Annotated in this window: 55 protein-coding genes and 1 tRNA gene (1 of these 56 running past the window's edge); 31 read left to right on the top strand and 25 right to left on the bottom strand. The window is 62.4% G+C overall.

Going from position 1 to position 56,566, the window contains the following annotated elements:
* Positions 1–36: 36 nt before the first annotated feature.
* The gene (locus OE747_RS03665; protein ID WP_263827249.1) at positions 37–1,209 is read right to left on the bottom strand and encodes an MFS transporter; all 1,173 of its coding nucleotides are present in this window, start codon (positions 1,207–1,209) and stop codon (positions 37–39) included.
* A 136-nt stretch (positions 1,210–1,345) separates the two neighbouring features.
* Between OE747_RS03665 and OE747_RS03660 the strand changes: the two genes are divergently transcribed.
* Positions 1,346–2,491 carry a DUF3095 domain-containing protein gene (locus tag OE747_RS03660; protein WP_263827248.1) on the top strand — a complete coding sequence of 382 codons (1,146 nt, stop codon included), beginning with the start codon at positions 1,346–1,348 and terminating at the stop codon, positions 2,489–2,491.
* On the opposite strand, the gene OE747_RS03655 is transcribed toward OE747_RS03660, so the two are convergent.
* The 8 genes from OE747_RS03655 to hpaD all read right to left on the bottom strand — a co-directional run bounded on the left by OE747_RS03655 (position 2,488) and on the right by hpaD (position 10,750).
* Entirely contained in the window at positions 2,488–3,540 is a 1,053-nt protein-coding gene (locus OE747_RS03655) for a branched-chain amino acid ABC transporter permease (protein WP_263827247.1), read from the bottom strand. The two genes, OE747_RS03660 and OE747_RS03655, sit on opposite strands and share 4 nt — an antisense overlap.
* On the bottom strand, positions 3,537–4,568 hold the full coding sequence (locus OE747_RS03650) for a branched-chain amino acid ABC transporter permease (RefSeq protein WP_263827246.1): 1,032 nt from the start codon (positions 4,566–4,568) through the stop codon (positions 3,537–3,539). The genes OE747_RS03655 and OE747_RS03650 overlap by 4 nt, the downstream gene beginning before the upstream one ends.
* Before the next feature lie 60 nt (positions 4,569–4,628).
* On the bottom strand, positions 4,629–5,351 hold the full coding sequence (locus OE747_RS03645; protein WP_263827245.1) for an ABC transporter ATP-binding protein: 723 nt from the start codon (positions 5,349–5,351) through the stop codon (positions 4,629–4,631).
* Positions 5,344–6,108 carry an ABC transporter ATP-binding protein gene (locus tag OE747_RS03640; RefSeq protein ID WP_263827244.1) on the bottom strand — a complete coding sequence of 255 codons (765 nt, stop codon included), beginning with the start codon at positions 6,106–6,108 and terminating at the stop codon, positions 5,344–5,346. The genes OE747_RS03645 and OE747_RS03640 overlap by 8 nt, the downstream gene beginning before the upstream one ends.
* Positions 6,109–6,180: 72 nt before the next feature.
* The gene (locus tag OE747_RS03635) at positions 6,181–7,356 is read right to left on the bottom strand and encodes a substrate-binding domain-containing protein (protein ID WP_263827243.1); all 1,176 of its coding nucleotides are present in this window, start codon (positions 7,354–7,356) and stop codon (positions 6,181–6,183) included.
* Between the two features lie 148 nt (positions 7,357–7,504).
* A complete protein-coding gene (locus OE747_RS03630) occupies positions 7,505–8,275 on the bottom strand; it encodes an HpcH/HpaI aldolase/citrate lyase family protein (protein ID WP_263827242.1) in 771 nt (256 codons plus the stop codon).
* A 63-nt stretch (positions 8,276–8,338) separates the two neighbouring features.
* Positions 8,339–9,748 carry a pyridoxal phosphate-dependent decarboxylase family protein gene (locus OE747_RS03625; protein WP_263827241.1) on the bottom strand — a complete coding sequence of 470 codons (1,410 nt, stop codon included), beginning with the start codon at positions 9,746–9,748 and terminating at the stop codon, positions 8,339–8,341.
* A 21-nt stretch (positions 9,749–9,769) separates the two neighbouring features.
* On the bottom strand, positions 9,770–10,750 hold the full coding sequence (gene hpaD, locus OE747_RS03620) for a 3,4-dihydroxyphenylacetate 2,3-dioxygenase (RefSeq protein ID WP_263827240.1): 981 nt from the start codon (positions 10,748–10,750) through the stop codon (positions 9,770–9,772).
* 134 nt (positions 10,751–10,884) lie between these two features.
* Between hpaD and hpaR the strand changes: the two genes are divergently transcribed.
* The 14 genes from hpaR (at position 10,885) to OE747_RS03550 (ending at position 27,564) form a co-directional block, all read left to right on the top strand.
* A complete protein-coding gene (gene hpaR / locus OE747_RS03615) occupies positions 10,885–11,322 on the top strand; it encodes a homoprotocatechuate degradation operon regulator HpaR (RefSeq protein WP_263827536.1) in 438 nt (145 codons plus the stop codon).
* Between the two features lie 453 nt (positions 11,323–11,775).
* Complete coding sequence (locus OE747_RS03610; RefSeq protein WP_263827239.1) at positions 11,776–12,810, top strand: cupin domain-containing protein; 1,035 nt, start codon at positions 11,776–11,778, stop codon at positions 12,808–12,810.
* Positions 12,807–13,505 carry a fumarylacetoacetate hydrolase family protein gene (locus tag OE747_RS03605; protein ID WP_263827238.1) on the top strand — a complete coding sequence of 233 codons (699 nt, stop codon included), beginning with the start codon at positions 12,807–12,809 and terminating at the stop codon, positions 13,503–13,505. The genes OE747_RS03610 and OE747_RS03605 overlap by 4 nt, the downstream gene beginning before the upstream one ends.
* A 221-nt stretch (positions 13,506–13,726) precedes the next feature.
* Entirely contained in the window at positions 13,727–14,785 is a 1,059-nt protein-coding gene (locus tag OE747_RS03600; RefSeq protein WP_263827237.1) for a TRAP transporter substrate-binding protein, read from the top strand.
* A gap of 72 nt (positions 14,786–14,857) precedes the next feature.
* Positions 14,858–15,442 carry a TRAP transporter small permease gene (locus tag OE747_RS03595; RefSeq protein WP_263827236.1) on the top strand — a complete coding sequence of 195 codons (585 nt, stop codon included), beginning with the start codon at positions 14,858–14,860 and terminating at the stop codon, positions 15,440–15,442.
* Entirely contained in the window at positions 15,439–16,935 is a 1,497-nt protein-coding gene (locus OE747_RS03590) for a TRAP transporter large permease (RefSeq protein WP_263827235.1), read from the top strand. Before OE747_RS03595 ends, OE747_RS03590 begins: the two co-directional genes overlap by 4 nt.
* A gap of 69 nt (positions 16,936–17,004) precedes the next feature.
* Positions 17,005–18,792, top strand: coding sequence for a feruloyl-CoA synthase (locus OE747_RS03585; protein WP_263827234.1), 1,788 nt, complete (start codon positions 17,005–17,007; stop codon positions 18,790–18,792).
* Between the two features lie 145 nt (positions 18,793–18,937).
* Positions 18,938–20,467: a benzoate-CoA ligase family protein gene (locus OE747_RS03580; protein WP_263827233.1), complete on the top strand. Its 1,530-nt coding sequence runs from the start codon at positions 18,938–18,940 to the stop codon at positions 20,465–20,467.
* A 3-nt stretch (positions 20,468–20,470) separates the two neighbouring features.
* Positions 20,471–21,286 (top strand): alpha/beta fold hydrolase, encoded by an 816-nt coding sequence (locus OE747_RS03575; RefSeq protein WP_263827232.1) that lies wholly within the window; start codon positions 20,471–20,473, stop codon positions 21,284–21,286.
* Between the two features lie 105 nt (positions 21,287–21,391).
* On the top strand, positions 21,392–21,718 hold the full coding sequence (locus tag OE747_RS03570; RefSeq protein ID WP_263827231.1) for a DUF309 domain-containing protein: 327 nt from the start codon (positions 21,392–21,394) through the stop codon (positions 21,716–21,718).
* Between the two features lie 166 nt (positions 21,719–21,884).
* Positions 21,885–23,546, top strand: a complete 1,662-nt coding sequence (gene boxC / locus OE747_RS03565; RefSeq protein ID WP_263827230.1) for a 2,3-epoxybenzoyl-CoA dihydrolase — start codon at positions 21,885–21,887, stop codon at positions 23,544–23,546.
* 74 nt (positions 23,547–23,620) lie between these two features.
* Positions 23,621–25,072: a benzoyl-CoA 2,3-epoxidase subunit BoxB gene (boxB, locus tag OE747_RS03560; protein WP_263827229.1), complete on the top strand. Its 1,452-nt coding sequence runs from the start codon at positions 23,621–23,623 to the stop codon at positions 25,070–25,072.
* Between the two features lie 293 nt (positions 25,073–25,365).
* On the top strand, positions 25,366–26,550 hold the full coding sequence (gene boxA / locus OE747_RS03555) for a benzoyl-CoA 2,3-epoxidase subunit BoxA (RefSeq protein ID WP_263827228.1): 1,185 nt from the start codon (positions 25,366–25,368) through the stop codon (positions 26,548–26,550).
* A 96-nt stretch (positions 26,551–26,646) separates the two neighbouring features.
* Positions 26,647–27,564, top strand: coding sequence for a helix-turn-helix transcriptional regulator (locus OE747_RS03550; RefSeq protein WP_263827227.1), 918 nt, complete (start codon positions 26,647–26,649; stop codon positions 27,562–27,564).
* A gap of 83 nt (positions 27,565–27,647) precedes the next feature.
* Here the strand turns inward: OE747_RS03550 and OE747_RS03545 are convergent, their stop codons facing one another.
* Positions 27,648–28,862 (bottom strand): winged helix-turn-helix domain-containing protein, encoded by a 1,215-nt coding sequence (locus OE747_RS03545; RefSeq protein ID WP_263827226.1) that lies wholly within the window; start codon positions 28,860–28,862, stop codon positions 27,648–27,650.
* A gap of 4 nt (positions 28,863–28,866) precedes the next feature.
* Positions 28,867–29,892: a LacI family DNA-binding transcriptional regulator gene (locus OE747_RS03540; protein ID WP_263827225.1), complete on the bottom strand. Its 1,026-nt coding sequence runs from the start codon at positions 29,890–29,892 to the stop codon at positions 28,867–28,869.
* 117 nt (positions 29,893–30,009) lie between these two features.
* On the opposite strand from OE747_RS03540, the gene OE747_RS03535 reads away from it, so the two are divergent.
* Positions 30,010–30,086: transfer RNA gene (locus OE747_RS03535), tRNA-Arg, on the top strand.
* 23 nt (positions 30,087–30,109) lie between these two features.
* Here OE747_RS03535 and OE747_RS03530 read toward each other — a convergent pair.
* On the bottom strand, positions 30,110–31,039 hold the full coding sequence (locus tag OE747_RS03530) for an AEC family transporter (protein ID WP_263827224.1): 930 nt from the start codon (positions 31,037–31,039) through the stop codon (positions 30,110–30,112).
* 45 nt (positions 31,040–31,084) lie between these two features.
* On the bottom strand, positions 31,085–32,059 hold the full coding sequence (mbfA, locus tag OE747_RS03525) for an iron exporter MbfA (protein ID WP_263827223.1): 975 nt from the start codon (positions 32,057–32,059) through the stop codon (positions 31,085–31,087).
* A 132-nt stretch (positions 32,060–32,191) separates the two neighbouring features.
* On the opposite strand from mbfA, the gene OE747_RS03520 reads away from it, so the two are divergent.
* Positions 32,192–32,809 (top strand): TetR/AcrR family transcriptional regulator, encoded by a 618-nt coding sequence (locus OE747_RS03520; RefSeq protein WP_263827222.1) that lies wholly within the window; start codon positions 32,192–32,194, stop codon positions 32,807–32,809.
* A gap of 61 nt (positions 32,810–32,870) precedes the next feature.
* Here the strand turns inward: OE747_RS03520 and rpsO are convergent, their stop codons facing one another.
* From rpsO to rbfA, 6 genes are all read right to left on the bottom strand, one after another.
* Positions 32,871–33,140: a 30S ribosomal protein S15 gene (gene rpsO, locus OE747_RS03515; protein WP_263827221.1), complete on the bottom strand. Its 270-nt coding sequence runs from the start codon at positions 33,138–33,140 to the stop codon at positions 32,871–32,873.
* A gap of 154 nt (positions 33,141–33,294) precedes the next feature.
* Positions 33,295–34,311, bottom strand: coding sequence for a calcium-binding protein (locus OE747_RS03510; protein ID WP_263827220.1), 1,017 nt, complete (start codon positions 34,309–34,311; stop codon positions 33,295–33,297).
* Between the two features lie 95 nt (positions 34,312–34,406).
* On the bottom strand, positions 34,407–34,913 hold the full coding sequence (locus OE747_RS03505) for a DUF1643 domain-containing protein (protein ID WP_263827219.1): 507 nt from the start codon (positions 34,911–34,913) through the stop codon (positions 34,407–34,409).
* A 241-nt stretch (positions 34,914–35,154) separates the two neighbouring features.
* Positions 35,155–36,060, bottom strand: a complete 906-nt coding sequence (gene truB, locus OE747_RS03500; protein WP_263827218.1) for a tRNA pseudouridine(55) synthase TruB — start codon at positions 36,058–36,060, stop codon at positions 35,155–35,157.
* Between the two features lie 71 nt (positions 36,061–36,131).
* Positions 36,132–36,869, bottom strand: coding sequence for a phosphodiester glycosidase family protein (locus OE747_RS03495; protein ID WP_263827217.1), 738 nt, complete (start codon positions 36,867–36,869; stop codon positions 36,132–36,134).
* On the bottom strand, positions 36,866–37,261 hold the full coding sequence (rbfA, locus tag OE747_RS03490; protein ID WP_263827216.1) for a 30S ribosome-binding factor RbfA: 396 nt from the start codon (positions 37,259–37,261) through the stop codon (positions 36,866–36,868). The genes OE747_RS03495 and rbfA overlap by 4 nt, the downstream gene beginning before the upstream one ends.
* An 87-nt stretch (positions 37,262–37,348) precedes the next feature.
* On the opposite strand from rbfA, the gene dapB reads away from it, so the two are divergent.
* The 5 genes from dapB (at position 37,349) to OE747_RS03465 (ending at position 42,183) form a co-directional block, all read left to right on the top strand.
* Positions 37,349–38,158: a 4-hydroxy-tetrahydrodipicolinate reductase gene (dapB, locus tag OE747_RS03485; RefSeq protein ID WP_263827215.1), complete on the top strand. Its 810-nt coding sequence runs from the start codon at positions 37,349–37,351 to the stop codon at positions 38,156–38,158.
* Positions 38,159–38,265: 107 nt separating this feature from the next.
* Positions 38,266–39,690, top strand: a complete 1,425-nt coding sequence (locus OE747_RS03480) for a circularly permuted type 2 ATP-grasp protein (RefSeq protein ID WP_263827214.1) — start codon at positions 38,266–38,268, stop codon at positions 39,688–39,690.
* A 3-nt stretch (positions 39,691–39,693) separates the two neighbouring features.
* On the top strand, positions 39,694–40,638 hold the full coding sequence (locus tag OE747_RS03475) for an alpha-E domain-containing protein (protein WP_263827213.1): 945 nt from the start codon (positions 39,694–39,696) through the stop codon (positions 40,636–40,638).
* A 3-nt stretch (positions 40,639–40,641) separates the two neighbouring features.
* Positions 40,642–41,442 (top strand): transglutaminase family protein, encoded by an 801-nt coding sequence (locus OE747_RS03470; protein WP_263827212.1) that lies wholly within the window; start codon positions 40,642–40,644, stop codon positions 41,440–41,442.
* A 9-nt stretch (positions 41,443–41,451) separates the two neighbouring features.
* Positions 41,452–42,183, top strand: coding sequence for a proteasome-type protease (locus tag OE747_RS03465; RefSeq protein ID WP_263827211.1), 732 nt, complete (start codon positions 41,452–41,454; stop codon positions 42,181–42,183).
* A 36-nt stretch (positions 42,184–42,219) separates the two neighbouring features.
* Here the strand turns inward: OE747_RS03465 and OE747_RS03460 are convergent, their stop codons facing one another.
* The gene (locus OE747_RS03460; protein WP_263827210.1) at positions 42,220–44,418 is read right to left on the bottom strand and encodes a DEAD/DEAH box helicase; all 2,199 of its coding nucleotides are present in this window, start codon (positions 44,416–44,418) and stop codon (positions 42,220–42,222) included.
* A 148-nt stretch (positions 44,419–44,566) separates the two neighbouring features.
* Between OE747_RS03460 and OE747_RS03455 the strand changes: the two genes are divergently transcribed.
* Positions 44,567–45,307 carry an SDR family NAD(P)-dependent oxidoreductase gene (locus OE747_RS03455; protein WP_263827209.1) on the top strand — a complete coding sequence of 247 codons (741 nt, stop codon included), beginning with the start codon at positions 44,567–44,569 and terminating at the stop codon, positions 45,305–45,307.
* On the opposite strand, the gene OE747_RS03450 is transcribed toward OE747_RS03455, so the two are convergent.
* Genes OE747_RS03450 through pepT form a run of 3 tightly spaced genes read right to left on the bottom strand, consistent with a single transcriptional unit; the run spans position 45,301 to position 48,344 of the window.
* Positions 45,301–46,248, bottom strand: a complete 948-nt coding sequence (locus OE747_RS03450; protein WP_263827208.1) for an ornithine cyclodeaminase family protein — start codon at positions 46,246–46,248, stop codon at positions 45,301–45,303. The genes OE747_RS03455 and OE747_RS03450 overlap by 7 nt on opposite strands.
* Complete coding sequence (locus tag OE747_RS03445; RefSeq protein ID WP_263827207.1) at positions 46,245–47,102, bottom strand: alpha/beta fold hydrolase; 858 nt, start codon at positions 47,100–47,102, stop codon at positions 46,245–46,247. Before OE747_RS03445 ends, OE747_RS03450 begins: the two co-directional genes overlap by 4 nt.
* Before the next feature lie 3 nt (positions 47,103–47,105).
* Positions 47,106–48,344, bottom strand: coding sequence for a peptidase T (gene pepT / locus OE747_RS03440; protein WP_263827206.1), 1,239 nt, complete (start codon positions 48,342–48,344; stop codon positions 47,106–47,108).
* Between the two features lie 173 nt (positions 48,345–48,517).
* Between pepT and fghA the strand changes: the two genes are divergently transcribed.
* Together fghA and sthA are read left to right on the top strand one after the other, a co-directional pair.
* Positions 48,518–49,351, top strand: a complete 834-nt coding sequence (gene fghA / locus OE747_RS03435; RefSeq protein WP_263827535.1) for an S-formylglutathione hydrolase — start codon at positions 48,518–48,520, stop codon at positions 49,349–49,351.
* A gap of 3 nt (positions 49,352–49,354) precedes the next feature.
* Positions 49,355–50,806, top strand: a complete 1,452-nt coding sequence (sthA, locus tag OE747_RS03430; RefSeq protein WP_263827205.1) for a Si-specific NAD(P)(+) transhydrogenase — start codon at positions 49,355–49,357, stop codon at positions 50,804–50,806.
* Positions 50,807–50,918: 112 nt separating this feature from the next.
* Here sthA and OE747_RS03425 read toward each other — a convergent pair whose 3' ends face one another.
* Positions 50,919–51,299: a hypothetical protein gene (locus tag OE747_RS03425; RefSeq protein ID WP_263827204.1), complete on the bottom strand. Its 381-nt coding sequence runs from the start codon at positions 51,297–51,299 to the stop codon at positions 50,919–50,921.
* Between OE747_RS03425 and OE747_RS03420 the strand changes: the two genes are divergently transcribed.
* From OE747_RS03420 to OE747_RS03395, 6 genes are all read left to right on the top strand, one after another.
* The gene (locus tag OE747_RS03420) at positions 51,298–52,200 is read left to right on the top strand and encodes a LysR family transcriptional regulator (protein ID WP_263827203.1); all 903 of its coding nucleotides are present in this window, start codon (positions 51,298–51,300) and stop codon (positions 52,198–52,200) included. The genes OE747_RS03425 and OE747_RS03420 overlap by 2 nt on opposite strands.
* A 105-nt stretch (positions 52,201–52,305) precedes the next feature.
* Positions 52,306–52,782 (top strand): YaiI/YqxD family protein, encoded by a 477-nt coding sequence (locus OE747_RS03415; protein ID WP_263827202.1) that lies wholly within the window; start codon positions 52,306–52,308, stop codon positions 52,780–52,782.
* A 126-nt stretch (positions 52,783–52,908) separates the two neighbouring features.
* Complete coding sequence (locus OE747_RS03410) at positions 52,909–53,373, top strand: GFA family protein (protein WP_263827201.1); 465 nt, start codon at positions 52,909–52,911, stop codon at positions 53,371–53,373.
* 156 nt (positions 53,374–53,529) lie between these two features.
* Positions 53,530–54,492: a DMT family transporter gene (locus OE747_RS03405; RefSeq protein ID WP_263827200.1), complete on the top strand. Its 963-nt coding sequence runs from the start codon at positions 53,530–53,532 to the stop codon at positions 54,490–54,492.
* A 10-nt stretch (positions 54,493–54,502) separates the two neighbouring features.
* Positions 54,503–55,123, top strand: a complete 621-nt coding sequence (locus tag OE747_RS03400) for an HAD family hydrolase (protein ID WP_263827199.1) — start codon at positions 54,503–54,505, stop codon at positions 55,121–55,123.
* Positions 55,120–56,034: an ornithine cyclodeaminase family protein gene (locus tag OE747_RS03395; protein WP_263827198.1), complete on the top strand. Its 915-nt coding sequence runs from the start codon at positions 55,120–55,122 to the stop codon at positions 56,032–56,034. Before OE747_RS03400 ends, OE747_RS03395 begins: the two co-directional genes overlap by 4 nt.
* Before the next feature lie 39 nt (positions 56,035–56,073).
* Here the strand turns inward: OE747_RS03395 and OE747_RS03390 are convergent, their stop codons facing one another.
* Positions 56,074–56,566, bottom strand: the 3' portion of a protein-coding gene (locus OE747_RS03390; RefSeq protein WP_263827197.1) for a LysR substrate-binding domain-containing protein. 386 nt of this gene lie beyond the right edge of the window; only the last 493 of its 879 coding nucleotides appear in the window; its start codon lies off the right edge, out of view; its stop codon occupies positions 56,074–56,076.

Below are 56,566 nucleotides of genomic sequence, written 5' to 3'. Positions count from 1 at the left end.
CCATACAGGGAAAGTGGCGGCGAGGAAAGGCCCCAGTCAGGCCAGACTGTCGCGGCTGAACAGATAGATCACGAGACCGGCCGCCAGAGACACCGCGAAAAAGGTCACGATCGCGGAATAGGGGGCGGCGGCGCCGACAGTGGCATAGCTCTCGTGCAGGCGCCCGGTGACGAATTGCATCAGCCCGACACCGCCGATGCCAAAGAGGTTGAGCAGCGTCACCCCACGCCCCACCAGATGGGCCGGGATAAAGGCGCGGCCATGCGCCATGATTACCGGGAACGAGGCGCCGAGAAAGCCGATCGCCGCTAACAGCGCAACCGAAGACCAGACGCCAAGGTCGATCCATAGAACCAGCAGGACCAGGGCCAGTACTCCGCCCAGGTTACCGCCGAAGATCACCCATTTGCGGGTGCGCAGAATCCGGTCAAGCGGCCCATAGGCAAAAGTTCCGGCAATCATCGCCGCCCCCATGATCAGCGTGGCTTGCCCGATCTGCCCGGTGTCGAGGCCAAACACATCACGCAGATAGGGCCCCGCCCACAGCCCGCGCAGCGCCGCGGCAGGTGCGTAGGCCACCAGCATCAGTGGCAGGATGGTCCACAATAAGGGCTGTTTGAGCAGGTCGAGCAGCGACCCCTTGCTGTCATGCTGCACCATCTCGGGGTCGCGCACCGATAGCCAGATGCCCGCCGCCACCGCCGCTGATATCGCGGCAAGCCCAGCGAGCGTTGCGCGCCATCCCATCAGCTCTACCGCCAGCGCCGTGGGGTACGAGGCCACAAGATTGCCCACAGACCCCACGCCCAGCATGAGTGCGGCAAGCGTCGCGAACCGCGCGGGCGGGTATTCGCGGGCAAAGATGAAGTACGAGGCCATCAGCACCGGTGAACAGCCGATCCCGATCAGGACCATCGCGGCGCTGATATGCAGGGGTGCCGTGGCCGCCGCAAACAGTGCAGCACCGCCACCGCCACCCACCAGCAGTAATGCCGCCGCCGTCCGGCGCGGCCCGATCCGGTCGAGTGCCCAGCCCACGGGAATCTGCATGGCAGCGAAGGTCAGGAACCACAGGCCCGAGGCAAAGGCCAGATCGTCGGGTTGCGCACCGATATCACGGGCCAGATCGGCGGTCAGCACCGCCAGAAATGCGCGAAAGAACTGGCTGAGCACATAGGCCAGACACAGGATGAACAGACCGGCCTGCATGTGTTTTCCTCCTACCCGGGCATGCGCTCGATGGTTGACATGTTACCGGCTTGCGCACAAGCGCGCCGATGGTGTGGTGAGGCACTGGATTTCGCTGCGCGGCTGCTATTTAGAATGGGAGTGCTGTGGGGGTCACATGGTTGACGGTTCGGATTCGTTTTACGCCTCGTTGCGCCCGGTGATGGATTTCCCCGAGCTGTCGGAGCCATCACGTTTCACGCCGCTTCCCGATGACTGGGTGCTGGGCACCGCCGATATCGTCGACAGCACCAGAGAGATCGCACGCGGACGTTACAAGACCGTGAACATGGTTGGCGCCGCGGTGATTTCGGCCATGATCAACGCCATGGGCGACCTGCGATTTCCCTATGTGTTCGGCGGTGACGGCGCCGGTTTCGCGGTTCCCGGTGACAGGGCCGCTCAGGTTCGCGCGGTGCTGGCCGCGCTGCGCCGCTGGGCGGAAGAGGAGTTTGGCATCGCCCTGCGCGCCGCGCTGGTGCCGGTGGCCGACATCCGCGCGGCCCGACGCGATGTGCGGGTGGCCCGCTATGCGGCCTCGCAAGGGGTCGATTATGCCATGTTCTCGGGCCGGGGGCTGGCCTGGGCTGAAGCGCGGATGAAGGCCGGGGAGTTCACCGTTGACCCAGGTCCTCCGGGCGCGCAGCCGGATTTGACCGGACTGTCCTGCCGCTGGTCCAACATGCGCGCCCGCAACGGGCAGATTGTGTCGCTGGTGGTCCATCCCACCGACAGGGCGACCGAGCGCGACTTTGCCGATCTGGCGAGGCGTGTCGTCACCGCTGCCAACGGGTTGGAGCGAGGCGGCCATCCGGTGCCGCCCGGCGGTCCGGCTGTGACCTGGCCGCCCCCGGGTCTGTCGCTGGATGCGCATGTGTCGCGAGAGGGCCGCAATCTAGGCCTGCACAAACTGAAGCTCCTGGGCCAGAACCTGCTGATCTGGCTGTTGTTCCGTACCGGTCTGCGGCTGGGTGACTTTCAGCCCGGCCACTATGCCCGCATGGTCAGCCGCAACGCCGATTTCCGAAAATTCGATGACGGGCTGAAGATGACTCTCGACTGCGATGCCGACACCCGCGCGCGGATCGAGGTGATCCTTGAGGATGCCCGCCAACGTGGCAAGATCCGCTATGGTCTGTTTGCCCAGGACGAGGCGATGATGACCTGTTTCGTGCCCTCGGCCATGCGCGACGACCATGTGCATTTCATCGACGGGGCGGCGGGTGGTTACGCCGCCGCCGCCGAGCGCATCCGCCGCGCCTAACCGCGCCGCAGCCGCCCCACAACGCCGGTGGGAAAGAAATAGACGCTGAGGATGAAGAGCACGCCCAGCCACAAGAGCCAGCGGTCGGCATCCAAGAGTTGCGGCAGCACCGGCACCCCTTCGACCAGAGACGCCGCAACCCCCATCAGGTTTTGCAGATAGTTCTGCGCCAACACCAGCAGCGTTGCCCCGATCACCGCGCCATACATGGTGCCCATGCCACCGATCACCACCATCAGCAGAATGTCGATCATGATCTCCATGCTCAGCGTGGTATCCGGCCCCACATAGCGCAGCCAGATCGCATAGAGACTGCCCGCCAGCGCCGCAACCGCCGCCGAAAGGCAGGTCGCCGCAACCCGGTAATAGACCACCCGATAGCCGATCGCCTCGGCGCGGAAATCATTCTCGCGGATCGCCTGCAACACCCGGCCAAAGGGTGAATTCACCACCCGCAGCATCAGCAGGAACAGGACCAGACTGCCCAGGAAGACCACGTAATAGGACAACAGCTTGCCGTTCAACTTCACCCCGAACAGCTCGTCCCCGAACTTGAAGGCCGGACCCAGTGCGCGGGGGGTCTGAAAGGTCAGCCCATCCTCGCCCCCGGTCAGGCCCGACAGCTGGCTGACCAGAACCGCCACCGCCGAGGCCACCGCCAGCGTGATCATGGCAAAGAAGATCGCCCTTACCCGCAGGCTGAACAGGCCAATGACAAAGGCCAGCACCGCCGCGAGCAGCGCACCCGAACTCGCGCCGACGATGATCGCGTCGAACCCGCGCCCCATATGGGTCAGGGCCAGTGCGACCCCATAGGCGCCGATGCCAAAGAACATGGTATGGGCGAAACTGACGATACCGCCATAGCCCAAAAGCAGATCATAACTGGCCACCAGCACGATGAACACGCAGATCCGCGCCGCCGTGTCGACGGTGCGCACGCCCGGAAACAGGAAGGGCGCCAGCGCCAGACAGATCAGGATCAGCCCCAGGATCAGGGCCAGTACCCGAGAGCGGGGCATGTCGCCCGAAAGAACAGCGTTGATCATTTTGCCTTCACCACCGGGATCATGCCCATCGGGCGCCACATCAAGATCGCGACCATCAGGCCGATATTGGAAATCAGGGCCACCTTGGGTTCCAGAAACGCGACATAGTTCTGCATCAGCCCCACCAGCAGGGCGCCGATGAAACAGCCCTCGACGCTGCCCAGCCCGCCGATGATGACGACGATAAAGATCAGGATCATCGCCTGATTGCCCATATGGGCACTCACGACCTCCTGATAGAGACCCCACATGACGCCCCCCAGCCCGGCCAGCGCCGAACCGGCGATGAACACACCGACAAAGACCAGCCGCAGCCGATAGCCCAGCGCCTGCACCATCTCGCCATTCTCGACGCCCGCGCGCACGATCAGCCCGATCTTGGTGCGCCTCAGCGTCCAGCGCATGGCGGCAAAGACCACAAGACCCAGACCCACCGCTACCAGCCGGTATTTCTCCAGCGCGGCGCCCGCGAATGTGATCGCGCCCTTCAGCGCTTCGGGGCGCGAGATATAGATCTCCTCGGGTCCCCAGAGCACGATGATCAGCTGCTCGACCACGATCAGCCCGCCCATGGTCACCAGGATCTGTTTCAGGTGATGACCATAGACCGGCTTGACAATGACCTTTTCAAAGGCCCAGCCCATGGCGCCGGTGGCCAGCATGGCCCCGATCACCGCCAGCCCCATGGCCGCAAGGTTCAGCGCCAGCGAGGGCGCGCCGGTCATGCCGCCCAGCATGAGCAGCACCGAGACACCGACAAAGGCGCCCACCGAGACAAAGGCGCCATGGCCGAAGTTGATGACATCCATCAGGCCAAAGACCAGCGTCAGGCCCGAGGCCATGAGAAAGATCATCATCCCCATCGCCAACCCCGACACCGTCAGCGTCAGCCAGGACGAGGTATTCGGGATCGCCAGCAGACCGGCCACGACCAGCAGCGGCACCAGCAGCACCGGCATCCACGGCGCCAACCGCTGTGCCAGCGATAGCCGCGCCATCGTGGGCGCGTGTTCCGGGGCCATGCTCATGACACGCCTCCTGCTTCTTTCTGGTCAAAAATACTCAATTCCAACCTCTCCACGCGCATCTCAATGGGCCTCCATGCTCAGACCCATCAACCGCTCCTGCAAACTTGCATCGGTGGCCAGTTCGCGCATCTCGCCGGACCAGACGATGCGCCCGTCATCCATCACGCAAGCGGTATCGCCCAGCGCCCGCGCGACCGAGAAATTCTGTTCCACCAGCAGGATCGAGGCGCCCTGCGCCTTCAACTCGCGCAGCGCGCGGGCCATGGTCGACACGATCGCGGGCGCAAGGCCCTTGGTGGGTTCGTCGATCAGATAGAGCCTGCGCTCCTCGACCATCGCGCGCGCGATCGACAGCATTTGTTTCTGCCCGCCCGACAGGTTCCCGGCCTCAGATTTCCAGAAGGTCTTGAGCGGCGGAAAGGCCTGGAACACCCAGTCGAGCCGCGCACCGTCGATGGGGCCCGAGGCGGCGGCCAGCACCATGTTCTCTTCAACCGTGAGATTGGCAAAGATGCCCATATCCTCAGGCACAAACCCGACACCGGCCCGCGCAATCGCCGGGGTTGGCATCCGGGTGATATCCTGGCCGTCCAGCAGGACGCGGCCCTGATGCGCGCGCCAGTGCCCGATGATCGTGCGCAACGTGGTGGTCTTGCCCACCCCGTTGCGCCCCAGAAGCATGGTCACCGCGCCGCGCGGCACCTCGAGGTCAACACCTTGCAGGATGTGATACTGGGCGATGTTGGTATAGACGCCCTCCAGTCGCAGGATCGGATCAGACATCTTCCAGCTCCCGGCCCATATAGGCCTCTTGCACCACGTCCGAGGCCATTACCGTGGCCGGGTCGCCATCGGCGGCCAGCGCGCCGTTATGCAGCACAATGATACGGTCGGCCAGCGTACGGATCACGTCCATCTTGTGTTCCACCAGCAGGATGGTCCGGTCGCGCTGCTCTTTCAACTCGGCAATCAGATCGAGCACCACGGGTGCCTCGTCCACGCTCATGCCCGCAGTGGGTTCGTCGAACATATAGACAGCGGGGTCGAGCGCGATCAGCAGCGCAACCTCCAGCTTGCGCTGGTTGCCGTGGCTCAGCTCGGACACGGTCTGATCGCGGTTGTCGATCAGCCGCACCCGGGTCAGGATCGCCTCGGCAGCGTCGGTCAGTTCCGCGTGGCGGCTGGCCATCGACCACAGGTTCATGCCCTGGCCTGCCTTCGACTGAACCACCAGGCGCACGTTTTCCAAGACGCTCAGATTGGGAAACAGGTTGGTCAGCTGAAACGCGCGCCCGATCCCGGCGCGGGTACGTTGGGACACCGACTGGCCCGAGATATCGCGCCCACGCAGCAGGACACGGCCCGCACTGGCCGGGATCTGGCCCGAGATCAGGTTGAAATAGGTGGTCTTGCCGGCACCGTTCGGACCCACGATTGCGGTGAGTTCCCCGGTGTGAAAGGCGCAGGAAACCGTGTCCACGGCCACATGGCCGCCAAACCGCACGGTCAGCCCCTCGGTCGCCAGGATGGGGGATGGCATGGCTTTGTCTTCCGCTTGCAAAAAGACCGGCCCCGGCGCGTCACGCGCCACGGGACCGGCCAGGTCGGGGAATTACTTGTTGCGGATCGGGATCGGCAGATCGTCGATCGTCAACTCGCGCACCAGTTCCGGGATCGCCCATTCGACATTCGGGTCGACCTTGATCTTGAAGTGATACATGGATTGCAACGCCTGGTGATCCTCGGGGCGGAACATCATCTTGCCCTTGGGTGTCTCCCATTCCATGCCCTCCATGGCCGAGATCAGCGCCTCGGTATCGGTGGAGCCTGCCTTCTTGATAGCCTCGACCACGGCGATACCTGCCGCCATGCCGCCCGCGGTGAAGAAGTCGGGCGGGGTGCCAAAACGGTCCTGATGGGTCTTGACCAGCCAGTCGTTCACAGGGTTCTGCGGGATCTCGTAGTAGTAATAGGTCGCCCCCTGCATGCCCGGGAAATCCTTGTAGGCCGCCATTGCCGCCAGGATGTTGCCGCCGGTCGCGATCTCGATGCCGAAACGGCTGGGATCCATCGCCTGGATCTTGCCCATCGGGTTGCCGCCCCCGGCCCAGATGATGAACAGGCGCTTTTCGCCATCCAGGTCCTTCATCGCGTTAAAAATACGCTCGGCCGCAGCGGTAAAGTCGGTGGTATCGGTCGGCACGTATTCCTCGTGCACGATGCCCGAACCCGCACCCTCCAGCGCTTCCTTGAACGCGGCGATGCCGTCACGGCCAAAGGCATAGTCCTGTGCCAGCGTGGCGATACGCACGTTCTCACCCGCCAGCGCGATGGCGTTCGACACCGCGTCCTGGCTGCTGTTGCGCCCGGTGCGGAAGATATAGCGGTTCCAGTTGGCCCCAGTGATCGAATCCGCCACCGCCGGTTCGACGATCAGCACCTTTTCGTATTCCTCGGCCACCGGCAGCATCGCGAGCGCCACGCCGGAACTCACCGGGCCCACGGCCAGATCGACCTCGTCATCGCCATAGGCCTCTTCCAGCAGGGCCTTGCCGTTTTCAGGCTTCAGTTGGGTGTCTTTCTCGATCACCACGATCTTTTCGCCATTGATCTCCATCGACCCGCCGGTGGCATATTCCAGCCCCAGCATCAGCCCGTCATGGGACTGTTTGGCATAGGCCTCGAACGGGCCGGTCTTGCCATAGACATGGGCGATCTTGATGTCGGCGGCCGCAGCGGATGCCAGTGCCAATACCGACACCGCACCCGCGCACAAAATGCGTTTCATGTTTCTCCTCCCCGATATGCGCCGAGGGTTTCGGCGCGTCGCGCTTAGAATGGCAACAGGCTAGTTGTGAGGAGCGGTTTCGGTCAATTATGCGGAAATACGTACCCGTATCCGAGGCCTGCGGCGGTGTCGGCTAAGCGTGGTGCGCTCAGGCGGATTTCCACTGTGCCGACAGCCGCCGCGCGGTGTTGGCCAGCAGCATCACGTCCAGCCCGACAGCCACGAACTGGGCGCCCATATCCAGATAGGCTTGGGTCGCCTCGTCGGTGGTTCCCAGGATGCCCGGCGCCTTGCCTGCCGCCCGGATACGTTGGACGGCATCGGCGATCACTGCCCGCACCTCGGGGGCCGCGCTGTTGCCCTGAAACCCCATATCGGTGGACAGGTCGGCGGGTCCGATAAAGACACCGTCCACCCCGTCGATGGTCAGGATCTCGTCCAGCGCCGCAATGCCGGCGCGGTTTTCGACCTGCACCAACAGACAGATCTCCTGATCGGCGGTCTGGATGTAATCGCTGACGCTGCCGAACATGGTTGCGCGGGCCGCAGTGGCGCCCACACCGCGTACGCCCGTCGGTGGATAGCGGCAGGCGCGCACCAGCTGACGGGCCTGATCGGCGCTTTCCACGATGGGCACCAGGACCGTTTGCGCGCCCGCGTCCAGCACCTGCTTGATGATCCAGTCCGCGCCCACCGGCACCCGCACGACCGGATGCGACGGGCTGGCGGCCAGCGCGGTCAACTGGTCGCGGATCGAGCGAATGTCATTGGGCGCATGTTCGCCATCCACCACCAGCCAGTCAAAGCCGCAGGTGCCCATGATCTCGGCCACGCTGGGTTCGGCAAAGCTCATCCAGCAGCCGATCTGGCGCCTGCCCTCGGCGAGGGCCTGTTTGAACGGGTTATTGGGAGCGGGCATTGGGGCCTCCTCTGGTCAGGTCTTGCGGTCAGCCTGCGTCAGCGCACAGGTCCCGTCCAGCATTCAGGGCAGAGTGCGAGCGATTTCGGTGATCACGTCAAAGGCCATCATCACATCGTCTTCGGTGGTTTCGAACTGTCCGGCCTGAAACCGGATCACCAGTGCGCCATCGACGCGGGTCTGGGTCAGGTAGATGCGACCGTCATCGTTGATCGCGTTGACCAGCCGCTGGTTCAACTCGTCCGGGTCGGACCCGTTGCGCAGATAGCGAAAGGTCCAGAGCGACCACATCGGCGGCGTCATGATCTCGAAATCCGGTTCGGCGGCAAGCCGGTCATGCAATGCGCCCGACCAGGCGATATGGTTGCGCAACCGCTGGCGCAGCCCCTCCATCCCGTAACTGCGCATCAGGAACCACAGTTTCAGCGCACGGAACCGGCGGCCTAGCGGTACCGACCATTCGGAGTAATTGATGATGCCGTCGCGCCCGTGGGTTTTGAGATACTCAGGCTGGATTGCCAGAGTGCGCACCAGATCGTCGGGGTTCTTCAGGAAATGCGCCGAGCAATCGAACTGAACGCCCAGCCATTTATGCGGGTTGAAGACGATGCTGTCGGCGCGCGCGATGCCGGGCCAGTAATGGCGGAACTCGGGACAGATCATCGCAGACCCGGCCCAGGCCGCGTCCACATGGGTGTAGAGGCCGTATGTCTCGGCCACATCCAGACAGCGATCCACCGGATCGGTGGCGCCGGTGCCGGTGCCGCCCACACACAGGATCAGGCCTGCCGGGTGCCGCCCCGCTGCCAGATCGGCCTTGATCGCGGCCTCCAGCGCGTCGGGGTCCATGCCACGCCAGTCGCCCTTGATCGGCACTCGCACCAGATTGTCCTGCCCGATCCCGGCCACCCAGATGGCGCGATCGACCGAGGTATGAACCTCGGACGAGCAATAGACCCGCAATGGCTTCTGACCGAACAGGCCCTGCTGGTTCCCCTGCCAACCCAGCGCCTTTTCCCTAAGCGTCAGCACCGCCGCCAGCGTCGCCGACGAGGCGCTGTCCTGGATCACCCCGGCAAAGCGTTCGGGCAGGTCCAGTGCTTGCCGCAGCCAGTCCATCATCCGCGTTTCCATCTCGGTCGCGGCGGGCGAGGTCTGCCACAACATGCATTGCGGCGCGATGGCCGAGGCCAGGAATTCGGCCAGCACCGAGGGCGCCGAGGCGTTCGAGTTGAAATAGGCGAAAAAGCGCGGATGCTGCCAATGGGTGATGCCCGGCATCACGATATCCTCGAAATCGCGAAAGATATCTTCCATCGCTTCGGGCGTTTCGGGCGGCGTTTCGGGCAAAGCGTTCAGGATCGCGCCCGGCTCGGTTCGGGCGCGCACCGGGCGTTCGCCCACGGTCAGGTGATAGTCCTGCGTCCAGTCGGCGACCCGTCGGCCCCAATCGGCGAATTCGTCCCATTTCATCTGTCATGTCCTCGCCAGCCCTCAGGGGGCAATGATCGGTTGCGCCTTGAGGGCGCTCGGCACCGGCTCAGTGCCTTCAAAGGTTGATCCTTCCTCGAACCAGCTTTTCGGGGCGGGCGCCCCCCACAGGGTCTGGCGCTGCGGGTCGGTGAGCGACCAGCGGATCGGTTCCAGATCCGGGTCGACAGTCTGATAGTCCGAACAATAGATCTCGATCCGGTGCCCGTCGGGATCGCGGACATAGAGGAAGAAGGCGTTCGAGATCCCGTGCCGCCCCGGCCCGCGCTCGATATTGGCGACATAACCGGTGGTGCTCATAAGATCGAGCAGGTCGATGATGTTCAGCGGGGTCGGCACCCAGAAGGCGGTGTGATGCAGGCGTGGGCCCAGCCCATTGGTAAAGGCCACGTCATGCACGCCGCCCTTGCGGTGCATCCAGGCGGCCCAGAGGCGGCCGCTTTCGTCATCTTCGGTGTATTCGGTGACGCGAAACCCCATCTCGCCGTAAAAGGCGACGCTGGCGTCCACATTGGCCGAGAACATGTTGAAATGGTCGATCCTGAGCGGCTTTACCCCATTGTAGAGCCGGTAGTTCTGGTGGATCGGCGGCAGCCGGTCCATCCGCACATAGAATTCCAGCGGAATGCCCCAGGGATCGCGGGTGCGCAGCGTGCGGCCCATATGTGGCCGCTCGGCCCAGGCGGTGGGCAAAGATTTTTCGGCGAAAAATCTTTCGGCCCGCTCAAGGTCCGGTTCGTCATAAAGCTTGAAGCCCAGTACCCCCACATCGGCCGTATCGGCCTCAACCAGGACGATGCAGTGATGCCCACGCTCTTCCATCGCGCGCAGATACAGGCGCCCGGTTTCCTCGTGCGTGACCTGAAGGCCGAGGATATCGACATAAAAGGCACGGCTGGCAGCCAGGTCCCTTACCCGGTATTCCACATGGCTGAGACGCACGATGTTGAACGGCGGATACAGGTTGGGGGCGGGAACCGGCATGTGAGTCCTGCTTGGTTTGAGGGGTGATTTTCATTAACATGTGAAATTAAATTCAACTTGTCAAACCTGTTTTCGGCTGGCGTGTGAGGCCATTCGCCCGTTGCGGGGCGCAAAGATTTCGGCAAGACTTCACTATGAGCTCTGATTTGCCCTTAACTTCAAGGTCCTTGCCGATTGCGCTGCTCAGGGCGCGCGAACGTGTCATGGGTCCGATCCGCGCCATACTGATGGATGTCGGAATCACGGAACAGCAATGGCGCGTTCTGCGCGTCCTCGAGGAGGAGGGGCCGCAAGATCCGACCCGAATCGCCGATCAGGCATGTTTGTTGCTGCCCAGCCTGACCCGGATCCTTCAGAAACTGGAAGAGAAGGACCTGATTACGCGGGAACCGGATCCGGGCGACAGGCGCAAGCAGATTGTCAGTATTACATCGGCCGGCGCCAAGATCATTCGCGACAACCTGGGTGCCAGCCAGGCTGTGTTTGACGATATTCGGACGCAACTGGGGGCTGGCCGTTTTGAAACCCTGCTCGATCTGTTGAACGAGCTTTATCAGGAAAAATCCAGCTGACTTCATCGCGGTAAGGGGATCTGCCGGAGAGGAGGGGGCTCTCTCCGGCAGAAAGGCCAGGCCAGATGTAGCTGCGCCGCCTGACCATCCAGCAGAAATCGGACGTAATGGTCACCGTCCACGCCGCTGGGTCGTCGGAACACCTGTGCGCCGGTAGGGACGGCACCTTTCAAAACCGAACGGGACGAGGGGGTCTGCCCGTCAGCATGATGTTCCGAGTTCTCGTTTATCTCTGTTCAATCTTCGTTACCCAGAAAGACGCACAACCAAAGGTGGCGCAATATTGATTTTAGCGCTTTGAAACACAAAGGCAAGGATTGCGCGAAAAAGCGCCGATGCAATTACCGGTTGCGGGCAGATTGCTGCGTATGGCGCACGGACGTGGCTCGGGGACAAGCCAGTTGCCAGAACAACAGACCTGCCTAAGATGGCAGTACCGTTTCGAGAGGGAAAATGACCGAGCAGCTTGGCACCATGGAGGAACTGCCGCAGGACTATCGCGATCAGATGGCGGCGGCCGGTGTGGCGCCGCTTTGGCCGATGATGCGCAATGTGCTGCCGCACAATGCTCCGCAAGCCGTAACACGCTTGGGGCATTGGTCTTATCCGGCGGTGCGACCGCTCTTGCTGCGTGCCGGAGAATTGACGCCGGTGGAAAAGGCCGAACGCCGGGTGTTGGTTCTGTCCGACCCGGGGCGTGGCGCGGGAGCGATGCAGGCGACGGCGGCGATCTATCTGGGCCTGCAATTGTTGCTGCCGGGCGAGACGGCGCCCGCGCATCGTCACACGCCGTCGGCCGCGCGCATTGTGGTCGAGGGGCAGGGTGGCTACACTGTAGTCGATGGCGAGCGCCTGCCGATGGAGCCGGGCGATCTGGTGTTGACACCGGGCGGTGAATGGCACGATCACGGCCATGACGGGGACGAGCCTGTGATCTGGCTCGACGCGCTGGACTTGCCGATTTTCGTGCAGCTTGAAGGCTCATATGCGATCGAGGGCACCTTGCAGGCGCAGCGCAATCGCCCCGATGCCAGCCAGGTCGAATACAGCGCCGTCGGGTTGGTGCCCTCGCGACGACCGGGGCGGGGTGCGCGGCGTTATCCGATGATGCGATATCCCTGGGCCGCGACCGAGGCGGCGCTGCGCCAGATGGCGGCCTATGGCGAGGGGATTGCCGAACTGGACTATATCAACCCCGAAACTGGCGAGGATGTGCTTCCGGCGCTGGGCTTTACCGCCATGATGCTCAAGGCCGGTCAGGTCGAGGCGCCACCGCTGCGGTCCTGTTCCTCGGCCTTTCACGTGATCGCCGGGACCGGGCGCAGCGAGATCGATGGGCAGGTCATCGAGTGGGGGCCAAAGGACACGTTCACCGCGCCGGTCTTTGCCCGCATCTGGCACGAGGCGGAAAGCGAGGCATTCCTGGTCCGCATCCATGATCGCCCACTGCAAGAGAAACTTGGTTACTACGAGGAACGCGCCAGATGAGCGACCACCTGTTCACCCTTCCCCCGATCCCCGGCATTCCGGTTCGAGGGGAAAGCAGCACCTATCCGATCGGGCGCATATTCTGCGTTGGCCGCAACTATGCCGCCCATGCCGCCGAGATGGGCAACGAAGTGGACCGCGAGGCGCCGTTCTATTTCACCAAATCCCCCGCCAATGCGATCCTGACCGGGGCCACCGTTCCCTATCCGCCGGGCACCGAGAATTTCCACTACGAGATGGAACTGGCCTTTGCCATCGGAAAACCGGTGTTCCGCGCAAGCCGGGCCGAGGCCTGGGGTGCCGTCTATGCCTATGGCTGCGCGCTCGACATGACCCGGCGCGACCAGCAGATCCGCGAGCGGGACAAGAAACGTCCCTGGGATCTGGGCAAGGATGTCGAGAACGCAGCGGTCTTTGCCCCTCTGACCCGGGCGGCCGACTGGTCGCCTGGCGAGGAAAAGCGCATTCATCTTGAGGTGAATGGCGCGGTCAAACAGGACGCCACCTTGTCCGAGCTGATCTGGAAGATCGACGAGATTGTCGGTCATCTGTCGGGTTATTACCACCTGCGTCCCGGTGATCTGGTGATGACAGGCACGCCAGCCGGGGTTGGCCCGGTCGTTGCCGGGGACGCGATCACCGGCGGCATCGACGGGCTGCATCCGATCGCCCTGACGCTTGGCCCAGCAGATTAGCCCATGGTTGACGAACGCATTCAATAAACCAAGGGTATTTGGAGAACGATCCAAATTGCGATGATGATCATCGAGTCGCAAGAAAAGTGGTACGATTAGATCAGGTTGCGTTACGGCGGCGCCGGTGAGAGCGGAGCCATTGGAAGGGAGTGTAGCAATATATTGCAAACATGCCAGATATGCGCATTATATTGCTCAGAGAGGGTCAAAGGGAGGATGACATGACCTATCGCAGAAAGATTCTGGGCCTGATCGGCGGCGCCGCGGTGGCGGCTCTGGCGACCGGCTTCAGCGCAGGCACTGCGCTTGCACAGGAGGTTACACTGAAACTGCACCAGTTCCTGCCAGCGCAGGCCAATGTGCCAAAACTGGTGCTGGATGTCTGGGCCGACAACGTTGAAAAGGATTCGGGCGGCCGCATCAAGGTCGAGCGCTATCCTTCGATGCAGTTGGGCGGCAAGCCGCCGGAACTGATGGATCAGGCCATCGATGGCGTGGCCGATGTGGTCTGGACCGTTGTCGGCTATACGCCGGGCCGCTTCCCCTCGACCGAGGTGTTCGAACTGCCCTTCATGATGACCAATGCGCGCGCGGTCAGCCATGCCTATTGGGAGATGTTCGAAAAGCACATGAAGGACACCGAGTTCAAGGATGTGCATATCCTTGGCACCTGGGTTCACGGGCCCGGCATGATCCATACCAAGGATCCGGTGGAAAAACCCGAGGACCTGCAAGGCATGAAGATCCGCGGCGGCTCGCGTTCAGTCAACTCGCTGCTGACCAAGCTGGGCGCGACCCCGGTCGGCATGCCGGTTCCGGCCGTTCCCGAGGGGCTCAGCAAGGGTGTGATCGACGGGACCACAATTCCGTGGGAAGTCACCACGGCATTGAAGGTTCCTGAACTGGTGGAGAACCACACCGAATTCTCCGGAAAGGCGCTTTACACCCTGACTTTCGTTCTGGCGATGAACAAGGCCAAGTACGACAGCCTGCCGGATGATCTCAAAGCCGCCGTCGACAAGAACTCGGGTCTTGAATTCTCGGTGTTTGCGGGTGGCACACAGGCCGATTCCGACGGGCCCGCCCGCAAGGTTGCCGAAGACCTGGGCAACAACATCATCACCATCGACGAGGCCGGGGTGGCTGAATGGCGCGCGCTGGCGCAGCCGATCTATGATGAGTGGGTCGCCGACATGAACAGCAAAGGCATCGACGGTCAGGCGCTGATCGACGAAGCACAGATGCTGATCGAGAAGTACACACCGGATTACGCGAACTGATCCGGACAAGAACCGACCCCGCGGCTCGCAACTGCTGCGGGGTCCTCTTTCGGCGAAAGACGAAAAGAACAGATGCACAAGCTGATGATGGGGCTGGCCAAGGCCATGGCCATTTTGGGTGGGATCGTGCTCAGCGCCTTGATCATGCTGACCTGCGTGTCCATTCTGGGCCGTCTGCTCAACGGTGCGTTTCACGGCAATTTCATGACCGGGATCGCGCCTGAATTTTCTCACTGGATGATCCAGCTGGGTGTGGGGCCAGTAAACGGCGATTTCGAACTTGTCGAAGCTGGTGTCGCTTTTGCGATCTTCTGCTTCCTGCCGTTCTGCCAGATTACCGCTGGCCACGCGTCCGTCGACATCCTGACGAACTCGTTCTCTCAGGGCGTGAACCGGTTTTTGCGGATGGTGACCGAGACCGTGTTTGCCGCCGTTCTCATCCTGATCGCCTGGAAACTGGGCGACGGCATGATCAGCAAGCTTAGTTACGGAGAGACGACTCTGCTGTTGGAGTTTCCAATCTGGTGGGCCTACGCGCTGAGTTTTGCTGCATCTCTGGCGGCGGCTGCGGTCGGTTGTTACATGGCTGGTGTGCGTATTGTCGAGTTCTTTACCGGACGCGTGATCGTCTGGGATGGTGTGGAGACAGGCCATTGACCGCGCTTGAAATCGGCATCGCGTCGTTCCCCGCCCTGATGGTTCTGATCTTTCTGCGCGTGCCGATCGGGCTTGCCATGTTCCTTGTAGGCCTGATCGGGCTGGTGCTGGTGACCGACGGAACTCAGGTCGCCTTTGCCCGATTGAAGAACGAGACCTATACGACCTTTTCCAGCTACTCGCTGACCATCGTGCCGATGTTCCTGCTGATGGGCCATTTCGCGACCCTTGGCGGCATGTCGAATGCCCTGTTCAAGGCGGCCGAAGGGTGGCTGGGTCATCGCAAGGGTGGTGTTGCCATGGCCGCCATCGGCGCCTGCGCAGGGTTTGGCGCGATCTGTGGATCGTCCCTGGCCACTGCGGCCACCATGGGCCGTGTCGCCCTGCCAGAGCTGCGGCAATATGGCTATGCTGGCGGGTTTTCGACGGCCACGCTGGCGGCGGGCGGTACGCTGGGCATCCTGATCCCGCCATCGGTAGTGCTGGTGATCTATGCCATCCTGACCGAGCAGAACATTGCCAAGCTGTTTCTCGCGGCCTTCATTCCCGGCATCATGGCGGCGGTCGGCTATCTGATCGCCATCTCGGTTTACGTGCGGCTCTACCCGGAAAGCGCGGGCACCCGTCCGCCCGTGCCCTATGCCGAACGGTTCGCTGCTTTGGTTCAGGTCTGGCCCGTTCTTCTGGTGTTTGGTCTCGTCGTCGGCGGCATCTACCTTGGCTGGTTCACGCCAACCGAGGGCGCGGCCGTCGGTGCATTGGGGACTGGCGTGATTGCCTGGCTGAACGGCGGCCTGACGCGGGCCTCGTTGACAGAAAGCTTCCTTGTTACCGCGCGGTCCACCGCAATGATCTTTTTCATCGTGCTGGGGGCGGCTTTCTACAATGGCTTTCTTGCCCTGACACAGGTGCCGCAGGAATTGTCGAACTTCGTCGTCAGTCAGGGATACAGCCCGTGGACGGTACTGGCGCTGATCCTTGTCTTTTATCTGGTGTTCGGCTGCCTGATGGACAGCCTCAGCATGATCCTGTTGACCATCCCGATCTTCTTTCCTGTGATTTCTGCCATGGACTTCGACCTCGTTTCGCTTGCCGCCTTGCAGGCCGATGCGGCGATGGAGGTTCTCAAGGCTGGTGTACCAGAAGGGATGAGCGCCGAAACGCTGGCCAGCATCAAGGATGCCATCGCCAGCGGCGCCGAACTGACCCGCGATCAGATGAAGGAGCTTGGTATCCGCGTCACCCGAGGCATGGCCAACCGGATGGAGGCCGAACATGTGGCGATCTGGTTCGGCATTCTGGTGCTGATCGTGGTCGAGGTCGGGTTGATCACGCCGCCTGTCGGCATGAACCTGTTCATCATCAATGCGATGGATCGGGCCACCCGCATGGTCGACACTTACAAGGCGGTGATGTTCTTTGTCGCGACGGACCTGATCCGCGTTGTCATTCTGGTCGCGTTTCCCGCGATCACACTGTTTCTGCTGGGATAGGACGGTTCTTTCCCGGCTCTACGCGACCGGCCCGATCACGGGTCGGGATGCGGGATTTGGGAGGAGAGGATGCCGCAATATCAGGCGCATGATGTCCGGCGCGAGGATCGCGCGGATGGCACGATCCTGCTGCGGTCGGGGCACGAGACCGTATCGCCTGACCGAAAGACTGCCGATTGGCTGCATCGCTGGGCCGAACGTACGCCCGATGCGGTGTTTCTGGCCGAACGCAGCGGGGCAGGCTGGGCCGAGTTGCGCTATGACGCAGCGCTGGAGCGGGTTCGCGCGCTAGCAGCAGGTCTGTTGGCGCGTGGACTGATGCCCGGGGATCGTATCCTGATCATCTCGGGCAACAGCGTCAATCACGGGGTGTTGGCACTTGCGGCGCAGTATGTGGGCCTGGTGCCGGTCCCGGTGGCGGAACAGTATTCGCTGATCCCCGGTGCCCTGAAACAGCTACGCTATGTGATCGGGCTGATCGCACCGGCGATGGTTTACGCCGAAGACAGCGCGCAGTTCGCGAATGCCCTTGCGATGGAAGAGATCACAGGCCGCCAAATCGTTGTCGGCCGAAATCCTGGGCCGGGCATGAGTCTTCTTGCCGATCTCGAACGCGAAACCGCTGATATCGATACCGCGGCCGAGGCTGTTGGCCCCGAGACGGTTGCCAAGATCCTGATGACCTCGGGCTCGACCTCGAACCCCAAGGGGGTGCTGACCACGCAAGCGATGCTGTGCGCAAATCAGGCGCAGTACACCCGCGCCTTGCCGTTCCTGTCCGAACGCCCGCCGCGACTGGTCGATTGGCTGCCCTGGAATCACGTTTTTGGTGGATCGAACAATTTCAACCAGATGCTGGCCTTTGGCGGTGCGCTTTACATCGACGGGGGCAAGCCCGCGCCGGCCCTGATCGGCAAGACGTTTGAGAACAACCGCCTGATGAACGGCACCATCGCCTATAACGTGCCGGTGGGCTTTGCTCAGATGCGCGACGAGATGCGAAGGGATCCCGCGTTGAAGCGCCATTTCTTTGCCGATCTCGACATGCTCTTTTATGCGGGAGCTTCCCTGCCCGCGGATGTCTGGCGCGATCTCAGCGATATGGCCGCCGAAGTGCGCGACACCCAACCCCTGATCACCACTTGCTGGGGCATGACCGAAACCGCGCCTGCCTGCATTTTCCAGCATGTGCCGACAAACCTGCCCGGTATCATCGGAGTACCGCTAACCGGGGTGACGGCCAAGCTTGTTCCGACTGATGGTGGCGCCCACGAGTTGCGTGTGCAGGGCCCCAACGTTTTTTCCGGCTATCTCGGCAATCCGGAAAAGACAGCCGAAGCCTTTGACGACGAGGGTTTCTTTTGTACCGGCGACAAGGTTTCTCTGGTCGATCCGGAGGACCCGAACAAGGGGCTTCGGTTCGACGGGCGGATCGCCGAGGAGTTCAAGCTGACCACCGGGATATGGGTGCCTGCCTCCGATCTGCGGCTAGAGGTGCTGGCGGCATTGGCGCCCCTGGCGGCGGATGTGGTCCTGACCGGAGAGGGGCGTGGCGAGGTTGGGGCGATGATTGTGCCATCGCCCGCGCTGGCGCAGGGGCTCGACGCGCGTGATGGCGCTTGTCTTCCCGGGGAACAGGCCAAGGAGATCGCCAGGCGCCTGTCTCGTCTGAATGCGGGCCGTGGCAGTGCCACAACCATTGCGCGCGCCCTGATTCTGTCTGACCCGCCGTCAATGGCCGATGGCGAGGTCACCGCTAAAGGAAACTTGAACTTCCGAAAGATCCTGATGCTCCGCGCCGAACAGGTGATCCGGTTGCACGAGGATCCGGATGAAACAGTCATATTTGTGCATTAAGATGCACTTTTTCTCGATGAAGATGAGCAATATCTTGCATAAATGACTTTGAGATGCATGATGGCGGTCGCAGAGGGAGGCGCGCGGGACCGTGGAAGAGAGCCGTCCGCGTGCGGCCCTGGGTAGTCACCGGGAGGAGAACGGGATGAGCGGAAACGCCGCGCATTACTTTGTGGATCGGCACATTGACGAAGGGCAGGGCGACCGCCCCGCCTTTCGTGAAGCCGCAGGGCAAAAGCGCAGGATCAGTTATGGCGCGCTGGCCACGGAGAGTGGCCGTGTCGCGGGCGCTCTCGCCCGCGCCGGTATCCCGCGCGAGGCGCGTGCCGCCATGCTGGTGCTGGACCAGGTGGAGTTTCCGACCTTGTTCTGGGGATGCCTGAAGGCGGGCGTGGTGCCGGTGCCGCTGAATACATTACTGGCGACCTCTGTCTATGATGTCATCCTGAACGATAGCCGGGCCAGTATTCTGTTTGTGTCCGAAGAACTTTGGCCCGTAGTGCAGCCCGCTGCCGAGGCATCTCCGCATCTGACCCGGATCGTGGTCGTCGGTGCGGCGCCTGCGGGCACGCAGAGCTATTCGGATTTCATGCGCGACGCCGATATTCTGCCTGCGGTTCAAACCTCGTCAGACGATGTCGCCTTTTGGCTCTACTCCTCGGGGTCGACGGGGCAACCCAAAGGCGTTCGGCATGTGCATGGCAGCCTCAGGGCAACGGCGGATACTTACGGCGCGCAGGTGCTTGGAATAGAACCTGACGATCTGGTCTTTTCCGCAGCCAAACTGTTCTTTGCCTATGGGCTGGGCAACGGCATGACCTTTCCGATGTCGGTCGGGGCAGAAACGATCCTGTTCAACGGACGCCCCACGCCGGAAGGGGTGCGCGATATCATCGTCGCCGAGCGGCCAACCGTGTTCTGCGGGGTACCGACGCTTTACGCCGCGATGGTCGCCATGCTGGACCGCGAGGGTGTGCCGGATGTTACGCTGCGCCGCTGCATCTCGGCCGGTGAGGCTCTGCCAGAAGAGATCGGGCGATCGTGGCGCCGGCAGTGGGGCGTCGATATTCTGGATGGTGTTGGCTCGACCGAGATGCTGCATATCTTTCTGTCGAACGCGCCGGGCGACGTGGTCTATGGCACCTCGGGACGCGCGGTGCCGGGATACGAGGTGCGGCTGGTCGATGAGAGTGGCGCCGATGTCGGACCCGGAGGCTTGGGAGAGCTGCTGGTGCGCGGTGCTTCGGCCGCGGACGGCTATTGGAACAAGCGCGACAAGAGCCGCGCCACGTTCGAGGGTGAGTGGACCCGCACAGGCGACAAGTACGAGCTGACGCCCGGGGGCCGCTATATCTATTGCGGGCGCACAGACGACATGTTCAAGGTTTCGGGCATCTGGCTGTCGCCCTTTGAGGTGGAGCAGGCCCTGGTGGCGCATCCGGCGGTGCTGGAGGCGGCGGTGGTGGCGGCCCGCGATGCCGATGGGTTGGAAAAACCCAAGGCGTTCATCGTGCTCAAGACGGCAGAGACCGAAGGGCTGGCGGATATCTTACGCGACTTCGTCAAGGAGAAGGTGGGTAAGTGGAAATACCCCCGCTGGATCGAGTTTGTCGAGGATCTGCCCAAGACTGCCACAGGCAAGATCCAGCGTTTCAAGCTGCGACAGGAGGGGTGAGAGATGGAATGGAGTTCTACGCCGACCGAAAAGCTGCGCGTCAACGGCGCGGCGCTGGAATACGCCTGCTACGGCCCGGCGCCGTCCGAGGCGCTGACAATTGTCCTGTTGCACGAAGGCTTGGGATGCGCTGCCCTATGGCGGGATTTTCCAAGTCGGCTTGCCGAACGCACCGGGCTTGGCGTGCTTGTCTATTCGCGCCAGGGCTATGGCAAGTCTGATCCGATTGCCTTGCCGCGACCGTTGGACTTTCAGACGCGCGAGGCTTTGGATGTTCTGCCTGGGGTTCTGGACGTTACTGGCGTCGAGCGTGCCATTCTCTTTGGGCATTCCGACGGGGCGACAATAGCGGCGATCTATGCCGGCAGCGTCGAGGACCGGCGCGTGCGCGGTCTGATCCTTGAGGCGCCGCATTTCTTTACCGAACCGGGCGGGCTGGCTTCGATTGCGGCCGCGCGCGAGGCATATGAGAGCGGCGATCTGAAAGCGAAAATGGCCAAGTACCATCTTGACCCTGACGGAGCCTTCAAGGGTTGGAATGGTGCATGGTTGGATCCGGGTTTTGCCGCATGGAACGTGGCCGAGGTGATCGACTATATCCGGGTTCCGATACTGGCCATCCAGGGGCGGCAGGACCAATATGGCACCATGGCGCAGATCGAAGAGATCGAAAATCGCGCCTATTGCCCGGTCGATACGTTGATCCTCGATTGCCAGCATGCACCACATCAGGAGTGTCCGGAGCAAGTGCTGGACGCGGTGGGCGAGTATTGTGCCCGGCTGATCCGTATCGAGGCCGCCCAGGTCATTCCCGCCTGAGCTATGGCATTGTGTCTGTCATATCCGGCTTATGTCCCCGGTCGGACAGCCCGCCCGCCTGAGGACGCGTTTCTCGATTTGCGCAAAAGCGTAACGGTGGGAATGATGGAAGATGAACTGGCCGCTTGCCCAGCCTGGAGGGCGGGTTGGCAACTCTACGGCGCGGGCTATTTCTGGGAGGCGCATGAAGTCTGGGAGCCCGTCTGGATGCAGTTGCCGCCGAATTCAGCCGCGCGTCATGTCGTGCAGGCATCGATTCAGCTGGCCAATGCAGAGCTCAAGATACAGATGGACCGCCCTCGGGCCGCGCGGCGCCTCTGTGCTCTGGTCCGGGAACATATCGACAGGACCGGGGGAGAACGGGCGATGGGGTTGTGTTCTGACGATCTGGTGGTGCTCGTTGAAAAGTTGGAAAAACGACTCACGAAATAGGCATAATAATGCATAAAATAGCTATCAGATTATGGGCCCGTGGTACTTTTTTCGGCAAAATACTGATAGTAAAGAAAACTAAATATGCAATATCTTGCTTAAAATCTATTGCCAAAGTGCTGCTGAGCACTAAAATGCACCTCAACCTCAAGTTTTGGAGTCTAACATGACCCACCGTATCGACTTTCAAACCGATCCCTCCCGCTATCGTCATTGGCGCGTGGAGTACGACGGCGAGATCGCCAATCTCTACATGGATGTGGATGAGCAGGGCGGGTTGTTCCCCGGATATGAGCTAAAGCTCAACTCCTATGATCTGGGTGTCGATATCGAATTGGCCGATGTCGTCCAGCGGATGCGGTTTGAGCATCCCGAGGTCAAGGTGGTGGTCATGCAATCGGCCAAGGACCGCGTGTTCTGTGCCGGTGCGAATATTCGCATGTTGGGCGGCGCCAGCCATGCCCACAAGGTCAATTTCTGCAAGTTCACCAATGAGACCCGCAACACGTTCGAGGCCGCCGAGGCCGACAGCGGCCAGAAATACATCGCGGCGGTCAAGGGCGCCTGCGCGGGCGGCGGGTATGAACTGGCGCTGGCTTGCAACTATATCCTGCTGACCAATGACAGCTCTTCCTCGGTGGCTTTGCCTGAGGTTCCGCTTCTGGCCGTTCTGCCGGGCACCGGTGGGCTGACGCGCGTCACGGACAAGCGCAAGGTGCGTCGCGATCTGGCCGATGTGTTCTGCTCGGTCGAAGAAGGTGTAAAAGGCCAGCGCGCCGTTGATTGGCGGCTGGTGGACGAGATCGCGCCAAATTCCAAGTTTGATGAGGTCGTGCAGGAACGCGCCCGCGAATTCGCCGCAGCCAGCGCCAAGCCTTCGAACCTGACGGGGATCGAACTCACCCCGCTCGACCGGCGCTTTGCCGAAGACGGCTCCCTTACTTATTCCGCCGTCGAGGTCTCGATCGACCGGGCCGGTGGCCGGGCAACGCTGACCATCACAGGCCCGTCCGATCCGGCTCCGGCCTCGGTGGCGGAATTGCAGTGGCAGGGGGCGCAAGCCTGGATCCTGCGCGCCGCCCGCGAGTTGGACGACGCCATCCTGCATCTGCGTCTGAATGAACGCCAGATCGGCACCCTGGTGTTCCAGACACAAGGCGACCCGACTGCGGTTTTGGCGCATGAAGCGCTTTTGCTGGCCAACCGTGACCACTGGCTGGCGAACGAAATCCTGCACTATTGGAAGCGCGTCCTGAAGCGGGTCGACATGACCTCGCGCAGCCTCGTCGCCATTGTCGAGCATGGCTCTTGCTTTGCCGGACCCTTGGCGGAGTTGCTTTGGGCGGTAGACCGGTCTTACATGATGCTCGACGAGTTCGAAGGCGACAATCGCCCACTTGCGGCGGTGACTTTGAGTGAGGGGAATTTCGGCCCCTACCCGATGGGCAACGATCTGACGCGCTTGCAGACCCGGTTCCTGGGTGCTCCGGAAACGGTCGATACCCTGCGTGGCCATGTCGGCAAGGCGCTGGAGGCCGCTGAAGCCGAAGAACTGGGTCTGGTGACCTATGCCTATGACGATATCGACTGGGAGGATGAAGTGCGCATCTTCCTTGAGGAGCGGGCGAGTTTCTCGCCTGATGCGATGACGGGGATGGAGGCGAACCTGCGGTTTGCCGGTCCCGAAACGATGGAAACACGCATCTTTGGCCGCCTTACCGCGTGGCAGAACTGGATTTTCCAGCGCCCGAACGCGGTAGGTCCTGATGGTGCGCTGCAACGCTACGGCACCGGTGTGCGTGGCGACTACAACATGGAACGTGTCTGAGGAGGGGACAGATTTTTCGCCGAAAAATCTGTTGAAAAATCTTTGCAAGATTTTTTCCCGCAAGGAGGAAAGCAATGCTCGACCTGATCAACGTAAGCTACGACACCCAGATCCCCAACAACGTGGGGCTGAGCCAGGACAAGAAGGTACTGAAGGCGCTGGAGAAATGGCACCCCGGCTACATCAACTGGTGGAACGACCTGATCCCGCAGAATTTTCAACAAAGCATGGTCTATCTGCGCACCGCCGTTTCGGTGGACCCGAAAGGCTGGGCCAAGTTCGATTATGTGAAGATGCCCGAATACCGTTGGGGCGTGCTGCTGGCACCGCAGGTGGAAAACCGCACAATTCCCTGTGGCGAGCATTACGGACAACCCGCATGGCAGGAAGTGCCGGGTGAGTATCGCAACCTGCTCAAGCGGTTGATCGTGATCCAGGGCGATACAGAGCCGGCCTCGGTTGAACAACAGCGCTTGCTGGCGCTGACCGCGCCTTCGCTTTACGACATGCGCAACCTGTTCCAGGTGAACGTCGAAGAGGGCCGCCACCTCTGGGCGATGGTCTATCTGTTGCACAAGTATTTCGGTCGTGACGGTCGCGAAGAGGCCGATGACTTGTTGCGCCGCCAGTCGGGTAGCGAAGAGGCCCCGCGGATGCTGGGCGCCTTCAACGAGGAGACGCCGGATTGGCTGTCGTTCTTCATGTTCACCTATTTCACCGACCGTGACGGCAAGATGCAGCTGGAAAGCCTGGCGCAATCGGGGTTCGACCCGCTCAGCCGCACCTGCCGCTTCATGCTGACCGAGGAAGCGCACCACATGTTCGTGGGCGAAACTGGCGTCGGCCGCACCATCGAACGGACCTGCCAGGTGATGAAGGAGAATGGGATCGACGATCCGTTCGATGTGGACCGTATCCGCGGCCTCGGCGTGATCGACCTGCCGCTGATCCAGAAGAAGCTGAATCTGCATTACACGCTGTCGCTGGATCTGTTCGGTCAGGAAGTTTCGACCAACGCCGCAAACGCATTCAACGCCGGTATCAAAGGCCGCTACATGGAGGCGCGCATCACCGACGATCACCAGTTGCAAAGCGATACCTACGTGGTCTGGGATCTGGTCGATGGCAAGGCAGTGCAAAAAGAAGTCCCTGCCCTTACCGCGATCAATATGCGCCTGCGCGATGATTACACCAAGGACGCCGCGGGTGGCGTTGGCCGCTGGAACAAGATTATCGAGAAACACGGCATCGACTTTGAATTGAAGCTGCCGCACGAAGCGTTCCATCGCAAGATCGGCGTCTTTGCCAACCTTCCTTTCGATCCCGAAGGCAAGGTTGTGACCGGGGCCGAGTATGACAAAGGCCTGCCCGAGTGGCTGCCGACCCACGCCGATGGCGACTATATCCAGTCGCTGATGAAGCCGTGCTACGAGGCTGGCCAATACGCCCGCTGGATCGCCCCGCCGAAGGTTGGCATCGACAACAAGCCTGGCGATTTCGAGTATGTAAAACTCCATATGGCCTGAATTTGTTCACAGGCGGGAACCGTGGGCGGAAACAATTTGTGACCCGCCCGCGGATTGACGGACAGGGGTATTCTCCTGTTCGCTGATCCCAGCCTGATCGGAAAATGCGAGGACCCGACCATGCAGATTGACCGCTCAAAGTCCGAAACGCCACGCCTTCAGGCGCTGGCCGGTCAGATATCTGCATTGCAAGGTCCGTGTGTTGGGTGCTCTGACTGCGTGGGTCTGTGCAAGGCACTGATTGATACGCTGATCGTTCCCGACATCGTTCTGACCAGAAAACAAGAGACCCCATGACACAGCCGATCAAGCAGCACCTGATCGACCCCGAAATCTGTATCCGCTGCTATACATGCGAAATGACCTGTCCCGAGCAGGCCATCGAACATGACGACATGAATGTCGTCGTGGACGTGGACAAGTGCAAGTTCTGCATGGATTGCATTCCGGTCTGTCCGACGGGATCCATTGATAACTGGCGCATTGTGGCCGAGCCATATTCGCTGGAAGACCAATACGCTTGGACGGATTTGCCCGCTCAGGAAGACGTGGCGGGCGACGATGCCGGGCTCGAAGCCCTGGACGACGCGGTCGCGGCGCTCTTGGCCGAGGCGCACAAGGGGGTCGGTGGCAAGTCACGCGCACCTGCAACAGCGGCCAAGCCGACAATCAACCTATATACGCTGGGCAAACCTGCCGAAGCGCGGGTGACCGGGAATTTCCGCCTGACGGCCGAAGGTAGTGACAGCGATGTGCGTCACATCATCCTGGACTTTGGCGGCCAACCCTTTCCCGTGCTCGAAGGTCAAAGCATCGGGATCATTCCGCCCGGAACAGATGCCGAAGGCAAACCGCATCTGCCGCGTCTGTATTCGGTTTCAAGCCCCCGCGATGGCGAAAGACCCAATTTCAACAACCTCTCGCTGACCGTCAAGCGAGAGCCGCATGGCGTGTGCTCGAACTTTGTCTGCGATCTGAAGCCGGGCGATACCGTGCGGGTGACCGGCCCGTTTGGCGCGACCTTCCTGATGCCATCGGATCCGAACGCGCATTTGCTGATGATCTGCACCGGAACCGGCTCGGCCCCCTTCCGCGCCTTCACCATGCGGCGCCAACGGGAGAACCCCAAGCTCAAGAACTCCCTGACCCTCGTTTTCGGCGCTCGTCGGCAACAGGAATTGCCCTATTTTGGCCCATTGGGAAAGGTTCCAGAAAGCTTCATGGCCAAGCATTTTGCCTTTTCCCGGCAAGACGGGGAACCCAAACACTATGTGCAGGACAAGCTGCGCGCCGAGGCAGACCGCATTGGTCAGTTGTTGCTGGAGCCGTCGACCCATATCTATGTCTGCGGTCTGAAGGCGATGGAGCAGGGGGTAGAGGAAGCGCTGAAGGATATTGCGCGGGCACGGGGCGTTGTCTGGACCGAATTGCGAGACCAGATGCGCGATCAGGGCCGTTTCCATGTGGAGACCTACTAAGGACCTGCTCAGGGTTCATCTGCTTGTGGATTGGATTGCACCCGCGGGTCTCCTGCCGTAATATTGCGCAATATTTTGCACAAAGCTGCAGGTAGCATGACCGAGATAACCAATTTCCGCGGCGAAACGGCGTCAAACGGACCGGCAGACAGTGCAGAAGCCCAGGTTTCGGCCCTGATCGCGAGGGTTGGGGACCGGGTTCGGGCCGCCCGGCAGCGGAAGGGAATCCCTCGGCGTGTTCTATCCGAGGCGTCCGGTGTATCGCCACGCTATCTGGCGCAACTCGAAGCGGGCGAGGGGAATATCTCGATCGGTCTCTTGCTGCGGGTCGCGATTGCGCTTGATCATCGGATCGAGTGGCTTGTTGGTCAAGACGACCCGTGGACCTCCGAAGCGTTGCGTGTCGCTGACCTGTATCGGGTCGCCAAGTCCGACGTGCAACAAGCCGTCCTGCGCGCGCTCAGTCCTGAACCGGCCGAGGCGATCCGGGCCCAACGGATCTGCCTGGTCGGTCTGCGCGGCGCGGGAAAATCCACCCTTGGGGTCCGCTTGGGGGCGGAGTACGGTTTGCCCTTCGTGGAACTCAATGACGAGATCGAGGAGCAGGCCGGCATGCCCGTGGGCGAAGTCATGGCACTCTACGGTCAGGAAGGATACCGCAAGCTCGAAGCGCAGGCGGTCAGCAGGGTCGTGGCCAAACACGAGGCGATGGTTCTGGCGGTTGCGGGCGGGATCGTCGCCGAACCTGAAACCTACAACATGCTCTTGACCCATTTCCACACGATCTGGCTGCGCGCCGATCCAGAAGAGCACATGGAACGGGTCCGGGCCCAGGGCGACGAACGCCCGATGGCCGGAAATCCCGAGGCCATGGAGCAGCTGAAATCCATTTTGGCCAGCCGCGAGATTCTCTATGGCAAGGCACTGGCCCAACTCGATACATCGGGCCAGTCCGTCGAAACATCGCTGTTGCAACTCAAGGCATTGGTAAACGACCGCGGCTACCTTGGTTAGGTCCGATCGGGCAGCCAGTTCATGCTTCTTTCTGGTTGGAAATACTCCGGGGGGTCTGGGGGGCTGGCCCCCAGCCTCAACGTTCAATGCGGTGCCCTGATCCAGTCCGCAGCAAACACGACCCGTTCGACGCCTGCCAGGCGACGAACTCGGTCAAGTTCGGCTTCCAGCTTCCGGGTACGGGCCTCTGACCAGCGCAAACCACGCTCTGGCCAAAACGCTCTGACCCGCAACTCGCTACAGTCTCGATGTGCCTTCATGTCGATGCGACCGACCAGGCGGTCACCCTCAAGCAAAGGGAAGACGTAGTAACCATAGACCCGCTTCGGTTCCGGGACAAAAACCTCGATCCGATAATGGAAGCCAAACAGTCGTTCCGCGCGTTTCCGGTCTCGCAGAGCGGGGTCAAAGGGGCTAAGCACCCGGATCCGGCCCGGCGCCTGCGGAGCGATGGCCGCCTGCTCGCTCACATCCGGCCTGGCCAGTACCTTGCGCCAGCTTCCGTCGGCGCTCTGAATCTCGATCTGTTCCAGATTTCCGCGCGACAGTTCGCCTTCCGCCCAAACCTTCGTCTCGGCCGGGCTGGCGCTGTCCCAGAAGGCAGCCAGCTCGCCCATCGTGGCAAAGCCTAGACGGTCAAGGGCCGCGTTGCAGAGCCAGTCGATCGTATTAGCCGGATCGCAGTCGATTGCCCCGGGGCAGAGGTGCTCTTCGATCACCCGTTCGGTCAGGTCATAGCGTTTCTGGAACCCCTCGCGCCCGATCACCGTCAGCGCGCCTGAGCGCCAGAGGTATTCCAGCGCGGTCTTGGATGGGTGCCAGTCCCACCAGCCGCCAGATGATTTCTCTTCGTCCTTGCCGACATCCGAGGAACCGACCGGCCCATGATCGCGGATGTGATCCAACACGGCGGCGAATTTGCCCTCGAACCCGTCGCGGCGCCAGTTCCTCCACCTTGCGCGCAGCATCTCGGCATCGCGTTCAAACCGCAAATGCCAGTGCGGATAGAACGCCATCGGGATGACGGCGGCGTCATGGGTCCAATGCTCGAAAAGAGCCCGGTCCCGCTCATACAGCCGTTTCAGATCGGGCGAGCGATAGGCGGGGCGGCGCGAGAACAGGATCATGTCATGCGCCCGCGCCACGGTGTTGATACTGTCGAGCTGCACAAAGCCGAGCCGGGTGATCAGGTCAAGCAGATCCGCCCCGCGCGCCGGGCCGTTGGGTTGTTCCGCCAGCCCGTGCCGATCCAGGAACAGCGCCCGCGCCGCGCGGTTGTCGAGCCGTTGCAGCGCCACGTGATCAGCGCCGTTTCAGCGTATCGCCATAGCTGATCTTGGGCTCGAGCGTTATCCGGGTTTCGATATCGGCCTCGGGGTCTTCCAGCCGCTTGGCGATGATCTCGGCCGCCTTGCGCCCGATCTCCAGCCGACAGGCATCCATCGTGGCCAGCTTGCGCGGCAGGCCCTGGAGCAGTTCTACATTATTGAAGCCCGCCAGCCCGATCTGGCCGGGAATGTCGATCCCCTGTTCGAGCAGGTAGAGCAGACCGCCCGCCGCGATCATGTCATTGGAGTAATAGAGGAAATCGAGGTCGGGCGAACGTTCCAGCATGGCTTGCGTCATCTCACGCCCCTTGGCCAGCGCCGAACCGCCGGAGTAGAACTCGCGATCCTCGATCTCGACCCCGTTCTTGCCCAGCACCTCGGTAAACCCTTCGAACCGTTTGCGGGCGCGATAATCGAGCGGCATCTTGGTGCCCATGAAGCCGATCCGGCGATAACCCGCCTTGAGGATCGCCTGTGCCATCTCGCGCCCGGCGCGGCGGTGCGAAATGCCCACCATCGCATCCACCGGCTTGCCGTCGCTGTCCATGATCTCGACCACAGGAATCCCGGCGGCATCCAGCATGGCGCGTGCCGCCTCGGAATGCTCCAGCCCCGCGATGATCACGCCCGACGGGCGCCACGAGAGCATCTCGTAGAGCACCTTTTCCTCTTTTTCGGGCAGGTAATCGGTGACGCCCACCACCGGCTGAAGCTCGGTATCCTCCAGCACCTGGTTGATGCCAGTCAGAACCTCGGGGAACACCATGTTCGACAGGGACGGGATGATCACCGCCACCAGATTGACCCGGTTCGACGCCAGCGCGCCGGCGATCTTGTTGGGAACGTATCCCAGTTCCTTGGCTGCGGCGAGCACGCGGGCACGGGTTGCATCCGAAACATCCCCCCGATTGCGCAATACGCGGCTGACGGTCATTTCCGAAACCCCCGAAGCTTCGGAGACATCGCGAAGGGTGAGCGGGCGTTTGGTGTCGGTTGTCAACGGCGTACCTGCACTGATTTGGTTGTACTTGGATGCTAGCGCGAACAGGTTGGCACGTTCAACTGCTACGCATTGTCCGATGACAAGCCTTTCAAACCCCGTTAGAGAGGGCCCCGTGGCCCCGTGGCTCAATTGGATAGAGCAGCCCCCTCCTAAGGGGCAGGTTACAGGTTCGAATCCTGTCGGGGTCACCAGCATCTGGTGAACAGAATAAGGCTCAGGGGGCGCTGACCCAGGCGATGAAGGCCGGAACGGTCAGGATGGAGGCGGCAGTCGAAAGCAGGATCGCGGCGGAGACACGTTGCGGGGCAACGCCGTAATGAGCGGCCAGCATGTAGACGTTACCAGCGACCGGAAGGGCCGCGGCGGAAATCGCCACCGAGGCGGTGAAGGCGTCGACCGGAAACACCCAAAGCACTGCAAGCGCCACCAGAACCGGATGTACGATCAGCTTGCAAAAACTCAGCCAGGCCGCGATCTGCACCCGCTCGGCCGAGCGTTCGGCAAGAGAGGCGCCGATCGCGAACAGGGCGCCGGGGGTTGCGGCCCCGCCAAGGATCGTCAGGAAGTCGTTCATCGGGTCAGGCACCGGCAACCCGATGGCCGACCACGCCAAGCCAGCCGAGATAGAGACGATCATCGGGTTCCTGACCAGCCCGAGACCGATCAGGCGCAGGGTGGCGAGGGTCAGGCGACCGTCGCGTCCGCCGTTGATCAGGATCACGATGAGAGACGAGAACACCACCAGATCGACCGAGAGGATCAGCATGATCGGACCGATCGCCGCTTCGCCAAACAAGAGCGCCAGCATCGGCAGCCCCAGAAACCCAGTATTGCCGATGGCGGCACATTGCGCCTCGACCGCCGCTGTCGGAACGTCGAGGCGCCTGAGAAAGGCGACCAGCATCCCGATGCCGTAAACCCCTGCTGTTCCCCACAAGTACCCGGCGACGAGTTGGCCATCGAATATCTCGTTGAACGGCAGGTTGGCGGAAAACCGGAACAGCATCGCCGAAAGAGCGAAGAAGAACACGAACTTGGTCAGATAAGCGGTGGCTTCAGGGCTGAAGAAACGGCTGCGCCCGGCCCAGAAGCCCAAACCGATAATGGCAAAGAACGGGAGTGTGCGCAGAAAGATCTCGACCATGCTCGATCTGGTAACATTTTCTGACCTGATGGCAAGAGTGGCCGTCTAGCCGCTGCCGATCAGGACACCAGCGGCCAGGACCAGCGCGCCACCAAGAACAACCTGGAAAGCCGCGCGAAAGAAGGGGGTCTCCATGTACCGGTTCTGAATCCAGGCGATGGCCCAAAGCTCGAAGAAAACAATGATCACTGCGAGCGTCGTTGCGGTCCAGAAATCAGGGATCAGGTAAGGCAGCGCGTGACCCAGGCCGCCGAGTGTGGTCATCACGCCGGACGCGATACCGCGTTTGACCGGGGAACCGCGCCCCGAAAGCTCGCCATCGTCCGAGGCGGCCTCGGTAAAGCCCATCGAGATACCGGCGCCGACGGATGCGGCGACGCCCACCAGGAACGTGGTCCATGTGTCCTGGGTCGCGAATGCCGTGGCAAAGATCGGGGCCAGGGTCGAAACCGATCCGTCCATCAGGCCGGCCAGGCCCGGCTGCACCCAGGTCAGGATGAACTGACGCCGCGCGGTGGCTTCCTCTTTTGCGCGGCTGTCTTCGTCAAGATGGGCCTCCTCCAACTCGGTTGCGGTGGCCTGATGCCCAGCCTCTGCCGCGGCCAGATCTCCCAACAGCTTGCGTGTGGCCGCATCGGTCGAGCGCGCGGCGGCGGCAAGATAGAAACGTTCGGCGTCGCGCTCCATTGCTTCGGCCTCGGTCCGGATACGTTCGATCCCAAGGTTCTCAACCAGCCAGACAGGGCGGCGCGCGTAGTAGCCCGCCACATGCTCGCGCCGGATCAGCGGTATCACCGACCCAAACCGCCGCTCGTGCAGGGCGATCAACTGGGCGCGATGTTCATCCTCTTCTGCGGCCATGCCATCGAACATGCGGGCCGACGCGGGAAAGTCGGCGCGCAATAGTTCGGCATAAGAACGGTAGATGCGCGCGTCGTCCTCTTCCGAGGAAATCGCCAGGGCGATGACTTCCTGCTCAGAGAGGTCTCGGAAATGTTTGCGATAGGAAAGAAAGCGCATCCGGCAGCCCCGTGAATTAGAATTATTCTAAGATAGCACCGGTCCGCAGGCATGCAACCCGTTCCACCCGAATCGTTGAAACTCTAGCTCCCGCTCCATACCTTGGAAAAACGGAATATCTGAGGAGTGAGGATGACGCAGGCCGCCATCATCGTGCGTACCGGGCGCAAGTTCGAACAGGTGCTGAGAGGCGCGCGCGAGGTCTTTATGGCGGACGGGTTCGAAGGGGCGAATGTCGACGATATCGCGCGTGTCGCCGGCGTGTCCAAGGCCACGCTTTACAGTTATTTTCCGGACAAACGCCTGCTGTTCATCGAGGTCGCGCAGACAGAATGCCAGTTGATGGCCGAACGCATTCTGTCGATGATCGACGAAACCCGTCCGGCCCGTGAAGTTCTTACAATCACCGCGACGCAGTTGGTCGCGTTTCTTACATCCGATTTCGCGCAGCAGGTTTTTCGTATCTGTCTTGCGGAACGTGACCGTTTTCCAGAGTTGGCCCGCGCCTTTTATGCTGCCGGTCCCGAAAACGGACAGCAGCGCATCTGCGAGTATCTTGAAAAGGCAGTCGCCAAGGGTGAGCTGCTTATCGAGGATATCCCGATGGCCGCCGAGCAGTTTTCCGAGCTTTGCAAGACCCGGCTTTGGACCCGGGCCGTGTTCGGCATTCAGAACAGGTTCACCCAGGCCGAGATTGACGAGGTGGCGCTGCACACCGTCGACATGTTCATGGCGCGCTACGGCGCCTGAACGCAAAAACGCCCGCCAAAGGCGGGCGTTCCAGCAAATCCGTTTCCGGTTTTGGTCCGGATCAGCGACGCAGGCCCAGACGTTCGATCAGCGACGAATAACGTGCTTCGTCCTTGCCCTTCAGGTAATCCAGCAGCTTGCGGCGCTGCGCCACCAGCTTGAGCAGACCACGGCGGCCGTGGTTGTCTTTCTTGTGGGTCTTGAAGTGCTCGGTCAGGGTCGCGATGCGCGAGCTGAGGATCGCAACCTGGACTTCGGGCGAACCGGTGTCGCCGTCCTTGGTTGCATATTCTTTCATCACGCGTGCTTTTTCTTCGGCAGTAATCGACATCGGGGTCTCCTTGTCAGGTTAGAGTGAATGGCGCAGGCCGGGATGTCGTCCAGCTCAGGCCCATGGAGATTGGCCACCGTGAAAAAGATTCCACGGCGGATGCGGGCCTATACGCGTTTATTTCTCAGAGCGCAAAGGGAAACTTCCCCGATCCTTAGTTCGGCCAGTTTTGCTGCGCCAGCACGTTCTCTCGGATCAGCAGAATGTCCGACGGAAGCACTTCGCTTTCGCTATGAAGGACGGCAACCTGTTCGCCTTCGACGGAAACACGGGTCAAGCCGGGATTGTCCGGGTCCTTGCTGATCTCGATCGCCGGATCGGCGTCGCTGTCGGTGTTCCAGATGACCTGCAACTGATCGACCCCCGGTTCGAAATCCATGATCTGGACAGGGGCACCATCGGTAACCCAATGACCGGCGAAAACCGCATCTTCACCCGCCCCAGTCGTGACGATATCGCCGGCACCGGCAAAAATCGTGTCCTGCCCGTCGCCACCGTTCAGGTAATCGACATCCTGTTCGCTTGCGGCAAGCGGTGCATGGTTTGTTCCTTCGATCCCGGATATCACATCGTTTCCGAAACCGCCGAACAGGCTGTCTTCTCCCGTTCCTCCGGTGAGCGTGTCATCGCCGTGTCCGCCGTGCAGCGCATCGTTGTCCGCGTCCCCGTCCAGCCGATCGTTATCCTGCCCGCCATGAAGGTTGTCCTGGCCCGCGCCGCCTTGCAACAGATCGGCACCGAAATGCCCAAACAGGCTATCGTCCCCGTCGCCGCCGTCGAGCGTGTCATCATCATCTTCGCCATGGAGCAGATCATCCCCGGCGTCGCCGTCGATCCGGTCGGCGCCAGCCGACCCATAGATCGTGTCCCGCCCATCCTGACCAGACAGCGTGTCGTCCGCGTCATACCCGTTGATCTGGTCATCGCCCTCGCCCCCGGTGATCGCGTCCGCGTCATCCGTTCCGGGAAGCACCAGATACTCGGTCAAATCGCCTGTCTCATTGCCCGTTGCCGCACCTGAGTTCTGCTCTACCGCAAGTTCGGCCTCGGGTTCCGGAACAAGGCCCTCGCCGCCGCCTTCCTCGTCTGACAACTCGTCTTCGGCGTCCGACGACATGAGAACCATTCCCCCGACGGCGGCCAGCCCTAACAGACTTGCGAGCATCAACATGGTGAACTCCGAACACACCTTACCCCATCCGCAAATATCTCATGGCGGACCTAGTTGGGTCAAAGCGTTTTGGATCAAATGGTTAACGGTTTGAGCTAGATCCAGAGAGCGGGCTGCTGACTGTATCCGATGTACAGTGGATGCTTGGGGTGCCCGTCCTTGGTCAGCCCAAGATGAAACAGCGGCAAGCCGGTGTTCCGCAGCAGTCGCTCAACATCCGGTCCACGGCCCAGATGCGCGCCATGCGTGCCCCAGGCGGCCACGATCTGATCGGCCCAGTCCGCGCCGTCCAGGATGGCATGGTCGTTGTCGGGCCCGACGGGATCCTGCGCCGCGCGCATCTTGCGTGGATCCGTGTCGCGCCAGGCAAAGATGTTGGTGACCCGAAAGGCACCAAATCCCAGTGTCCTTGCTCGCCGCTCACAGCGTTCGACGGTGGGGTCGTTCTGTACCTCGGTCGCAGTCGAGGGGTTGAGCATCACGAACAGCGCCTTGGACCCGGCCGTGTCCCACACGCGGGTCAGGCTGTAGCGGTACCGCTCGCAATCCGAGTAGACGGCGGTTGAGGGCGCATCGCCCTTGGTATGGCAACGGGTGATCATGCGTGATCCGTCAAACTCCCAATTTGATACCGCAAGAGATGGGCTATGATCCCGTTTGTGCCATCGCCGCCTGACAATGCCAATGGAGACTGCGGTGCCACCGGAAAAAGCAATCGAGCGACAAGACGTCGATTCAAGCTTCAAAAGTGCTTTCCGGCAAAAAGAAGCCCGCCAAAGGAGGTTAAGTCTCTGGCAGCATCTGTGCTGTCTCAAGACGAAACAAAAGGTAAGCGCAAGTAAGCTAGGCCACAAAGACCCTGACCGGGTGCAGCTCACCCGATTTGTAGATCCCCACGGCGACCGGGCGGCCCTCGAACGAGGCCCAGGCCTCGTCGCCGTACTCGGCCTCACCGGGATAGACCATGCCCGCGTTCCCGTTGCGCAGGCGCTGGGCGCCCTCGGGCGTGCATTTCAGTTCCGGCAGGTCGGCAAGACCGGCCTCCAGCGGCAACAGGTGTTCGTCCAGCGCGGGGGTCTTGGCCAGCGCGTCGACCTCTTCCAGACTGATTCCGTCTTCGGCCTCGAAGGGACCGGACCAGATGCGGCGCAACTCTCTGACATGACCGTGGCAGCCCAAAGCCGCGCCCAGGTCGCGGGCGATGGCGCGGACATATCCGCCCTTGCCACAGGTCATTTCCAGTACCACGTGATCGGCATCGGGCCGGTCCACCAGCACCAGTTCCTCGACCCACAAAGGGCGCGCTGCGATTTCGAATTCTGCGTCGTCGCGAGCAAGTTTATAGGCGCGTTGGCCGTCGATCTTGACCGCTGAAAACTTGGGCGGAACCTGCATGATTTCGCCCAGGAAGGGAAGCAGCGCCTCCTTGATCTGCGCATCGGTCGGGCGCTGGTCGCTCTCGGCGATCACCTCGCCCTCGGCGTCGTCGGTATTGGTGGCCTGCCCAAGCCGCACGGTGAACACATAGGCCTTGAGCGCATCGGTGATGTAGGGAACGGTCTTGGTCGCTTCGCCCAGTGCAATGGCCAGAACACCCGTGGCCTCGGGGTCGAGCGTGCCCGCATGACCGGCCTTGTTGGCGCCCAGCGCCCAACGCACCTTGTTGACGACGGCGGTCGAGGTGATGCCGGCGGGCTTGTCCACCACCAGCCATCCCGAGATATCGCGTCCCTTGCGTTTGCGTGCCATGTCGTCCTCACTGGGTCCAAGGCGCGCCGGTTAGCCCATTGTGAAGAGGCTGTCAAACCGTGCGGGCGCGGTCACGGACCGCTTGCCACCACGCCCACGATCGGGCCCATCGAAAAGCCCGGATCCGAGCGCCCAAGCTGTGGAGCATAAAGGCGTGAGATGTTGCCGTCGAAGTAGAGCGCATTAGGCACCTTCAGCACATCCCGGAACAGGCTGCCGAATTCATGGAACGTGACGGCGTTACCGGAAATGGCAAAAACCGCCCTCGTCCCATCGGCGCTGGTACCGACCCCGTTGCGGATATAGCGCGATGTCGAATCCGGCAGGAACCGCGGATGCAAGGCGCCGTCGATCACCAGCATCGGCCCGGACTGGGTGGCATAGGCGCAACCGGGCCGATCCGCATCATAGGCCAGCGTCTCGATTACATCGGCGCGCCCTGCCCGGATGCAGAAAACACCATTGGGCAACAGACCAAAGTTGCCCGGCCCCGCATTCGTGATAACGCGTTTCTGTTCCCTGCCGTTTTCGATATAGTGCCCGACCGGGGAGCGGTCGGTGTGATACATGCCCGCGTTCATCGCAAAGGCCAGCCGCGTGCCCTCGGCTCGCAGGGTCGAGTCCACGGCAGAGAACTGGCCCAGAAGCTTGCCCTGGTCATCGTTGAGAAACAGGCGCAATTCTTCGGTGCGCGGATCGACCTCGCACACGGTGTACAGATTGCCCTGATGCGTCAGGTCGCGACATTCCACCGCCGCCGCAGGCCCCGCCGCGGCAAACGCCAGAAAAGCCGCGACACAGCGGATCACTCGTCCAGATCGCGGCGCACCGCGTCCTGATCGAATATCCGTCGCGTCTCGTCGAGCCGGTCGAATGTCTCGTCCAGCCGGAACCGCAGATCCGGGGTGAACTTCAACCCCAGTTTCTTGCCGACCACCCGGCGCAGCTCGGTCTTGTTGCGGGCGAGGAGTTGCAGCACATCCTCTTGCCCCTTGCCACCCAGCGGCAGCACAAAAGCTGTTGCGATCTTCAGATCGGGCGAAGTGCGCACTTCGCCCACGGTGATCGACAGACGGTTGAGGTCTGGATCATGCACATCGCCACGCGCCAGCACCTCGGACAGGGTGCGGCGGATTACTTCACCGACGCGCAACTGGCGTTGCGAGGGGCCGGGACCATCATGAAACTTGTTCTTTGCCATGGTTTTGATCTACGCCCAAAGCCGGGCTTTGCCAAGCGGCCCCGAACAGGCTAGGACGCAGAAGGCCAAGGACAGGAAGGACAGCCCATGACCCATATTCCAGGTATCGTGATCACCGGAGCGTCGGGCCGTATGGGACAGATGCTGGTGCAGACTGTAGCCGACAGCGACAAGGCACGCTTGGTGGGCGCGGTCGAGCGTTCAGGCCACGCCTGGGTTGGCCGCGATGTGGGCGAGGCGATGGGCGGTCAGCCTCTGGGCGTTACTGTCACCGACGATCCGCTGGAGGCATTTGCACGCGCGCAGGCGGTGATCGACTTCACGGCGCCTGCCGCCACGCTGGAGTTTGCGGCGCTGGCCGCGCAGGCCCGTTGCGTGCATGTGATCGGAACAACCGGCATGACGCCCGAGCAGATCGCCGCGCTGGAGCCCGCGTCGCGCCACGCCGTAATCGTGCGCGCCGGAAATATGAGCCTGGGCGTTAACCTGCTGGTGCAACTCACCAAGAAGGTCGCCGCCGCTCTGGACGAGGATTTCGATATCGAAGTCATCGAGGCGCACCATCACCACAAGGTCGACGCGCCGTCGGGCACCGCGCTGATGCTGGGTGAGGCCGCCGCCGAAGGGCGCGGCGTGGACCTGAAGGATGTATCGGATCGCGCCCGTGATGGAATAACCGGTGCCCGTAGGCGAGGGGCCATCGGTTTCCACGCCATTCGTGGCGGCGATATCGTTGGAGAGCATGACGTGCTCTTTGCGGCGCCGGGGGAGCGAATCGTGCTCCGCCACATCGCCACCGACCGGGCGGTGTTTGCCCGTGGGGCGCTCAAGGCTGCGCTGTGGGGGCAGGGCAAGGCGCCTGGTCAGTACGACATGGTCGATGTTCTTGGGCTTTGACACCAGTTCAGCTTGAGATGCTCAAGTTTTGAGCGCTCCGACCGAAACGTGGTGACGCGTTCGGCAATGTCATTGTCTTTCGGTAGGGCTGGCATACACTGGGCGTTATGAAACAAGAACAATCGTTCGACGAAATGTGGGGGCAGGACAGCGCGTTGCGCGACGCCTACTCCGATTTCAACACCTGGTTCGAGGGCCAGGAGCCTTCGCGTTTGCGCAAGAAACAGGCAGAAGCGGAGCGGCTGTTTCGGCTGACAGGTATCACCTTCAACGTCTATGGGCGGGCCGAGGCGACCGAAAGGCTGATCCCCTTCGACATCATTCCGCGCATCATCTCGGGGCGGGAATGGTCACGCCTCTGCCGTGGCATCGAACAGCGGGTCCGGGCGATCAACGCCTTTCTGCACGACATCTATCATCGGCAAGAGATCATCCGTGCCGGGCGGTTGCCTGTCGAAATGATCGCGAAGAATGCGGCGTTCCTGCCGCAGATGATCGGCGTTTCGCCTCCGGGTGGTGTCTATACCCATATCGTCGGTATCGACCTTGTGCGCACCGGCCCGGATGAGTTCTTCGTGCTCGAGGACAATGCGCGCACCCCATCGGGCGTGAGCTACATGCTGGAGAACAGGGAGACCATGTTGCACATGTTCCCCGAGTTGTTCTCGCAGAACCGTGTGCAACCGGTCCAGAACTATCCAAGGCAATTGCGCCGCTCGTTGGCGGCTTGCGCCCCGGCGATGTCCGGGGACAGGCCCACCGTGGCGGTGTTGACACCGGGCATCTACAATTCGGCCTATTACGAACACAGCTTCCTGGCCGACAAGATGGGGGTCGAACTGGTCGAAGGCCACGATCTGCGGGTGGTCGATGGGCGCGTCGCAATGCGCACCACCCGTGGATACCAGCCGATTGATGTGCTCTACCGCAGGGTCGACGATGATTTTCTGGATCCGCTGAATTTCCATCCGGATTCGGCGCTGGGCGTTCCCGGTATTCTCGACGTCTATCGCGCTGGCGGCATCACTATCGCGAATGCTCCTGGCACCGGTATCGCCGACGACAAGGCGATCTATTCCTACATGCCCGAAATCGTCGAGTTCTATACCGGCGAAAAGGCCCTGTTGAAAAACGTGCCGACATGGCGCTGCAATGACCCTGACAGCCTCGCCTATGTGCTCGACAACCTGGCCGAGCTGGTGGTGAAAGAGGTCCATGGATCGGGTGGCTACGGCATGCTGATCGGCCCGACATCGTCGAAACGCGAACTGGAGGAGTTCCGCAGGAAACTCAAGGCAAAGCCCAGCAACTATATCGCCCAGCCGACGCTGTCGCTGTCGACCGTGCCGATCTTTACCAAGGCAGGGCTTGCGCCCCGGCATGTCGATTTGCGCCCCTTTGTCCTGGTCTCGCCGCAAGGTGTCGATATCACCCCCGGCGGCCTGACACGTGTGGCGTTGAAAAAGGGCAGCCTGGTGGTGAACTCATCGCAAGGGGGCGGCACCAAGGACACCTGGGTGCTGGAGGACTAGGACATGCTGGGAAAAACCGCAGGCGGCCTCTTCTGGATGTTCCGCTACCTCGAACGCTCGGAAAATACGGCACGCCTGATCGAGGCGGGTCAGCGTATCGCGCTCACCCGTTCCAGTTCGGCCGATGACGAATGGGCCAGCGTGCTGCAATCGGCAGGCGCCTATGGCGGATTTGTCGATATCCACGGCACCGAGATCAGCCGCGATGGCGCCATCGACTGGATGTTGCGCGACTCGGACAACCCGTCTTCGGTCCTGAACATGGCCGAGGCCGCGCGCAACAATGGCAAAACGGTCCGCACGGCGCTGACACGTGAGGTTTGGGAAAGTATCAACGAGAACTGGATGACGCTGCGCGATGCCCTGGCGCGCAAGGTCCCTGAACGTGATCTGCCCGATGTGCTGGCCCTGATCCGGCAGCGCTCGGCCTTTGTGCGCGGCGCCATGCATGGCACCATGCTGCGCAACGACATCTATGATTTCGCCCGGATCGGCACGTTCATGGAGCGGGCCGACAACACCGCGCGGATTCTGGATGTGAAGTATTACGTGCTGCTGCCCTCGGTGGTAGCGGTTGGAACGTCGATCGACAATGTTCAGTGGCAGACCATCCTGCGCTCGGTCTCGGCCGAAGGCGGGTTCCACATGACATTCGGCCAGGATGCCCGGCCACGGGAGATTGCGCAGTTCCTGATGCTCGACAAGCGGATGCCGCGCAGCCTGGCCTTCTGTGTCGGCAAGATCCGGGACAACCTGGGATACCTGGCCGATGACTATGGCGCGCGTCTATCCTGCCATGATCTGTGTGACCAGTTGGCCGAACACACCATGTCGCATGCCATTGACGAAATCATCGAGTTGGGACTGCATGAGTTCATCAGCGACTTTCTGAAATCCCTTGCCTCACTCGGCAGCCAGATCGAAACCGATTACAGGTTCTACAACTGACCCATGCGCCTCAGCATCAGCCATACCACTCGCTACGCCTATGACCAGCCTGTCCCATATGCCTTGCAGCAATTGCGGGTCACGCCAAAGTCCGGGCATGGACAGACCGTTCACAATTGGACGGTGACCGTCGAGGGCGGGCAAAAAGAAGCGAGCTTCGAAGACCAGCACCACAATATTGTCGACCTGATCAGTTTTACGCCAGGCACCACCGAGATCGCCGTGCATTGCAGCGGTCTGGTTGAGGTTGACGAAACCCATGGCGTCATCGGTCAGCATGGCGGCTATATGCCGATGTGGATGTTCCTGCGCGCGAACGATGTCACGAAAGCGGGGCCGCTTGTGCGCAAACTGGCTGCCGATGTCGATGGCGCGCCGGGAAGTCTTGACTGGCTGCACGCGCTTTCGGCGGCCATTCTTGGGGCGGTCGCTTATGAAACCGGAAAATCCGAGGTCGGCTGGACCGCCGAGGATGCACTCGAAGCCGGACATGGCGTTTGTCAGGACCATGCGCATGTGTTCATCGCCTGCTGTCGGCACTTGGGTATACCTGCCCGCTATGTGTCGGGCTACCTGATGATGAACGACCGGATCGAGCAGGACGCGACGCACGCCTGGGCCGAGGCCAACGTCGAGGGCCTCGGCTGGGTCGGTTTCGACGTGTCGAACGGGATTTCTCCCGACACCCGCTATGTGCGTGCGGCAACAGGGCTGGACTATGCCGAGGCGGCTCCGGTATCAGGGACGCGGTTCGGCACCGCAGGCGAGACCCTCATGGTGCAGGTTCAGGTCCAGCAGCAGTAAAGGCATGCTATGACATATTGCGTAGGGATGCGGCTCGATCACGGGCTGGTCTTCATGTCGGATACCCGCACAAACGCAGGCGTCGACAATATCTCGACCTTTCGCAAGATGTTCAGATTCGAGGAACCCGGCGAGCGATTCATCACCATCCTGACCGCAGGCAATCTCGCCACCACGCAGGCGGTGATTTCCATCCTCGAGGAACGTACCAAGGCGCCCGCGGACCGCAGCCCTTCGATCATGGAGGCGCCGTCGATGTTCCAGGTGGCACGGCTGGTGGGCCAGACCCTGCGCGAGGTCATCGCGGCCAATGCCGAAACCGGTCAGCGCGCCGATGCGGCGTTCAATGCGACGCTGATCGTCGGCGGCCAGATCGCGGATAACCCGCCGCGCCTGTTCATGGTCTATCCCGAGGGGAACTTCATCGAGGCTGGCGACGATACCCCCTATTTCCAGATCGGGGAAACCAAGTACGGTCGCCCGATCCTGGTCCGGGCCTACGAACCGGACATGAGTTTCGAGGCTGCGGTAAAACTGCTGCTGGTCAGTTTCGATTCCACGATCAAGGCAAACCTGTCCGTCGGTTTGCCGCTCGACCTGCAACTCTACGAGACCGACAGCTGCAAACAGGGGCTGACGCGTCGGATCGACGCCGAAGACCCCTATTTCCAGACCATCTCGACCGGCTGGGGTTCGGCCCTGAAACTGGCCTTCGACAGCCTGCCTGACATTACGCTCTGATCTGCCGCCCACAGGTGTGGACGGCAGCGACGGGCTTTATCCTTTACGGCGCGGCGGGGCGTCGCCGCCGCGACCTGCGGGTTTGCCCGAGGGGCGTGGGCCAGGCTTGGCTGGTTTGCCGGAACCCGGCTTGGCAAAGCGGGCGGGTTTTGCACCGTCCGGGCCGCTGCGAAACGGTTTGCCGCCCTCGGGTTTCGCGAAACGCGCCGGTTTTCCACCTTCGGGTTTGCCGCCGCGAAACGGCTTGTCGCCTGCCGGTTTCCCGGGGCGGGACGGTTTGCCGCCATCCGGCTTGGCGAACCGGGCCGGTTTGTCGCTATCCGACTTAGCTGCGCGGTAAGGTTTGCCACTACCGGGCTTGCCTGCACGGAATGAACGGCTGCTGTCCGCTGCGGCGGATGAAGCCGGGCGCGCGTTCTTGAACGGTTTCTTTGCGGCGGGCTTCGCCTCGACCGGTGCCGTATGTGCGGCAGGTTTCTCCGCCACCGGTTTGGGGCGCGGCTTGGCCGTTTCCTGTGCAACGACGTCTTTTTTCGGTTCCGGCGCCGCAACGGGCGCTTCGCGGGCGGTATCGCGCGGCGGGTGCGGTTCCTTGCGAGGTGGCCGGGCTGTCCGTTCTGTATCGCGGTCAAAACGCTTCTTGGGCGCACGCGCACGCGGTTCGTCCGCTGGCGCGCGGTCCATCGCCTTTGCGGTAATCTCGCCTTCGAGCACGCCTTTGGGACCAATATGGGCAAGGAAACCCTGAAGCGCGGCCTCAGCCAGTTCCACATGGGTCTCGTCCGCCTGCATCCGGATCTTGCCGATCTGGCTCTTCTCCAGGTTGCCGGCGCGGCAGAGCAGCGGCAACAGCCAGCGCGGCTCTGCCCGCTGGTTCCGCCCGACCGAAAGAGCCACCCAGGCCGACGGCCCAAAGCTCGCCGCAGGATCGGTGCGCACAGGCGCGCGGTTCAGTTCCTCGGGCGCGGTCAACCCGGCGCGGTGCAACCGCAAACAGGCGACAGCAATCTGCTCTGCGCTGAACCGCTGCATCAGATCGGCGGCGAACCGGGTTTCATCCTCGGCCACCTCGGCGGTCCACATCGGATCGTCCAGCAGCCGGGCCTCGTCCTTGGCCAGGATATCCTCGGGCGTCGGCGCAAAGGTCCATTCCGCCTCGATCTTGGCCCATTTCAGCAGGCGCTGCGCCTTCTTGGCGATCTTGTCCGACACGATCAGCGCCGAGATCCCCTTGCGCCCGGCCCGACCGGTACGGCCTGAACGGTGCAGCAGCCCTTCGGTGTTGATCGGCAGATCGGCATGGATGACCAGATCGAGGTTCGGCAGGTCGATGCCACGCGCGGCAACATCGGTCGCGACGCAGACCCGTGCACGTCCGTCGCGCATGGCTTGCAGCGCATGGCTGCGCTCGTCCTGGCTCAATTCGCCCGACAGGCTGACCACGGCGAACCCGCGGTTGGCGAACCGCGCGGTCAGGCGGGCGACGGCGGCGCGGGTATTGGCGAACACGATGGCGGTGGGCGCATCGTGGAACCGCAACAGGTTGATGATGGCATGTTCGGCGTCATGCGCCGCGACCTGTACCGCCTGATAGGCGATATCGGCGTGCTGGCTCTTGGCGGAAATCGTCGAGACGCGCACGGCCTCGCGCTGATAGGTCTTGGCCAGTTCCGCGATGGCGGGTGAAACGGTGGCCGAGAACATCAGCGTCCGGCGCCCCTCGGGTGCCTCGCCCAGCATGAATTCCAAGTCCTCGCGAAAGCCGAGGTCGAGCATCTCGTCAGCCTCGTCCAGAACCACGGCGCGAATGTCGCTCAGGTCCAGCGCGCCGCGCTCGATATGGTCGCGCAGGCGGCCCGGGGTGCCGACAACGATATGCGCGCCGCGTTCCAGCGCCCGGCGTTCGGTGCGGGCATCCATGCCGCCGATACAAGTGGCCACGCTGGCGCCGGTGCGGGCATAGAGCCAGATCAACTCGCGGCTGACCTGCATGGCCAGTTCGCGAGTCGGCGCCACGATCAGCGCCAGCGGCGCGGCCGGCGGGTCCAGGCGAAGGGCCTCACCTAGCAGTGTTGGCGCGATTGCCAGGCCAAAGGCCACGGTCTTGCCCGAACCGGTCTGAGCCGAAACCAGCAGGTCGGCTTCGGTCAGTTCAGGCGCGGTGACTGCCTGTTGCACATCGGTCAGCGTGTCAAAGCCGCGTTCGGCCAGAGCATCGAAAAGAGGGGAAGTCATAGGGGATTGTCCAGCAGGGCGCGGGACTCACCCGTCGCAAAGATTGCGCATATAGGGGAGCTGGGCCTGTTTGTCCATGCCTTGTGCTCAGGAAGGATTGCGAAACGTAGGCCGCTTCTGTTTGCTGGCGGCCGGGAGGACAACAAACATGAAACTGGCAGGAAAGCGGGCCTTTGTCACTGGCGGCGGCCGCGGCATAGGGCGCGGTATCGTCGAGGCCCTGTACGCTGCGGGCGCCGAGGTCAGCACTTGCGGGCGCGGAGGCAGGCCAGAGGGTCTGCACGTCCATGTCCACTGGCACCAACTCGACGTCGCCGATCCGGTGGCGGTGGGGGCGCTGGCCTCTGCCGTCGGTGGCGTCGATATCTTGGTGAACAATGCCGGTGTACAGGTGGAAAAGACGGTTTCAGACAGTACAGACGCTGATTGGGATCAGGTGATCGGCACCAACTGCCGGGGCGTGTTCAACATGTGCCGCGCGTTTATCCCCCGAATGGGGCAAGGTGGCAGCATCATCAACATAGGGTCGATATCGGGCCAGTTCGCCGATCCCGCGATGGCGCTCTACAACGCGTCCAAGGCTTTCGTGCATGGCCTCACACGATCCATTGCCGTCGATCACGGTCCGGACATCCGATGCAACGCGATCTGCCCGGGCTGGATCGAGACCGGTATGCTGGACGCCGCATTCGAGGCGTCCGCAGATCCGGCGATGGCGCGCCGCGATGCGCTGGCGCGGCACGCGGCGCGGCGGTTTGGCCGGACCGAGGATGTCGCCGCCATGGCGGTCTGGCTCGCCTCGGGTGACGCGTCCTTTGTCACCGGTCAGCTCTTTACCGTTGATGGTGGATTGACGGCGGCCTCGCCGATCAATCCCGGGCTTTACTGAACCGCGCGCCAGACGTGATCGGCGCAGGCGAGGTCCTGCGCCGCGATCCCGAGCGAGCGGTAAAGCGTGATCGCATCCGGGCCGCTCCGTCTATCCACAGCGCCAGACAGTACCTCGCCAATCTCTCCGCGCACATGATCCTTGGTCATTGCACCGCTTTCCAGCGCCGAGATGATCTCGCGCGCCTGGGCAAAGGCCGAGGGACGGTAATCGACGAACAGCTCTGATTTCAGCAGCAGCGCCTCGTCGATCTCCTGCATCGTGGGGATCGAGGCACCGACCGCGTTCACATGGGTGCCCGGCCCGATCCAGTCGCCGTGCAGAACAACCGAAGCCGAGGAAGTCAGCGTGCAGACGATATCAGCCCCACGGACCGCCTGCTCCACATCTGGTGCGGGGGTGAAGGCGATGTCGGGATAGTGCACCGACATCCGGTTTGCGAATTCGGCGGCGCGGTCGGGCGTGCGCCCGGCGATCCTGATTTCAGAGATCTGGCGCACCAGTGTCAGCGCCGCGATATGGCTTTCGGCCTGTTCGCCCGTGCCGATCAGCGCCAGCACCCGCGCGTCAGACCGGGCCAGCGCCCGTGTCGCCACTGCCGTGGCGGCGGCGGTGCGGATCGCGGTGATCGCATCTGCATCCAGTGCGGCGCGGGGCCGCCCGGTCTCGGGATCGAACAGCAGCACGGTTCCGATATGCGAACTGAGCCCCTTGGCGGGATTGCCGGGAAACAGGCTGAGGACCTTGATACCATAGAGTGTGGGATCGCTCAGCGCGCCGGGCATCACGCCCAGCCGGTTGGTGCCGTCGATATCCATCACCATTCGCAGCGGCAGATTGGCCTGCCCGACCGAGACCCGGATCATCGTCTTTTCCACCACCTCGATGGCGTCGCGCATCGGCAAGTGCTGGTGGATTTCTTCGGCGGTTATGATTTTCATGACAGACTTTCCTCTCCGGCAGGCCAGATCGTTTGGCCAGCCGACAGGCCCAGTATTTCGCGCAGCAATGCGGTATAGGCGTCGGGACGGGTGACATAGGGAAAATGGCTGGCGGTGCGAAACCTGTATGCGCGAACAGGGGCCAGCGCGGCGCGCAGGCCCTCGCGCATTGGTGGCACGATCAGGTGGTCGTCATCGCTTTGCACGGTAAAGATGCGCTCGTGCGGCAGGCTTTGCGCAGGCAAGTCCGGCGCGGTCTTCAGCGCCTGCAATCGCGCGCGCAATTCACCTTCGGGAATGCGGCCGCGTACCTCTTGCAGCAAGAGAGGCGCCAGATCGCGATAGGGGTGGTCAGGTGCCTGCCAAATGCTCAGCCCGGCCTCGAACCCAGCGCGCAGGTCGTCGATTGGCGTGGTGACAAGGTCCATCGCATAGGGCGGCATCTGGTCGATCCCCTGGACCGAAGCCAGCGTGTTGGCCGCCACCAGCCCGCCGCACAGCGCCGGTTCGGTGGCGGTCAGATATTGCGCCAGATAACCGCCCAGCGACGAGCCGAGCACGGTCGTGCCCTGCATTCCGGCATCCGCGATCAATTGCGCCAGATCCGCCGCCCAATCCGCGATGCCACCCGAGGCCGGATAGCTCACCGCGAGGATCCGCGCCTCGCCCGACAGCGCCGCGATCTGCTGCCAGAAGATATCGGCCCGACCCAGCGTGCCGGGGATCAGAACCAGCGCGGGGCCGCTGTGCCCCACCCGGATCACCCCCCAGTCGCGGCCATTTACGACATGGCGTGACTCCGGGTGACGCGCCGCGAACCTGTCGCGTTCGGCTATCAGATTGCGCTCGCCCAAACCTCAGCCCTTTGCCGCCATCTGCGCCAGCCTCAGACAGGTGCGCGTGGCGGTCGCCATGTCCTGCACCGAAATCCATTCCAGCGGTCCATGGATGCATTGCATGCCGGTAAAGACATTCGGTGTCGGCACTCCCATCTCGGTCAGACGGGATCCATCGGTGCCACCCCGGATCGGGACCGAGATCGGCTCGATCCCTTCGGCTTTTGCTGCCGCGCGGGCCAGATCGACGGGTGTCATGTCCTTTTCCAGCCAATAGCGCATGTTGCGGTATTGCGGATAGATTTCGCACTTGATCGCCGCGCGCGGCTCGCCCGCCTGGACGGCGGCGCAGACCTGGCGCAGCAACTCGCCCTTGGCGGCAAGACCGTCCCGCTCGAAATCGCGCAGGATGAACTTGATCACCATCTCGGACGAGCCGCCCTCCATGTCGGTGGCGTGGATGAAACCCTCGCGGTCGGCGGTGGTTTCGGGGGTCATGGTCGCCTGTGGCAGGGTTTGTACAATTTTCGAAGCGAGGTGGATGGCGTTGACCATCTTGTCCTTGGCCCAGCCGGGATGGATCGACACACCCGTAACCGTCACCACCGCGCGGTCGGCCGAGAAGCTCTCGTATTCGATCTCGCCCACTTGCCCCCCATCCAGCGTATAGGCGAAATCGGCGCGCAGATCCTTGGGCAGACGCTCGCTCACCCCGCGCCCGATTTCCTCGTCGGGGGTAAACGCCACGCGGATCGGGCCGCGCGCGATATCGGGGCTGTTCAGCAGGTGCCGCGCCATGGTCATGACGATGGCCACGCCCGCCTTGTCATCGGCGCCCAGCAGCGTGGTGCCCGAGGCGGTGATCAGGTCGTGACCGATCTTTTCCGCCAGATAGGGGTGCTCGGCAGGCGACAGCACCAGCGCGGGATCGTCGGGAAAGGTGATGTCACCACCGTTATAGCCGCTGATCACGCGCGGCTTCACGCCGCTGGCGTTAAATTGCGGTGCGGTGTCCACATGGGCGAGGAAACCCACCGTCGGCCCCGGCGCGGTGCCCGGAATGGTGGCCAGCACCACGCCGTAGTCTGTCAGCTCCACATCCTGCGCGCCCATTTCGGTCAACTCGTCGCGCAGCAGGTGCAGCATGTCGAACTGGCAGGCGGTGCTGGGCGAACCGGGTGCGGTCTCGTCGCTCTGGCTGTCGATGGCGGCATAGCGCACTAGACGGTCCTGAAGTTCCTGATCGAATGGGTTTTGCATGTCACCTCCTGCTGTTGTCGCGATCAAAGGCGCAGGTCCGGGACAAGTCAAGCGGGCCGCTTCGCCATCACTGAATGCCGCAAAAAGACGGCGTGCAGCGGCCAGCATGCTTTACCTCTGGACCCGGGACCGCTAGCCATTGCGGAGAACCAGAGGGAAAGGACCGTGCCATGATCGAAACCGTCTCGGAAAACGCCTGTTTCGGGGGTGTTCAGGGGGTCTATCGCCATGCCTCCGCAGCCACCGGTTGCGACATGACCTTTGGTCTGTTCCTGCCGGCTGAGGCCAAGGACGGCCCGGTGCCGGTGTTGTGGTATCTGTCGGGTCTCACCTGCACCCATGAAAACGCCATGGTCAAGGCGGGCGCCCAGGGTTGGGCCGCCGAACAGGGAATTGCCCTCGTGTTTCCAGATACTTCGCCGCGGGGCGAGGGCGTGGCCGACCACCCGGACTATGATCTGGGTCAGGGCGCGGGCTTCTATGTGAACGCCACGCAGGAGCCCTGGAGCCCGCATTTCCGCATGTGGGATTACGTGGCCGAAGAACTGCCCGCGCTGCTGGCCGAGCACTTTGCCATCGACCCCGAGCGGCAGGCGATCACCGGCCATTCCATGGGCGGGCACGGGGCGCTGACACTGGCGATGAACCTGCCGGGGCGCTACCGCTCGGTCTCGGCCTTCGCGCCGATCTCCAACCCGACAGGCAGCGATTGGGGACGCAAGCAGCTGAGCGCCTATCTGGGTACGGACGAGGCGGCCTGGGCGAAACATGACGCATCGCTGATGATGAAACAGGCAGGGTTTGACGGGCCGATCCTGATCGACACCGGCACCAGCGACCAGTTCATCGACCTCTTGCGCCCCGAAGCGCTGGCCGCCGCCATCGCCGAACGCCGACAGCAGGCGACGGTGCGGATGCAACCGGGCTATGACCATTCCTACTTCTTTGTCTCCAGCTTCATGGAGGACCATGTCTCGTTCCATGCCGACGCGCTTTATCGGGATTGAGCCATGAACGGCCACGACTATGACCTGATCATCATCGGGTCCGGCCCCTCGGGCCGGGCCGCCGCGATCCAGGCGGGAAAGCTGAAACGCCGGGTGCTGGTGATCGACCGCAAGGACCGGCTCGGCGGTGTCTCGGTGCATACAGGCACGATCCCGTCCAAGACGCTGCGCGAAACGGTGCTGAACCTGTCGGGCTGGCGCGAGCGCAGCTTTTACGGCCTGTCCTATCGGGTCAAGGACCGGATCAGCGCCGAGGACCTCAAGGCGCGGCTGCACATGACGCTCGATTACGAAGTCGACGTGCTGGAACACCAGTTCAACCGCAACCATGTGGACACGCTGAACGGGCTGGCGCGCTTTGTCGGCCCGCACGAGATCGAGGTCGCGACCGAGGCCGGGGATACCACCCGCCTGACCGCATCGAAGTTCCTGATCGCCACGGGCACCAAGACCTATCGCCCTGATTATGTTCCATTTAATGGGCGTACCGTGGTCGATGGCGACGAGTTTCTGGAGATGGCCGAGATCCCCCGTTCGCTGGCCGTGATCGGCGCCGGGGTGATTGGGGTAGAGTATGCTACCATGTTCTCGGCGCTGGATGTGCGGGTGACGCTGATCGAACCGCGCGAGACGTTTCTGGACTTTATCGACCGCACCCTGATTCAGGATTTCACCCATCAGATCAGGGAAAACGGCGTCGATCTGCGGCTGGGCTCGGCGGTGGAAAAGATCGAGGATGCTGGCGATCATGTCGAGATCAGCCTGGCCAACGGGCGCCATGTGCGGGCCGAAATGCTGCTGTTCGCCGCCGGGCGGATGGGCGCGACCTCGGCCCTGAACCTTGATGCGGTGGGGCTCAAGACAGACCACCGCAACCGGATCACGGTGGACCGCAAGACCTATCAGACTGCCGTGCCGCATATCTATGCAACTGGTGATGTGATCGGGCATCCGTCGCTGGCCTCGACCTCTTTGCAGCAGGGGCGGGTGGCGGCGTGCCATGCGCTGGAGACCCCGACGCTGCCGGAAAGTCCTTGGTATCCTTACGGAATCTACTCGGTCCCCGAGATGTCCACCTGTGGCATGTCCGAGGAGGAATTGCAGGAGCGCGGCATTCCCTACGAGGTGGGCGTGGCGCGGTTCCGCGAGACCTCGCGCGGGCATATCATGGGGCTGGAACACGGCATGCTGAAGATGCTCTTGTCCTTGAAAACAAGGCGGGTTCTGGGGGTGCAGATCGTCGGCGAAGGAGCCACCGAACTGATCCATATCGGGCAGGCGGTGATGAACCTGAAGGGCACGGTGGATTACTTCGTACAGAACACGTTCAACTATCCGACGCTGGCCGAAGCCTACAAGATCGCGGGGCTGGATGCGTTCAACCGGATGCCGATCCCCAAGGAATTCAAGGTGCGCCGCAAGGAGGGCACGCAACCGGAGAACCCGGAGAATTGACCGTTTTGTACCTGTCCCGGAGGGGCAATTGACCGTTTTGTACGCAGGTATCGACGCCCGCCGGGGGGAGTAGGTAACCCTTCGGATGACCGGCCCGGCTGCCGGTTTGCTCTCAGAGGGCGCCATCGGTCGAGAAGCGCTGCGCAAACCAGCGTGAGACCGACCGAAGAAGATGACAGATTGCAATTTCAACGGCCTCTTTTGGGGCCGCGGCAAACTGGTCCTTTCGTGCGCTTGCCTCGGCCTCCAGACGCGCGCGCTTTTCCGCAAGATATCGTTCTTTCCGGATTTCGTGGCGCCCAAGAGCAACTCTGCCGTGGCCGTATTCAGAAGTTATGCCTTGATTGGTTCTGAAGTGATGGCGTTCAAACATTTGTCCGTTCTCCTGATCCATATGCGTTTCTGCTGTAAGTTCAGGGTACGGATTTTCGAATTTGGGAGAACGCGTGTATCTTTGAATGAACCATTCCAGAATCCGGTTTAATCGACTCATGGACAAGTTTCAGTGTATGCGCGCATTTCGTGAAGTTGCCCAGCAAGGCGGTTTCGCCGCCGCCGCCAGGGTGCTCAACTCTTCTCCGCCGTCTGTAACCCGTCTGATTTCAGAACTGGAAGAGGACCTTGGAATACGGCTTTTTACCAGATCGACACGCAACGTCAGCCTGACCGAAGAAGGTGAATTGCTGTTGCGTCGCGGTGTAGCGCTGGTTGACGAGCTGGATGCCGTAACCGACGAAATTCGTGACAGCCAACACACCCCGCGCGGGCATCTGCGCGTCAGCAGCGTGGTTGCATTTGGACAGGAGCGGGTCGCACCCGCGATCCCGGCATTCATGCAATTATACCCGAACGTCCGGGTCGAGTTGGAGATTTCCAACCGAAAGGTTGATCTCGTACAGGAACACTATGATCTGGCAATTCGTATTGGCGGCTCTGACGGGCTGGAAGTCTCGTCGCTGAAAGCCCGCAAGATTTTTTCGCAGAAACTCGTTTTTGTTGCCACGCCTGAATACGTCGCGCGGCACGGGGAGCCGGACACACTGGACGCGTTAGAGCAGCATCTAGTGGTCAAGCAGGTCAGCGGAAACTGGGGGCGCGAAAATGATTTCTGGTATCAAGGCGAAAAACTCTCGTTCAGCTTGCCGGAAAGGTTCCTCGTCAACTCTCCGAATGCCGCGCGGAACGTTGTTCTGACTGGCGGCGCCATTGGTCTGATCAACGATTATCTGGTCGCGGAGATGATATCAGACGGCCGACTGGTTCGCATATTGCCTGAATACCAGACGCTCGATCAGCCGATTTACGCGGTGTTCGTGCACAGGAACTACATGCCGGCCAAGGTGCGGGTGTTCATCGATCACCTTGTCAATGTGCTTGGCGCACCGGTCCAGTAAGCGGACTCAGCATTGAGGCCCGAGCCCGCGGTCCTGGGCCGGGTACTTGTTTTTGCGGGGTTTCCTGTCTTCTAACCAGCAGCAAGAGCCTGTAGAGAGCCCGGTATGACAACGCTTTACATCGACGCCGACGCCTGCCCGGTGAAATCCGAGGCCGAGCGTGTGGCCACCCGACACCGGCTGCCCATGGTCTTGGTGTCGAACGGGGGCTTGCGCCCCTCGGCCAATCCGCTGGTCGAGACCGTGGTGGTGCCCGAGGGGCCGGACGTGGCCGATATGTGGATCGCCGAGCGCGCCGGGCTGGGGGACGTGGTGGTCACCGCCGATATCCCGCTGGCGGCGAAATGCGTGGCGGCGGGGGCGCGGGTGCTGCGGCATAGCGGCGAGGCATTCACCCCGGCCAACATAGGCCAACAGCTGGCGATGCGCGACCTGATGGCCGATCTGCGCGCGGCCAACCCGCTGGGTATGGCGGGCGGTGGCAAGCCGTTTTCCAAGGCCGACCGCTCGCGGTTCCTGGATGCGCTGGAGCGCGAGATCCGGGCGGCGCTGCGGGACGGGAGCTCGCGCCCGGCGCCCTGAGGGATGCGCGTGCCGCGCCCGGAAAGCGGCAGTCGGCACGAATTGCCCCGCGCTGGAATCCGTGGTTCGTGCTAGGCTGCGGGTATCCTGCGACGCATGTCGCGGACCCTTTGGGAGAAGCGGTACATGGAACACCAAGCCACACATGTGACTGGCGGCTGCCTGTGCGGCAGGATCAGGTACGAGGCGGAGGTTTTCCTGCATAACGGGTATATCTGCCATTGCACGATCTGCCAGCGCAGTACCGGTCAGCCCGCCGAGATCACGGTGCTGATCAAGGCGGGCACGTTGCGCTACCTTGGGGAGGAGCCGCGCTATTACGTGTCCTCGGGCGATGGCAAGCGCGGCTTTTGCGCCGAATGCGGGTCGCGCATCGTCTGGCAGGCGTTGCGGGCCGAGGATGACTGGTTGACGAATGTCACGGTGGGCAGTCTGGACCGCCCTGCAGAGGCCAGTATGACGCGGCATATCTATGCCGATACGCAACTGCCCTGGTACCATGTCTGCGAAGAGCTGCCGAAACTGACCGGGCAGGATGCCGATGCGCTGATCGAGATGCTGCGACAGGAGCATCGCCCGGACCGGGCCTGACCCCTTGTGAGACCGGGGAGGTGCGAGGCTTTGCCTCGCGTTTTTGAGTATTTGCAACCAGAAAGAAGCAGATGCGGTTCGGTTCGCCCAGGTTCTGCGCTTGTCCCTGCCGGTCTTTTGGGACAGGGATTGGCGGGCAGGCAAGGGAGCGGGCGGATGAGTGGCGAGGTCAGGGTGAACGTGCTGGGCCTGTTGGCGGCAATGGGCGCCGGGATCTGCTTTTCCGTCATCGACGTGGTGTTCAAGTTCTTTTCCGGGGACTATCCGCTCTACCAGATGGTGCTGATCCGCTCGGTGGTGGCGATGGTCGTGTTGCTGGCTGTGTTCGTGCCGCTGGAGGGCGGGGTGCAGGTGTTGCGCACCCGGCAGCCGCGCCTGCATATGGCGCGCAGTTTCGCGGTGCTCTGCGCCAATCTGTTTTTCTTTACCGGGCTGGCGGTGATGCCGCTGGCCGAGGCGGTGGCGATCGCCTTTGCCACGCCGCTGATCGTGACCGCCTTGTCGGTGCTGTTCCTGCGCGAGCGGGTGGGGCCGTGGCGCTGGGGCGCGGTGTTTGCGGGCTTCCTGGGTGTGCTGGTGATCATGCGGCCGGGAACCGAGGCGTTCCAGCCGGCGGCGGTGCTGCCGCTGTTGGGCGCCTGCGGTTATGCCACGCTGCATGTGCTGACGCGCCGGGCGGGCGGCGCGGATCGGGGGGCGACGTTGACCTTCTACCCCTTGCTGGCCTTTCTTGTGGTAAGCGCGCTGGTGGGGCTGACGCTGGGTGACGGACGGTTTGCCAAGGGCGACAGCGCGGCGCTGGATTTCATCCTGCGGGAATGGCGCTGGCCCGCACCGGAGCACTGGAAGTATTTCCTGGCGATGGGGGTCGTGGGGTCGGTTGGCGGCTATCTGACGGCGCAGGCCTATCGGCTGTGCGAGGCGGGGCTGGTGGCGCCGTTCGAATATATCACCATGCCGATGGCGGTGCTCTGGGGCGTGCTGATCTTTGGCGAATGGCCGGGTGCCGAGGTCTGGGTCGGTTCCGGGTTGATCATTGGCGCCGGTCTTGTTTCAGTCTGGCGCGAGACACGGCGTGGCCGTACCCCGAGCCGTCCGCGTCCCAGGTCGCAGAGTTGAGGAATGTGTCATGACCATCGAGGCCGTCATTTTCGACATCGGCAATGTGCTGATCGAATGGCAACCCGAGCGCTATTACGACCGCACCATCGGCGCGGCGCGGCGGCAGGCGATGTTTGCCGAAGTGGACCTGCACGGGATGAACGACCTGGTGGATCAGGGCCATCATTTCACCGACACGATCTATGACTGGGCCGAGAAGTATCCCGGCTGGCGCGACGAGATCCGGGCCTGGCATGACAGCTGGATCGAGCTGGCTACGCCCGAGATCCCGCATTCTGTGCGCCTGATGCGGGCGCTGAGGAGCAAGGGCGTGCCGGTTTTTGCGCTGACCAATTTCGGGGTTCAGAATTTCGACTATGCCTGCACGGTCTATCCGTTCCTGACCGAGTTCGACCGGGCCTATGTCTCGGGCCGGATGCGGATGGTGAAGCCGCATGCGCCGATCTATGCCGCGGTCGAGGCCGATTGCGGGCTGGCGCCGGAGCGGTTGCTATTTGCCGATGACCGGGCCGAGAATATCGACACCGCCCGCGTCCGTGGCTGGCAGGTGCATCATTTCACGGGACCCGAGGGCTGGGCCGCGCGCCTGGTGGCCGAGGGGTTATTGACCGAAGGAGAGGCCGCATGAGCATTATCCATATTCCTTTTGCCGAGGGCGAGGCCAAGCTGGACTGGCTGGAACTGACGCGGGCGCTGGCCGATGGGCATAGCCTGCCCAAGGCGCAGATCGGCGATACGTTCCTGTATCGCGATCCCGACACGATGCTGACGCGGTCGGCCTGGATCGACGGGCTGGGGATTGCCGTCAAGACCGCCAATATCTTTCCGCGCAACCCCGAGCGGGGCGATCCGATGATCAACGGGGCGGTGAACCTCTATAGCGACCACGACGGGGCGCTGTCGGCTCTGGTCGATTTCCACCTGGTGACCAAGTGGAAGACGGCGGGCGACAGCCTGCTGGCGGCGCTGCGGCTGGCCGACCCCGACGCGCGCGAGGTGCTGGTGGTGGGCGCGGGTACCGTGGGCCTGTCGCTGTGCGAGGCGTTTGGGGCCGGGTTCCCCAAGGCGGCCCTGAAGATGTGGAACCGCACCCGGTCGAAGGCCGAGGAGGTGGCGGCGCGGTATGACGGGTTGGAGGTGGTCGACGATCTGGCGCAGGCGGTGAACCGGGCCGACATCGTCGTCACCGCCACCATGTCGAGCGAACCGGTCATTCGCGGCGAATGGCTGCGCCCGGGTCAGCACCTGAACCTGATCGGCGCCTATCGGCCCGACATGCGCGAGGCCGATGACGAGGCGATGCGCCGCGCGCGCATCTTTGTCGACAGTTTCGACACCACCGTGAACCACATCGGCGAGCTGATGATGCCGCTGGCCGATGGGGTGATCGCGCGCAAGGACGTGCTGGCCGATTTCTACGAGCTGGACGCGTTCAAGGCGGGCCGGGACGACATCACGCTGTTCAAGAATGGTGGCGGGGCGCATCTGGACCTGATGACCAGCCGTTATATCCTGGACAAATGGCAGGGTCAGGGGTGATCTGCCTGTCCGTCTGACGGCCAGTCGGGAAAGCGATTGTCAGGCTTCTGCCGCCTCGTCGATCAGCCATTGGCGCACCGCGCGCACCGGTTTGCGCCGCTGAGCGCGGCTGTTGACGGCAAGGTAATAGCCGCCGAAGCGTAGCGCCACCGGCGCAAGCGCGACCAGTGCGCCCGAGCGGCGTTCGGGTTCGCACAGGTTTTCGTCCATGAGCACGGCGCCGAGGCCCGAGACCGCCGACTGGATCGCCAGAAGCGCGCTGAGCGGATGGGGCAGGTCGAGCGGGGGAAGCTCGGCCAGCCCGGCCTGTTCGAACCAGGCGGGCCAGAGGCGGAAGGTCGCTTCCTCGATCAGCGGGCCATGGGCCAGCGCGGCGAGATCGAGCTGGCCATCCGTCATCGGTGCGAAATCGGGCGCGGCATAGGCGCGGACCATGGAGGGCAGCAGGAGGTCATAGCCCTGCGGCGGGTCGGATCGCAGGTAGCGCAGGCCGATGTCGAAATCATGCGCCTCGATATCCATGACCTGGGTG

Source organism: Ruegeria aquimaris, from assembly GCF_025751555.1.
Lineage (GTDB): Bacteria > Pseudomonadota > Alphaproteobacteria > Rhodobacterales > Rhodobacteraceae > Ruegeria_B > Ruegeria_B aquimaris.
The sequence above is the reverse complement of the archived record's forward strand: the minus strand, read 5'-3'. Positions and strand labels throughout refer to the sequence as shown.

Excerpts from the sequence above, each read along its gene's own strand:
- OE747_RS03665 (WP_263827249.1), bottom strand. The coding sequence starts at position 1,209 with ATGCAGGCCGGTCTGTTCATCCTGTGTCTGGCCTATGTGCTCAGCCAG.
- OE747_RS03660 (WP_263827248.1), top strand. The coding sequence starts at position 1,346 with ATGGTTGACGGTTCGGATTCGTTTTACGCCTCGTTGCGCCCGGTGATG.
- OE747_RS03655 (WP_263827247.1), bottom strand. The coding sequence starts at position 3,540 with ATGATCAACGCTGTTCTTTCGGGCGACATGCCCCGCTCTCGGGTACTG.
- OE747_RS03650 (WP_263827246.1), bottom strand. The coding sequence starts at position 4,568 with ATGAGCATGGCCCCGGAACACGCGCCCACGATGGCGCGGCTATCGCTG.
- OE747_RS03645 (WP_263827245.1), bottom strand. The coding sequence starts at position 5,351 with ATGTCTGATCCGATCCTGCGACTGGAGGGCGTCTATACCAACATCGCC.
- OE747_RS03640 (WP_263827244.1), bottom strand. The coding sequence starts at position 6,108 with ATGCCATCCCCCATCCTGGCGACCGAGGGGCTGACCGTGCGGTTTGGC.
- OE747_RS03635 (WP_263827243.1), bottom strand. The coding sequence starts at position 7,356 with ATGAAACGCATTTTGTGCGCGGGTGCGGTGTCGGTATTGGCACTGGCA.
- OE747_RS03630 (WP_263827242.1), bottom strand. The coding sequence starts at position 8,275 with ATGCCCGCTCCCAATAACCCGTTCAAACAGGCCCTCGCCGAGGGCAGG.
- OE747_RS03625 (WP_263827241.1), bottom strand. The coding sequence starts at position 9,748 with ATGAAATGGGACGAATTCGCCGATTGGGGCCGACGGGTCGCCGACTGG.
- hpaD (WP_263827240.1), bottom strand. The coding sequence starts at position 10,750 with ATGCCGGTTCCCGCCCCCAACCTGTATCCGCCGTTCAACATCGTGCGT.
- hpaR (WP_263827536.1), top strand. The coding sequence starts at position 10,885 with ATGAGCTCTGATTTGCCCTTAACTTCAAGGTCCTTGCCGATTGCGCTG.
- OE747_RS03610 (WP_263827239.1), top strand. The coding sequence starts at position 11,776 with ATGACCGAGCAGCTTGGCACCATGGAGGAACTGCCGCAGGACTATCGC.
- OE747_RS03605 (WP_263827238.1), top strand. The coding sequence starts at position 12,807 with ATGAGCGACCACCTGTTCACCCTTCCCCCGATCCCCGGCATTCCGGTT.
- OE747_RS03600 (WP_263827237.1), top strand. The coding sequence starts at position 13,727 with ATGACCTATCGCAGAAAGATTCTGGGCCTGATCGGCGGCGCCGCGGTG.
- OE747_RS03595 (WP_263827236.1), top strand. The coding sequence starts at position 14,858 with ATGCACAAGCTGATGATGGGGCTGGCCAAGGCCATGGCCATTTTGGGT.
- OE747_RS03585 (WP_263827234.1), top strand. The coding sequence starts at position 17,005 with ATGCCGCAATATCAGGCGCATGATGTCCGGCGCGAGGATCGCGCGGAT.
- OE747_RS03580 (WP_263827233.1), top strand. The coding sequence starts at position 18,938 with ATGAGCGGAAACGCCGCGCATTACTTTGTGGATCGGCACATTGACGAA.
- OE747_RS03575 (WP_263827232.1), top strand. The coding sequence starts at position 20,471 with ATGGAATGGAGTTCTACGCCGACCGAAAAGCTGCGCGTCAACGGCGCG.
- OE747_RS03570 (WP_263827231.1), top strand. The coding sequence starts at position 21,392 with ATGGAAGATGAACTGGCCGCTTGCCCAGCCTGGAGGGCGGGTTGGCAA.
- boxC (WP_263827230.1), top strand. The coding sequence starts at position 21,885 with ATGACCCACCGTATCGACTTTCAAACCGATCCCTCCCGCTATCGTCAT.
- boxB (WP_263827229.1), top strand. The coding sequence starts at position 23,621 with ATGCTCGACCTGATCAACGTAAGCTACGACACCCAGATCCCCAACAAC.
- boxA (WP_263827228.1), top strand. The coding sequence starts at position 25,366 with ATGACACAGCCGATCAAGCAGCACCTGATCGACCCCGAAATCTGTATC.
- OE747_RS03550 (WP_263827227.1), top strand. The coding sequence starts at position 26,647 with ATGACCGAGATAACCAATTTCCGCGGCGAAACGGCGTCAAACGGACCG.
- OE747_RS03530 (WP_263827224.1), bottom strand. The coding sequence starts at position 31,039 with ATGGTCGAGATCTTTCTGCGCACACTCCCGTTCTTTGCCATTATCGGT.
- mbfA (WP_263827223.1), bottom strand. The coding sequence starts at position 32,059 with ATGCGCTTTCTTTCCTATCGCAAACATTTCCGAGACCTCTCTGAGCAG.
- OE747_RS03520 (WP_263827222.1), top strand. The coding sequence starts at position 32,192 with ATGACGCAGGCCGCCATCATCGTGCGTACCGGGCGCAAGTTCGAACAG.
- rpsO (WP_263827221.1), bottom strand. The coding sequence starts at position 33,140 with ATGTCGATTACTGCCGAAGAAAAAGCACGCGTGATGAAAGAATATGCA.
- OE747_RS03510 (WP_263827220.1), bottom strand. The coding sequence starts at position 34,311 with ATGTTGATGCTCGCAAGTCTGTTAGGGCTGGCCGCCGTCGGGGGAATG.
- OE747_RS03505 (WP_263827219.1), bottom strand. The coding sequence starts at position 34,913 with ATGATCACCCGTTGCCATACCAAGGGCGATGCGCCCTCAACCGCCGTC.
- truB (WP_263827218.1), bottom strand. The coding sequence starts at position 36,060 with ATGGCACGCAAACGCAAGGGACGCGATATCTCGGGATGGCTGGTGGTG.
- rbfA (WP_263827216.1), bottom strand. The coding sequence starts at position 37,261 with ATGGCAAAGAACAAGTTTCATGATGGTCCCGGCCCCTCGCAACGCCAG.
- dapB (WP_263827215.1), top strand. The coding sequence starts at position 37,349 with ATGACCCATATTCCAGGTATCGTGATCACCGGAGCGTCGGGCCGTATG.
- OE747_RS03480 (WP_263827214.1), top strand. The coding sequence starts at position 38,266 with ATGAAACAAGAACAATCGTTCGACGAAATGTGGGGGCAGGACAGCGCG.
- OE747_RS03475 (WP_263827213.1), top strand. The coding sequence starts at position 39,694 with ATGCTGGGAAAAACCGCAGGCGGCCTCTTCTGGATGTTCCGCTACCTC.
- OE747_RS03470 (WP_263827212.1), top strand. The coding sequence starts at position 40,642 with ATGCGCCTCAGCATCAGCCATACCACTCGCTACGCCTATGACCAGCCT.
- OE747_RS03465 (WP_263827211.1), top strand. The coding sequence starts at position 41,452 with ATGACATATTGCGTAGGGATGCGGCTCGATCACGGGCTGGTCTTCATG.
- OE747_RS03460 (WP_263827210.1), bottom strand. The coding sequence starts at position 44,418 with ATGACTTCCCCTCTTTTCGATGCTCTGGCCGAACGCGGCTTTGACACG.
- OE747_RS03455 (WP_263827209.1), top strand. The coding sequence starts at position 44,567 with ATGAAACTGGCAGGAAAGCGGGCCTTTGTCACTGGCGGCGGCCGCGGC.
- OE747_RS03450 (WP_263827208.1), bottom strand. The coding sequence starts at position 46,248 with ATGAAAATCATAACCGCCGAAGAAATCCACCAGCACTTGCCGATGCGC.
- pepT (WP_263827206.1), bottom strand. The coding sequence starts at position 48,344 with ATGCAAAACCCATTCGATCAGGAACTTCAGGACCGTCTAGTGCGCTAT.
- sthA (WP_263827205.1), top strand. The coding sequence starts at position 49,355 with ATGAACGGCCACGACTATGACCTGATCATCATCGGGTCCGGCCCCTCG.
- OE747_RS03420 (WP_263827203.1), top strand. The coding sequence starts at position 51,298 with ATGGACAAGTTTCAGTGTATGCGCGCATTTCGTGAAGTTGCCCAGCAA.
- OE747_RS03425 (WP_263827204.1), bottom strand. The coding sequence starts at position 51,299 with ATGAGTCGATTAAACCGGATTCTGGAATGGTTCATTCAAAGATACACG.
- OE747_RS03415 (WP_263827202.1), top strand. The coding sequence starts at position 52,306 with ATGACAACGCTTTACATCGACGCCGACGCCTGCCCGGTGAAATCCGAG.
- OE747_RS03410 (WP_263827201.1), top strand. The coding sequence starts at position 52,909 with ATGGAACACCAAGCCACACATGTGACTGGCGGCTGCCTGTGCGGCAGG.
- OE747_RS03405 (WP_263827200.1), top strand. The coding sequence starts at position 53,530 with ATGAGTGGCGAGGTCAGGGTGAACGTGCTGGGCCTGTTGGCGGCAATG.
- OE747_RS03400 (WP_263827199.1), top strand. The coding sequence starts at position 54,503 with ATGACCATCGAGGCCGTCATTTTCGACATCGGCAATGTGCTGATCGAA.
- OE747_RS03395 (WP_263827198.1), top strand. The coding sequence starts at position 55,120 with ATGAGCATTATCCATATTCCTTTTGCCGAGGGCGAGGCCAAGCTGGAC.